The following is a 44,184-nucleotide window of genomic DNA, read 5'->3' on the forward strand; positions in this document are numbered from 1 at the left end:
GCCATGGTTGCGTTCGGGCAACGCATTGCGCAGGTGACGGCCGGAGCCGGGCTTATCTTTCTGGAGGGCGATTTGGGGGCGGGCAAGACCACGCTGTCCCGAGGGATTATCCGAGGATTGGGTCATACGGGTGCAGTAAAAAGCCCTACGTTCACCCTGGTAGAACCCTACGAGATCGGTGCAGTGCGCGCCTTTCACTTCGACCTTTATCGTCTGGTGGACCCCGAAGAGCTGGAATACATGGGTATCCGGGATTACTTCGATGCAGATGCGTTGTGCCTGATCGAGTGGCCAGATAAAGGCACAGGCTTTTTGCCAAAGCCTGACATGACCATTACCATTACGCCGCATGAGCACGGACGTCAGTTGAAGTTGTTGCCCCGGAGCGTGCGCGGCCAGTCCTGGTGCGCCGCTTTGGCATTGGAATTCAAATAATTGGTGGGGTTAGGTATGCGCTTTCGCGCGTTGGTTGCTGTCGTGGGGGTGTTGCTTGCGGCAATGACTTTCAATGCTCTGGCTGCTTCACAGGTGAAAAGTGTTCGCCTGTGGCGAGCGCCGGATAACACGCGACTGGTGTTCGACCTGTCTGGCCCGGTCCAGCACAGCGTCTTTACCCTGACGGCGCCTGATCGCCTGGTGATCGACATCAATGGCGCGACCTTGGCCGCACCGTTGAAAGTGTCCACTGCCAATACCCCGATTACCGCCATGCGTTCGGCCCAACGCACGCCGACCGACCTGCGCGTGGTGATCGACCTGAAAAAGGTCGTGACCCCGAAAAGCTTCTCGCTGGCGCCCAACGCCCAGTACGGCAACCGGTTGGTGGTCGACCTGTTCGACAATGCCGCCGATGCCAACCCGCCGCCTGCACCGCCTCCAAGCGTCGCGACGGTCCCGGCGGTGCCGGTCAACCCGTCGCAACCGCAGGTCAAGCTGCCTCCGCCACCACCGGCTCCGGCTGGCAAGCGTGACATTATCGTGGTGATCGACGCCGGTCACGGCGGCGAAGACCCCGGTGCTTCCGGCTCACGCGGCCAGCATGAAAAAGACGTAGTGCTGGCGATTGCCCGTGAACTGCAGCGCCAGATCAACGCGATGAAAGGTTATCGCGCCGAGCTGACCCGTACCGGCGACTACTTCATTCCGTTGCGTGGCCGTACCGAAATCGCCCGTAAGAAGGGCGCCGACCTGTTCGTGTCGATCCACGCCGACGCCGCGCCTTCGGCTGCAGCCTTTGGCGCCTCGGTGTTCGCCCTGTCGGATCGCGGTGCAACGTCTGAAACCGCGCGTTGGTTGGCCGACAGTGAAAACCGTTCTGACTTGATCGGCGGGGCCGGCAACGTGTCCCTCGATGACAAGGACAAAATGCTCGCCGGTGTACTGCTCGACCTATCGATGACCGCTTCGCTGACCTCCAGCCTGAACGTCGGCCAGAAGGTCTTGAGCAATATCGGTCGCGTCACGCCGCTGCACAAACAGCGCGTGGAACAAGCGGGCTTCATGGTGCTGAAATCGCCGGATATTCCGTCGATCCTGGTAGAAACCGGCTTTATCTCCAACTCCAACGAAGCCTCGAAACTGGCGACCGGCAGCCACCAGCAGGCGCTGGCACGTTCCATCAGCGCCGGTGTGCGCCAGTTCTTCCAGCAGAATCCGCCGCCGGGCACCTACATCGCCTGGCTGCGTGACTCCGGGAAGATCGCCCAGGGCCCGCGCGACCATCGCGTACAGCCCGGCGACACCCTGGCCATGCTGGCTGTGCGTTTCCAGGTGTCGGCTGCTACCTTGCGCAGCGCCAACAACCTGAAGACCGATGAATTGAAAGTCGGCCAGGTGTTGACAATCCCCGGCACCGAATTGGCGGCGCAGTAATGAGCGAATCGATCCTGGATAACGGCTCACGCATCGAACTGCTGAGCCCGCGCCTTGCCAACCAGATTGCGGCAGGTGAGGTGGTGGAGCGCCCAGCCTCGGTGATCAAGGAGCTGCTGGAAAACAGCATCGACTCCGGCGCCAAGCGCATTGATGTCGACGTGGAACAGGGTGGCGTCAAGCTGCTGCGCGTGCGAGACGATGGCAGCGGCATCTCGTCCGACGACCTGCCGCTGGCCCTGGCGCGTCACGCCACCAGCAAGATTCGCGACCTGGAAGACCTTGAGCGGGTGATGAGCCTGGGCTTTCGCGGTGAGGCGCTCGCGTCCATCAGCTCTGTGGCGCGCCTGACCCTGACGTCCCGCACCCGCAGCGCCGAGCAGGCCTGGCAAGTGGAAACCGAAGGTCGCGACATGGCGCCTCGGGTCCAGCCGGCAGCCCATCCTGTCGGTACGTCGGTGGAAGTGCGCGACCTGTTCTTCAACACCCCGGCGCGGCGTAAATTCCTCAAGGCCGAGAAAACCGAATTCGATCACCTGCAGGAAGTCATCAAGCGCCTGGCCCTGGCCCGCTTCGATGTGGCGTTCCACCTGCGGCATAACGGCAAGACCATCCTCAGCCTGCACGAAGCCCACGATGACGCCGCGCGTGCTCGCCGGGTGTCGGCGATTTGCGGGCCGGGTTTCCTGGAGCAGGCGCTGCCGATTGAAATTGAGCGCAATGGCCTGCGCCTATGGGGCTGGGTCGGTTTGCCGACCTTCTCCCGCAGCCAGGCGGACTTGCAGTACTTCTTTGTGAACGGCCGTGCAGTGCGCGACAAGCTGGTGGCCCACGCGGTGCGCCAGGCGTATCGCGACGTGCTGTTCAACGGGCGCCACCCCACGTTTGTGTTGTTCTTTGAGGTCGATCCGTCGGTGGTGGACGTCAACGTGCACCCGACCAAGCACGAAGTGCGCTTCCGTGATGGGCGCATGGTGCATGACTTCCTCTACGGCACCTTGCACCGAACCCTGGGCGATGTGCGTCCGGATGATCAGTTGTCTGCGCCGATTGTGACGGCCGTGGTCCGTCCGAGTGGTCCGGAAGCCGGCGAGTTCGGCCCTCAAGGCGAAATGAGCCTGGCGGCCAACCTGCTGCAATCGCCGCAGTCGCAACCTGCCTATACCGCGCCGAACTCCGGCGCCGGCTCGGGTTATCAGTACCAGTACACCCCGCGCCCACAGTCGGCAGTCCCGGTGGCTGAAGCCCAGGCGGCTTACCGCGAGTTTTTCGCGCCGCTGCCAGGTGCCGAGCCGGGCGCGCCTGTGGCCTTGCCGGAAGGCGGTGGAGATATCCCGCCGCTGGGCTACGCGTTGGCGCAGCTCAAGGGCATCTACATTCTGGCGGAAAACGCCCATGGCCTGGTGCTGGTGGACATGCACGCCGCCCACGAGCGGATCATGTACGAACGCCTCAAGATCGCCATGGCCAGCGAAGGTCTCAGCGGCCAGCCGCTGCTGGTGCCGGAGTCCCTGGCGGTGAGCCAGCGCGAAGCCGATTGCGCCGAAGAACACGCCGGCGTATTCCAGAGCCTTGGCTTCGAGCTGCAACGCCTGGGCCCGGAAACCCTGGCTATCCGCCAGATTCCTGCGTTGCTCAAGCAGGCCGAGGCCAACCGCCTGGTCGCCGACGTACTGGCCGACCTCATGGAATACGGCACCAGTGACCGCGTCCAGGCCCATATCAACGAACTGCTCGGCACCATGGCATGCCACGGTGCGATCCGCGCCAACCGCCGCCTGGCCCTGCCGGAAATGAACGGCCTGCTGCGCGACATGGAAAACACCGAGCGCAGTGGGCAATGCAACCATGGCCGACCGACCTGGACCCAAATGGGCCTGGACGATCTGGACAAACTGTTCTTGCGCGGCCGTTGATGAGTGCCTTGCCCCCCGCGATTTTTCTGATGGGTCCCACGGCCGCCGGCAAGACCGACCTGGCCATCGAGCTGACCAAAGTGCTGCCGTGCGAGCTGATCAGTGTCGACTCTGCCCTGGTTTACCGGGACATGGACATCGGCACCGCCAAGCCTTCCAAAGAGCTGTTGGCCCAATACCCGCATAAGCTGATCGACATCATCGATCCGTCGCAGAGCTATTCGGCCGCAGATTTCCGCACCGACGCCCTGGCGGCCATGGCCGACATCACCGCACGGGGCAATATTCCGCTGCTGGTGGGCGGTACGATGCTCTATTACAAGGCTTTGCAGGAAGGTCTGGCAGATATGCCGCCGGCCGATGCCCAAGTGCGCGCCGAGCTTGAAGAAGAGGCTGCACGCCTTGGCTGGCAAGCCCTGCACGACCAGTTGGCCGCCGTGGACCCGGTGTCTGCCGCGCGCATTCACCCCAATGACCCCCAGCGCCTCACTCGCGCGCTGGAAGTCTGGCGCGTGAGCGGGCAGACCATGACTGAACATCGCCTGAAACAAAGTGCGCAAAGTGCTGACGCAGGCGCATCTGGCGCGTCACAATTGCCCTATACTGTGGCGAATCTGGCCATCGCTCCGGCAAATCGCCAGGTGCTGCATGATCGAATTGCACAAAGATTCACAATTATGTTGGAACAGGGGTTTGTGGACGAGGTCGTAGCTCTGCGTTCCAGAGGTGACCTGCATCCAGGGTTACCTTCGATACGTGCTGTAGGCTACCGCCAAGTCTGGGATCATCTGGATGGCAAGCTGACGTCAGCCGAAATGCAGGAGCGCGGCATCATTGCCACGCGCCAATTGGCGAAACGCCAGTTCACTTGGTTGCGCAGTTGGAGCGATTTGCACTGGCTGGACAGCCTGGACAGCGACAATCTGTCACGCGCCTTGAAATACTTGGGAACGGTCTCCATATTGAGCTGAGTCCTTGCAATTGCCGTCTATCCTTGGGGGTGTGACGGCCATAAGCTATCTATTTTCCGATTTTTTATTATTGATCCTTAAAGGAGTGCGGCACATGTCAAAAGGGCATTCGCTACAAGACCCTTACTTGAATACTTTACGTAAAGAGAAAGTGGGGGTTTCCATCTACCTGGTCAACGGTATCAAGCTGCAAGGCACGATCGAGTCGTTCGACCAGTTCGTGATCCTGCTGAAAAACACCGTCAGCCAGATGGTCTACAAGCACGCTATCTCGACAGTCGTCCCTGTTCGTCCAATCCGTCTGCCTAGCGCCGCCGGTGATGACGTAGCTGACGCTGAGCCAGGTAACGCCTGATAGGAGTCTCCTTTGTTCTTTGAGCGCCACGGTGGTGGTGAGCGGGTCATTCTCGTTCACTTGGATGGACAGGACCCTGAGGCGCGCGAAGATCCGCAGGAGTTTCAGGAGTTGGCAAATTCGGCCGGCGCCGAGACCGTTGCGTTTTTTAACGTGCCGCGTCATCGGCCAACCGCCAAATTCCTGATTGGCAGCGGCAAGGTCGAGGAACTGCGCGACCTGGTCCACGCCGAAGAAGCCGATCTGGTGATCTTCAATCACGTCCTCACGCCCAGTCAGGAACGTAACCTCGAACGTGTCTTCGAGTGTCGCGTGATCGACCGTACCGGTCTGATTCTCGATATCTTCGCCCAACGCGCCCGTACCCATGAGGGCAAGCTCCAGGTTGAACTGGCCCAGCTTGACCACATGAGCACCCGCTTGGTCCGCGGCTGGACTCACCTTGAACGTCAAGGTGGCGGCATCGGCATGCGCGGCCCGGGTGAAACCCAGCTCGAGACCGACCGACGCCTGCTGCGGGTTCGTCTGCGCCAGATCAAGGGCCGCCTGGAGAAAGTGCGTAGCCAGCGTGAGCAATCGCGCCGTGGCCGTTCTCGCGCGGACATCCCGACCGTGTCCCTGGTGGGCTATACCAACGCCGGCAAATCCACACTCTTCAACAACGTGACGAAATCGGACGTGTACGCGGCCGACCAACTGTTCGCCACCCTCGACCCGACCCTGCGTCGTCTGGATCTGGACGATCTGGGGCCGATTGTCCTGGCCGACACCGTGGGTTTCATTCGTCACTTGCCGCACAAGCTGGTCGAGGCATTTCGGTCTACGCTCGAAGAGTCGAGCAATTCCGACCTGCTGTTGCACGTGATCGATGCGGCTGAACCGGATCGCATGTTGCAGATTGAACAGGTGATGCTGGTACTGGGTGAGATTGGTGCCCAGGACTTGCCGATCCTCGAGGTCTATAACAAACTCGATTTGCTTGAGGGCGTTGAGCCACAAATCCAGCGCGATGAGAACGGCAAGCCCCAGCGGGTCTGGCTGTCGGCGCGTGATGGCAGTGGTCTTGAGTTGCTTGAACAGGCCATTGCCGAGTTGCTCGGCAGCGATTTGTTTGTCGGCACCTTGCGCTTGCCCCAGCGTTTTGCTCGACTGCGTGCACAGTTTTTCGAGTTGGGCGCGGTACAGAAAGAAGAACACGACGAAGAAGGTGTCAGCTTGCTGGCCGTTCGATTGCCGCGCTCGGAGCTCAATCGGCTGGTCAGCCGTGAAGGCGTGGTACCGGCAGAGTTCATCGAACAACACACTTTGCAATAAAAGCCTCCTAAAGCGGTTGTGCCGTGGTGGCAGGCATTCTGTAGCATTGGTCGGCGCGCCGTGGGTGCGTCTTTGCTTTATCAGATGGAGAGCGCTATGGCTTGGAATGAGCCGGGTGGCAACTCGAATAATCAGGATCCTTGGGGTGGTAAACGCCGCAATAATGGCGACCGCAAGGGGCCACCAGATCTCGACGAGGCCTTCCGAAAGCTGCAGGAAAGCCTGAATGGGTTGTTCGGTGGTGGAAAAAAACGTGGTGGTGACGACGGCGGTCGCACAAGCAAGGGCGGCGGCTATGGCCTGCTGGGCCTGGGTCTTGTCGTGCTGGCGGCCGTATGGCTATACAGCGCCGTGTACGTGGTGGACGAGCAGGAGCAGGCCGTGGTGCTGCGCTTCGGCAAGTACTACGAGACTGTCGGCCCCGGCCTGAACATCTATTTCCCGCCGATCGACAAGAAGTACATGGAAAACGTCACGCGTGAGCGTGCCTACACCAAGCAGGGCCAGATGCTGACCGAAGACGAGAACATCGTCGAAGTGCCGCTGACCGTGCAGTACAAGATCAGCAACCTGCAGGACTTCGTGCTGAACGTTGATCAGCCGGAAATCAGCCTGCAACACGCCACTGAAAGTGCCCTGCGCCACGTCGTCGGTTCGACCGCGATGGACCAGGTGCTGACCGAAGGTCGTGAATTGATGGCCAGCGAGATCAAGGAGCGCCTGCAACGGTTCCTCGATACCTATCGCACCGGTATCACCGTCACCCAGGTGAACGTACAGAGCGCCGCTGCACCGCGCGAAGTTCAGGAAGCCTTCGATGACGTGATCCGTGCCCGTGAAGACGAGCAGCGTTCGCGCAACCAGGCTGAAACCTACGCCAACGGCGTCGTGCCGGAAGCCCGTGGTCAGGCCCAGCGCATCCTAGAGGATGCCAACGGTTACCGCGACGAAGTGGTCTCCCGCGCCAAGGGTGAGGCGGATCGCTTTACCAAGCTGGTCGCCGAGTACCGCAAGGCACCGGAAGTCACGCGTGAGCGTCTGTACCTGGACACCATGCAGGAAGTCTTCAGCAATACCAGCAAGGTTCTCGTGACCGGCAGCAAAGGTGGGCAGAACAACCTGCTGTACCTGCCGCTGGACAAGATGATCGAAGGTGGTCGTAGCAGCACCAGCGCACCGTCCACCGGTTCCAATGCCGCTGCCAATGAAGCGAGCGCCCGTGCGGCCGCTGACTTGCTGCAACAGCAAACACGTACCAGGGAGAGTCGTTGATGAGCAATAAATCGCTGACCGCCCTGATTGTGGGCGTCGTCGTGGTCATCGCTGCCTGGAACTGCTTCTACATCGTGGCTCAGACCGAGCGTGCGGTGCTGCTGCAATTCGGTCGCGTGGTCCAGGCGGATGTCCAGCCGGGCCTGCATGTGAAAGTCCCCTACGTCAACCAGGTGCGCAAGTTCGACGCCCGCCTGATGACCCTGGATGCACCGACACAGCGCTTCCTGACCCTGGAAAAGAAAGCCGTGATGGTTGACGCCTACGCCAAGTGGCGCGTCAAGGATGCCGAGCGCTTCTACACCGCGACCTCCGGCCTCAAGCAGATTGCCGACGAGCGTTTGTCGCGCCGTCTGGAATCGGGCCTGCGTGACCAGTTTGGTAAGCGCACCCTGCATGAGGTGGTATCCGGTGAGCGCGACGCGCTGATGGCTGACATCACGCGTTCGTTGAACACGATGGCGGAAAAAGAGCTGGGCATCGAAGTGGTTGATGTCCGGGTCAAGGCGATCGACCTGCCGAAGGAAGTGAACCGCAGCGTGTTCGAGCGTATGAGCACCGAGCGTGAGCGTGAAGCCCGTGAGCACCGCGCCAAGGGTAACGAGCTGGCAGAAGGTATTCGTGCGGATGCCGACCGTCAGCGCCGTGTACTGTTGGCCGAAGCTTATCGCGAGTCTGAAGAGGCCCGTGGTGATGGCGATGCTCAAGCCGCGGCGATCTATGCCAAGGCCTACGGCCAGGACCAGGAGTTCTACGCGTTCTACCGTAGCCTGCGCGCCTACCGTGAAAGCTTCGCGAACAAAACCGACGTCATGGTGTTGGACCCAAGCAGCGACTTCTTCCGCTACCTGGAAAAGTCCAAGTAACCGGCCTGTGATTCTGTAGGTTTCACTCCCGTCGGGCGGCTAAAACGCCTGGCGGGGTGATCCTTTCAGAAAACGGGTGTATGATGCGGCAGCCGGGAAATTCCCGGCTTTTTTGCGTCTGCATGTTTGATTCGGCAGGCGTGACAGGTTTTTCGAGGAAAGTGCCCGACGAGGCCGATTACAGGCCGCTCGTCACGTCGCTCTTGCGCGTGGTTTATGCAGGGGGCGGGTGTTTTCTGCTTCACTCAAGGCTCGGCCGAGGGCTGGCCGCCCGGATCAAAGGGGAATGGCGTAATGGCAACGGTAGACCGCTGGCTGCTGCCAGATGGCATCGAAGAAGTACTGCCACCAGAAGCTGCGCGCATTGAAGTAGCGCGCCGCCAGGTGTTGGATCTGTTCCAGAGCTGGGGTTACGAGTTTGTCGTGACCCCCCATATCGAGTACCTGGAATCCCTGCTGACCGGCGCGGGCCAGGACCTGGATCTGCGCACCTTCAAGGTCATCGACCCGCAATCGGGCCGGCAAATGGGTTTCCGTGCCGACATCACGCCGCAAGTGGCGCGCATCGATGCGCACACCCTGCGTCGCGAAGGTCCGAGCCGCCTGTGCTACGCCGGCAGTGTGCTGCATGCACAGCCGCGTGCCTTGTCGTCGTCCCGTAGTCCGATTCAGTTGGGCGCCGAGTTGTACGGCGATGCCAGCCCGAGCAGCGACGTTGAAGTGATCAGCCTGATGCTGGCCATGCTGCAACTGGCCGACGTGCCGGATGTCCACATGGACCTGGGTCACGTCGGTATCTACCGTGGCCTGGCCCGTGCGGCCGGTTTGTCCGGTGAGGTGGAGCAACAGTTGTTCGATGCCCTGCAACGCAAGGCCATCGATGAGGTGATTGCCCTGACCGCTGGCGTGCCTGCCGATCTGGCTGACATGCTGCGTGCACTGGTCAACCTGTGCGGCGGCCGTGAAGTGCTGGTGGCTGCCCGTGAGCGCCTGGCCAAGGCGCCAGCGCCGGTTCTGGCTGCACTGGACGACGTACTGGCGATTGCCGAGCAGTTGTCGGCGCGCTTCCCGGAGCTGCCGCTGTACTTTGACCTGGGTGAGTTGCGCGGCTACCACTACCACACCGGTGTGGTGTTCGCTGTATTTGTACCGGGTGTTGGCCAAGCCATCGCCCAAGGTGGTCGTTATGACGATATCGGCGCCGACTTTGGTCGTGCGCGTCCGGCCACTGGTTTCTCCACCGATTTGAAAACCCTGGTGACCCTGGGGCGTGCTGAGGTCGAGCTACCGTCTGGTGGCATCTGGATGCCCGACAGTACGGACGCAGCACTCTGGCAGCAGGTTTGCCAGTTGCGCAGTGAGGGTCAGCGTGTCGTCCAGGCGTTGCCTGGGCAGCCATTGGCCGCCGCCCGTGATGCGGACTGCGACCGGCAATTGATTCTGCAGAACGGGCTTTGGCAAGTATCGCCACTGGCTTCTTGAGTTTTCCTGCCGGCCATCGCCGGCACCAAGTTTGCGCGAATGAGGACAAGTGTTATGGGTAAGAATGTCGTAGTCCTGGGCACCCAATGGGGTGATGAGGGCAAAGGCAAGATCGTTGATCTGCTGACCGAACATGCTGCCGCCGTAGTGCGCTACCAAGGTGGCCACAACGCTGGCCACACCCTGGTCATCGATGGCGAAAAAACCGTCTTGCACCTGATCCCGTCGGGCGTACTGCGCGAAGGCGTGCAGTGCCTGATCGGCAACGGCGTGGTGGTTGCACCTGACGCCCTGCTGCGTGAGATCACCAAGCTGGAAGAGAAAGGCGTACCGGTGCGCGAGCGCCTGCGTATCAGCCCGTCCTGCCCGCTGATCCTGTCGTTCCACGTTGCGCTGGACCAGGCCCGTGAAAAGGCCCGTGGCGAGCTGAAGATCGGTACCACCGGTCGCGGCATCGGCCCAGCCTACGAAGACAAGGTTGCACGTCGTGGCCTGCGTGTGGGCGACCTGCTCAACATGCCGCGCTTTGAAGACAAGCTGCGTGAACTGGTGGATTACCACAACTTCATGCTGGTCGGTTACTACAAAGAGCCAGCCATCGAGTTCGAGAAAACCCTGGCCGAGTGCAAGGAATACGCTGAGCTGCTCAAGCCGCTGATGCTGGACGTGACTGCCGAGCTGCACGACCTGCGTCGCGCCGGCAAAGACATCATGTTCGAAGGCGCCCAAGGCTCCCTGCTGGACATCGACCACGGCACCTACCCGTACGTGACCAGCTCCAACACCACCGCTGGCGGCGTTGCGACCGGTTCGGGCGTTGGCCCGATGTTCCTGGACTACATCCTCGGCATCACCAAGGCTTACACCACTCGCGTAGGTTCGGGTCCGTTCCCGACTGAGCTGTTCGACGACGTCGGCGCTCACCTGGCCAAGCAAGGTCACGAATTCGGCGCGACCACCGGCCGTGCTCGTCGTTGCGGCTGGTTCGACGCCGTTATCCTGCGTCGCGCTATCGATGTGAACAGCATCTCGGGCATCTGCCTGACCAAGCTGGACGTACTCGACGGTCTGGAAACCATCAATATCTGCGTTGGCTACAAAGACGCAAACGGTAATGATGTTGCTCCGACCGACGCCGACAGCTACGTAGGCCTGCAGCCAGTGTACGAAGAAGTGCCGGGCTGGACCGAATCGACCGTGGGCGCCAAGACCCTGGAAGAGCTGCCAGCTAACGCCCGTGCCTACATCAAGCGTGTCGAAGAGTTGATCGGTGCGCCGATTGACATTATTTCGACAGGTCCGGATCGCAACGAAACCATCGTTCTGCGTCACCCGTTCGCTTAATAAGCTGTTGATGTAAAAAGCAAAGGGCTCCTTCGGGAGCCCTTTGTCGTTTCTGTCGCCTGGGCGGCACGACCCTTGCTTTGGTTCTTTCTTTCGCGGTGCTATCAAATTAATGGCACCCGTGGTGGAGGGATTCCCGATGTCTGCCGTTCTCTCATTGTTACAAAGCCGTCTGTTGCGGCCGGTGTTCGTTACCCTAGGTATCGCCCTTTTGGTGCAAGTGTTGGTTGCCGTCGCCCTGACGCGAAGCACCGTCACAGCGTTGGAAGCTGATTTGGGTAATCGCCTGGGTATCGACAGCCAGAAACTGTCGGGTGAATTGGCCCAGGCCGGTAAAGAAGTCACCTCCAGCCTGGACAGCTTGTCGACCAGTACCCGTCAGCGTCTGACAGCGGGGCTTTCAACCCGCCTGCAGGAAGAGCAGAAGCAACTGCGTGCGACCCTGGAAAAAGACCTGAAAGACTCCGCCAATGACATGGCGCAACTGTTGGCTTCGGTGGCGCCCCGCGCTATGTGGGACAGCGACGTGCCGACGCTGTCGGAGTTCGCCCGGCGTGCCCAGCGCAACCCCAACGTGCTGTTCGTGGTCTATGACGACGCTGCGGGTGAGCATCTGACCCGCTACCTCAACCGTGAAAACCCGATTAACCAGGCGCTGTTGGAAAAAGGCAAAGGTGACCGCGCCCTGGATAAAGTGTTGGATGCGGCGAAAGATGACCCTTCGGTGTTCTATGTTGAAGCGTCCATCAGCCCCAACGGCGTGGAGATCGGTAAGGTGCGCATGGGGGTGTCCACGGCCGCAGTGGAGGCTGATCTGGCCGCTCTGGATAAGCGCTTCGCCGCACTGATCGCCAGCGGTGACCAGTTGGTGGGCGACAGCCTCAAGGGCGCAGCGGCCGATAGCGCTGCCGCCATGGGCGCGCGCCTGCAATCCGCTCAAGCCACCGCCACCCAAATGACCGCCAACACCACCAGCGCCGTCCAGGACGCTGCCGGCACCTTGCGCTGGCGCATTGGAATGGGCCTGGCGCTGGTCGGTTTCGGCGTGTTGCTGCTGATCGCCATCGTGTTGGGCCGCCGTGTGGTCAATCGCTTGAAGCTGCTGATCGCTGCCATGGACGACCTGGCGGCGGGCGAGGGTGATCTCACCAAACGTGTGCAAATCAGCAGCAAGGATGAAATCGGCGACATGGCTTCGGCGGTCAATCGCTTTGTGGATAAGTTGCAGCCCATCGTGCGCGAGGCGGGGGATGTGGCCCAGCGTACTGGCGTGGAAATCGGCGCCATGACCTTGCGCAATGCCGGTGCTGACGCTGCGGCCGGTTTACAGCGCGATGAAGTGGCCGAGAGCTTGCGCGCACTGTCGCAGATGGCCGACGAAGCGCAGGCCGAGAGCCATGCGATGCAGGCGGCGTTGCAGCAGGTGGTGGATATTCGCCAGGCCACGGATGAGAACTCGCGGACCTCGGCTGAGGTCGGCAGTTTGATCGAGGCGCTGGCGGGCCAAGTACAAGCGGGCTCCACGGTCATCGAGCGCCTGGCCCAGCAAAGCCAGCAGATCGAGGTGGTGTTGACCGTGATTCACGGCATCGCCGAGCAGACCAATCTGTTGGCGCTCAACGCGGCCATCGAGGCGGCGCGTGCTGGTGAGACCGGTCGCGGCTTTGCGGTGGTGGCGGATGAAGTGCGTGCGCTGGCCAGCAAGACGCAAAGCTCCACGGGCGATATTCAGGCGCATATCGTGGCGCTGCAGCAAGGCGCGCGGGAGGCGGTGGAAACCATCGGCAAGGCTGGGCGTCAGGCTAATGAAGGTTTGCTGGTGCTGCGTGACAGCGTGCGCTTGCAGCAGACGGTGCAGGCCTCGGTGGAGCAAGTGCATGCGGCGATTGGCTTGGCGACGCGCGCGGCTGAGCATCAGGCCCAGGGTGCCCATGCGGTGCGTGGGCGGGTCGAGGTAATCCATGCCCAGGCCGAACGTGCCGCCCAGGCGGTGGTTGAGACCACCGCCAGTGGCAAGGTGCTGGATGGGTTGGCGGCGCAGTTGAAGGCGAGCCTGGGGCAGTTCAGGGCTTAGCGTCGTCAGTGCCGGCCCCTTCGCGAGCAAGCCCGCTCCCACATTTGGAATGCATTTCAAAATGTGGGAGCGGGCTTGCTCGCGAAAGCGATCTCAACGGCTCAGATACATCCGAGTCGTGAGCAAATACACCGGCAACCCCGACACTAGAATCAACAACGCCGCATAAGGCGCCGCCGCCGCAAACTCTACATTCGAGGTATGCGCCCACACCGCCGTCGCCAATGTATTCAACCCTGTCGGGCTAAGCAGCAACGTCGCGGTCAATTCCTTCATCGCATCCAGGAACACCAGCGCAAACGCCGCACCCAAGGCCGGGAAAATAATCGGCAAGGTCACCCGGCAAAACGCACTGAACGATGAAGCCCCTAGCGTGCGTGCAGCCTCTTCAAGCTGCGGAGCAGCCTTGTTCAGCGCGGTACGGATCGGCGCCTGGGCCAGCGGCAGAAACAGCAGCGCATAAGCAATCAACAACAATGCCGAGGTTTGGTACAGCGCCGGCACATAGTGCAGGGCGAAGTACACCAGCGTCAGCGCAATCACCAATCCGGGCAGGGCGTGCAGCAGATACGGCAGGCGTTCGGCCCAGATCGCCAGTTGGCCTTTGTAGCGCACCACCAGCAGACCGACCGGCACCGCCAGCACCAGGCAAAGCGCGGCGCCGCCCAGGGACAGTGCCAATGAGGACAGCAGCGCTTCACCGATTTCTGCTACCGGGAAGGCGGCAGAAGATCCCACTGCCAACCAATAACCGAGCATCCCCAGCGGAATCCCGCTGCCGATGATCGCCAGCGCCAGGCAATAAACCTGACCCAATGGCGTCCATTGACCTAGTCGAACCTGCTCCGCATGCCGCGCCGCGCCCTGGCCGATACGCACATGCCGGCCCTTGCCGCGCGCACGCAACTCCAGCCACAGCAATGTCAGGCACATCACCAGCAGCACAGCCGAGAGCATTGCGGCATTCGCATTGCTGAACTCCAGTTCGAACTGTTGGTAGATCGCGGTGGTGAAGGTCTGCAAGCCGATGATCGACAGCGCGCCAAACTCCACCAGCATATGCAGCGCAATCAACAATGCCCCGGCCAGCAGCGACGGCCACAGTAGCGGCAAAGTGATGCGAAAGAATACGCCCCAGCGATTCAGTCCCAGGGTGCGGGCCGACTCTTCCAGGGACGGGTCAAGATTGCGCAAGGTCGCTGCCACTGGCAGAAACACCAACGGGTATTTCGACAGGCTCATCACCAGGATGGCCCCGCCAAGCCCTTCGAAACTGGCGCTCAGCGATACCCAGGTAAAGCTGCTGACAAACGCCGGCACCGCAAACGGCAGGCACAGGATCACGCCCCAGATACGTCGTCCCGGCAGATTGCTGCGCTCCAGCAGCCAGGCCAGGGACAGGCCGATCACGCCACACGTCACCGTGACCCCGATCATCAACGCCAAGGTATTGCGCAGCAACCCGAACACATACGGCCGCCACAGCAGGTGCACCGCCTCCGCCCACCCGGCTTGCCACGCCTTGAGCCCGACATAGGCCAGTGGCAGCAGGCTCAAGCCGACCAGCAACAGTACGGGCAGCAACAACCAGATCGACGGGCGCTTGCGCCTTGGGCTGAAACCCCCGCGCAGGGCGGGGGCGGGTAGCGATGGGTTCATCAGTTCAAGCCAACGTCACGTTCCAGGTCCAGGGCTTCTTCGGCGTTGCCCAGGTCTGCGGGGGTGACTTTGGGCGGTTGCAGCTCGCTGAACGGCTTGAGGCCACGGCTGGATTCCATGCCTTTACGCAGCGGGTATTCGGCCGAGGTGTTGGTGATGACGCGCTGGCCTTCTTCGCTGGCCATGAAGGCCAGCAGTTGCTGGGCTTCTTTCGGATGCTTGCTGGATTTCAGTGCCGCCGCCGAAGATACGGTGATCAAGCCGCCGACATCGCCATCGGTGAAGTAATGCAGTTGGGAGTCCAGGTTGGTTTTTTCTTTCTTCAGGGCGAACCAGTAGTAGTTGTTCACCAGCACGGTAGCCACTTCGCCATTTTCAACGGCTTTGAGGGCGACCATGTTGTTGCTGTACACCTTGCCGAAGGCGCGCAGGCCGGTCAGCCATTCTTCGGCGGCTTCACGCCCGTGCAGCTTGATGATCGCCACGGCCTGTTCCTGGAATGCGCCGCTGGTGGGTACGAAGCCGACCTTGCCTTGCCACTCGGGGTCGGCAAAATCCAGCACCGATTTCGGCAGGTCTTTTTCCGCGATCAATTTCGGATTGAACGCCACGACGCGGGTGCGGGCGGTCACGCCCATCCAGTCGCCATTGGCGCCGACATAATCCTTGGGCAATACGTCGAGGGTGCTGGCGTCGATCTTGGCCAGCAGGCCTTGTTCACCGAGTTTGTTCAACGGTGGCGATTCTTCGGTGTAGATCACGTCGGCAGGCGAGCGATCGCCTTCTTCCACGACTTGGCTGGCGAGCTGGTTGCTGCTGCCTTTGCGCACGTTGACGTGAATGCCGGTCTTGGCTTCGAAGGCTTTGGCGAGTTCATCGCCGACTTCTTTGTGCTGGCCGTTGTATAGGGTCAGGGAAACCTTGTCGGCGGAATAGGCGGTGGGCGAGAGCAGGGTCAGGCCGAGCAGAGTGATGGTCAGGCCACGCAGAAGGGATGTCTTGAGATGGGTATCGCGGATCATCATCCGGGTTGTTCCTCACTTGTATGCAACAAATACTTACAAGGATAAACGATAAAGTTTCTCAGGTGCGGGCGAGGGGGCAAATCGCTGGGAAAGATTCAGGTCAGGTTTTTCAAGCCCGGAAACGAAAAAACCCGCTTTCGCGGGTTTGATCTGAATTTGGTGCCCAGGAGAAGACTCGAACTTCCACGACCTTGCGATCACCAGCACCTGAAGCTGGCGTGTCTACCAATTTCACCACCTGGGCATTATCAGCAGCGCTTGCGCTGTTGATGGGACGAACTATACGGAGGGCTTTTTGATCTGTAAACCCCTGATTCGAAAAAATAAATCAAGTTTTCCGTTAAAAATCAAAGGGCTGAAACGAAAAAACCCGCTTTCGCGGGTTTGATCTGAATTTGGTGCCCAGGAGAAGACTCGAACTTCCACGACCTTGCGATCACCAGCACCTGAAGCTGGCGTGTCTACCAATTTCACCACCTGGGCATTATCAGCAGCGCTTGCGCTGTTGATGGGACGAACTATACGGAGGGCTTTTTGATCTGTAAACCCCTGATTCGAAAAAATAAATCAAGTTTTCCGTTAAAAATCAAAGGGCTGAAACGAAAAAACCCGCTTTCGCGGGTTTGATCTGAATTTGGTGCCCAGGAGAAGACTCGAACTTCCACGACCTTGCGATCACCAGCACCTGAAGCTGGCGTGTCTACCAATTTCACCACCTGGGCATTATCAGACAACGTTGCCGTCGTCGATGGCGCGCACTATACGGAGGGGATTTTAAGCTGTAAAGCCCTGCCACGAAAAAAGCCTGGAAAATTTCGCCAGTGGTCGTGCAAGGTGCCCGCCGGGGCCTGCAAAGGGCTTTAAAAGGCTTGTTGGCGTCTGAAATTTCCCGTTTCAATACGCGTATGCCAAACTAACCCGCATATAGACAAGGTGAAAACTCTCTAATGGCCGATTGGCAGTCCCTCGATCCCGAGGCCGCTCGTGAAGCGGAAAAATATGAAAACCCTATTCCTAGCCGCGAACTGATCCTGGCGCATCTCGCCGATCGGGGTTCGCCTGCTAGCCGCGAGCAGTTGGTTGAAGAATTCGGTCTGACCACCGAAGACCAGCTCGAAGCCCTGCGCCGCCGTTTGCGTGCCATGGAGCGTGATGCTCAACTGATCTACACCCGCCGTGGCACTTACGCGCCTGTGGATAAGCTCGACCTGATCCTGGGCCGCATTGCCGGCCATCGTGACGGCTTCGGCTTCCTGATCCCGGACGACGGCAGCGATGACCTGTTCATGAGCCCGGCGCAAATGCGCCTGGTGTTCGATGGCGACCGTGCCCTGGCGCGCGTTTCCGGCCTGGACCGTCGCGGTCGCCGTGAAGGCGTGATCGTCGAGGTAGTGTCCCGTGCCCACGAATCCATCGTCGGCCGTTACTTCGAAGAAGGCGGCATCGGTTTTGTCGTGCCAGACAACCCGAAGGTCCAGCAGGAAGTGCTGATCACCCCGGGCCGCAATGGCGCCGCCAAGGTCGGCCAGTTCGTCGAGGTGAAGATCACCCACTGGCCCACCGCGCGGTTCCAGCCCCAGGGCGATATCGTTGAAGTGGTCGGCAACTACATGGCGCCGGGCATGGAAATCGACGTGGCGCTGCGCACCTACGATATTCCTCACGTCTGGCCTGAGGCTGTGCTCAAAGAAGCCGGCAAGCTCAAGCCTGAAGTGGAAGAGAAAGACAAAGAAAAACGCATCGACCTGCGCCATCTGCCGTTCGTTACCATCGACGGCGAAGACGCCCGCGACTTTGACGATGCGGTCTACTGCGAAGCCAAGCCCGGCAAGCTGCGCTTGTTCTCCGGTGGCTGGAAGTTGTTCGTCGCGATTGCCGACGTGTCCAGCTACGTGAAGATCGGTTCGGCCCTGGATAACGAAGCCCAGGTGCGCGGCAACTCCGTGTACTTCCCTGAGCGCGTGATCCCGATGCTGCCCGAGCAGTTGTCCAACGGCCTGTGCTCCCTGAACCCGAAAGTCGACCGTTTGGCCATGGTGTGCGAGATGACCATCTCGAAAACCGGCGAAATGACCGACTACCAGTTCTACGAAGCGGTGATCCACTCCCAGGCGCGCCTGACCTACAACAAGGTCAGCACCATCCTGGAAACGCCGAAGACCAGCGAAGCCAAGGCCCTGCGCAGCGAATACGCCGGTGTGGTGCCGCACCTCAAGCAGCTCTATGCGCTGTACAAGGTGTTGCTGGGCGCTCGTCACGTACGAGGCGCGATCGATTTTGAAACCCAGGAAACCCGGATTGTCTTCGGTTCCGAGCGCAAGATCGCCGCAATCACCCCGACCACGCGTAACGATGCGCACAAGCTGATCGAGGAATGCATGCTGGCGGCCAACGTGGCCACCGCTGAATTCCTGAAGAAGCACGAAATTCCTGCTCTGTACCGCGTGCACGACGGCCCGCCGCCGGAGCGCCTGGAAAAACTGCGCGCCTTCCTCGGCGAGCTCGGTCTGTCCCTGCACAAAGGCAAGGACGGCCCGACGCCGAAGGACTATCAGGCGCTGCTAGCCAGCATCAAGGACCGTCCGGATTACCACGTGATCCAGACCGTCATGCTGCGCTCCCTGAGCCAGGCGGTGTACAGCGCCGATAACCAAGGCCACTTCGGCCTGAATTACGAGGCGTACACCCACTTCACCTCGCCGATTCGCCGCTACCCGGACCTGCTCACGCACCGCGCGATCCGCAGTGTGATCCACTCCAAGCAGAACACCCCGCACGTCAAGCGTGCCGGTGCCATGACCATTCCCAAGGCACGGATCTATCCGTACGACGAAGCGGCCCTGGAACAGCTGGGCGAGCAGTGCTCCATGAGTGAGCGCCGCGCCGACGAAGCCACCCGCGACGTGGTGAACTGGCTCAAGTGCGAGTTCATGAAGGATCGTGTAGGCGAGACGTTCCCTGGCGTGATCACGGCCGTGACCGGCTTTGGTCTGTTTGTTGAACTGACCGACATCTACGTCGAAGGCCTGGTGCACGTCACCGCCTTGCCGGGTGACTACTACCACTTCGACCCTGTGCACCACCGCCTGGCGGGCGAGCGCACCGGTCGCAGCTTCCGTCTGGGCGACACCGTGGAAGTGCAGGTCATGCGCGTCGATCTTGATGAGCGCAAGATCGACTTCGGCATGTCCGACAAGCCAGCCGAGTCGCCGGGCAGCCGTAAAAAACGTGGCAGCGAACCGACCAGCAAAGGCAAGGCCGCGCCTGCTAAAGCAGCGACCGCCGAGCCTGCGCCAGCCAAAACTGGCCGTCGCTCGACAACCAAGGAAAAGGCCCCTGAAGCCTACCGCCCAAGCGACGCTGCGGCGAAGAACGCCGAGCTGCGCAAGAGTCGCGAGTTGAAGCAGCAGTTGCTCAACGAAGCCAAAAGCGGTGGTAAAGCGGCGTCTGGGGGAAAGTCCCACGGGGCGGAAAAGCCGTCGAGCAAGCCAAGTAAACACCGTAAAGGCCCGCCAAAAGCGGGTTCGGGCCCTGCCAAGAGCGGCGGGTCGCGCAAACCTAAGGCCAAGTCATGAGTCTGGAAAAAATCTACGGCGTGCACGCCGTAGAAGCACTGCTGCGTCACCACCCGAAACGCGTCAAGCAAGTGTGGCTGGCTGAAGGCCGTAGCGAGCCGCGCGTACAAGCGCTGGTTGAACTGGCGACCCAGAACAAGGTTGCCATCGGTCAGGCCGAGCGTCGCGAAATGGACGTGTGGGTCGAAGGCGTTCACCAGGGCGTGGTCGCGGACGTCAGCCCGAGCCAGGTCTGGGGCGAAGCAATGCTCGACGAGCTGCTCGACCGTACCGAAGGTGCGCCGTTGCTGCTGGTGCTGGACGGCGTGACCGATCCGCACAACCTCGGCGCTTGCCTGCGTTCGGCGGACGCTGCCGGCGCGCTGGCGGTGATCGTGCCCAAGGACAAGTCGGCCACCCTGACGCCGGTTGTGCGCAAGGTTGCCTGCGGCGCGGCGGAAGTGATTCCGTTGGTGGCCGTGACCAACCTGGCGCGCACTCTGGAGAAACTCCAGCAGCGTGGCCTGTGGGTCGTGGGCACGGCAGGCGAGGCCGAGGTCAGCATTTATGACCAGGACCTCACCGGGCCGACCATCCTGATCATGGGCGCCGAAGGCAAAGGTATGCGTCGCCTGACTCGTGAGCACTGCGATTACCTGGTGCATTTGCCGATGGCCGGTAGCGTCAGCAGTCTCAACGTGTCGGTCGCCACCGGCGTGTGCCTGTTTGAAGCCCAGCGCCAACGCGGTGCGAAGGCCAAGGCCAAACCGAAGAAGTAAACCTCTCGACTGTAGGAGCCGGCTTGCCGGCGATAGCGATCTTCCGGACGCCATCGCTGGCAAGCCGGCTCCTACAATTGGCCTGTGGTGTTTGGAAGATTGTTCAAATAATCACCAATCACCTTGCACGCTTCCTCCCCCTTCTCTACAATTGCGCCCCTTGCCTTCCTGGCAGGCACCGATGTGCCTCCCTGCGGCAAGATCCATAAGTGTCATTCACTCCTTGTCTGACCGTTTTTGAGCGGCAGGCTACAACCCGTAAGGAGCATTCATGCGTCATTACGAAATCATCTTTTTGGTCCACCCGGATCAAAGCGAGCAAGTCGGCGGCATGGTTGAGCGTTACACCAAGCTGATCGAAGAAGACGGCGGCAAAATCCACCGTCTGGAAGATTGGGGCCGTCGTCAACTGGCCTACGCAATCAACAATGTTCACAAGGCTCACTACGTGATGCTGAACGTTGAGTGCACTGGCAAGGCCCTGGCCGAGCTGGAAGACAACTTCCGCTACAACGATGCTGTGATCCGTAACCTGGTCATCCGTCGCGAAGAAGCCGTTACCGGCCAATCCGAGATGCTCAAGGCTGAAGAAAACCGCAGTGAGCGCCGTGAGCGTCGCGACCGTCCTGAGCACGAAGGCGCTGATAGCGCTGATAGTGATGACAGCGACAACAGCGATAACGCTGACGAGTAATCCACGGACCTTTTAAGGAGCCTATCAAATGGCACGTTTCTTCCGTCGTCGTAAATTCTGCCGCTTCACCGCTGAAGACGTGAAAGAGATCGATTACAAAGATCTCAACACTCTGAAAGCCTACGTATCCGAGACCGGCAAAATCGTTCCAAGCCGTATCACCGGTACCAAAGCACGTTATCAGCGTCAGCTGGCCACCGCTATCAAGCGCGCCCGCTTCCTGGCCCTGCTGGCCTACACCGACAGCCACGGCCGCTGAGACCGGGCAGTCGACAAGTAGTAAGGGATTGAATGCATGCGCGCCTTAGCTGAGTTCATCATGCGCGGTCGTGTGCAGGCCACTCTGGTAGTGGCTGGATGTGCAGCATTGCCGTTGTTGTATTGGTTGGCTGCTGCCGCTGGGTGCCTTGTGCTCCTGCGGCGCGGTTTGCAGGATGCCGTTGGCATCCTGGCCCTGGGAGTCGTAGCCGCCTTGATCTGGTGGTTGCAACTGGGCGAACCCAAAGTGCTTCTGGTGCTGTTGGGGTCGTCGAGCCTTGCGTTGGTTTTGCGCGCAAGTGAGTCCTGGGTCCGCACGCTGCTGGTCAGCGTGGCGTTGGGGTTGGTGTTTTCGGTGTTGATTGACGCGGCTTTCCGCCCGCAGATCGAGGCGCTGTCGCAAGAGATCGTCAAGATCCTGCCGATGGCCCTCGGGGAACTCTACCAACAGCTGTCGGTAGAAGAGCGAGCGCGACTGGCAACGCTGATTGCACCGGCCCTGATCGGCCTGATGGCGGTAATGATGCAGATCGTCAGTTTGCTGAGCCTGATGCTTGGGCGTTATTGGCAGGCGTTGTTGTACAACCCGGGTGGTTTTGGTCGCGAGTTTCGCAGTATCAGAATTCCCGTGGGCCCGGCGATGTTGCTGCTGGCACTCATGGTGGTCGGACCGTACTTCGGTTCACAAGCCACCTTGCTGGTGCTGTTTTGCAGCGTACCGCTGGTGTTTTCCGGACTGGCCCTGATTCACGGGCTGGTCGCGCAGAAGCGTCTGGCCAAGTTCTGGCTGGTGGGGATGTACGTAACGATGCTGATGTTCATGCAACTGATCTATCCGTTACTCGTGGTTTTGGCCATTGTCGACGGCCTGATTGATTTTCGCGGTCGTCTGGCGCCGAAAGACGCCGATAACGCGAACGGTGAAGGTTAAAAGTTAGAGGATTTTCACATGCAACTGATCCTTCTGGAAAAAGTCGCCAACCTGGGCAACCTGGGCGACAAAGTGAACGTTAAGGCCGGTTACGGTCGTAACTACCTGCTGCCATACGGCAAAGCCACCGCTGCAACCGCTGCCAACCTGGCTGCGTTTGAAGAGCGTCGTGCTGAGCTGGAACAAGCAGCAGCAGACAAAAAAGCTTCGGCCGAAACTCGCGCTGCCCAACTGGCTGAGCTGGAAGTGACTATCACTGCCACCGCCGGTGACGAAGGCAAGCTGTTCGGTTCGATCGGCACCCACGACATCGCTGATGCACTGACCGCCTCCGGCGTTGAAGTGCAGAAGAGCGAAGTTCGTCTGCCGAACGGCACCATCCGTAACGTAGGTGAATTCGACGTGGCCGTGCACCTGCACGCCGAAGTTGAAGCCACCGTACGCGTTATCGTGGTAGCAGCTTAAGCAGCACCTAACTGACTGGCACCTCGCGTGTCAGCCAGTTAACATCGGGCACGATCCTGTTTACAGGTCGTGCCTTTTGTTTTTCTACACACCCCAAATTCCAAGTGGCCATGAACGATATTTCAGCTCCTGAGCAATACGATCTGCAAACCGCTGCCCTGAAGGTGCCGCCGCATTCCATCGAGGCCGAACAGGCCGTGCTCGGTGGTTTGATGCTGGACAACAACGCCTGGGAACGCGTGCTGGATCAAGTCTCGGACGGTGACTTCTATCGCCATGACCACCGCCTGATCTTCCGTGCCATCGCCAAGCTGGCCGACCAGAACTCACCGATCGACGTGGTGACCCTGGCCGAGCAGCTAGACAAGGAAGGCCAGACCTCCCAGGTCGGCGGCCTCGGCTACCTCGGTGAGCTCGCGAAAAACACGCCGTCCGTCGCCAACATCAAGGCCTATGCCCAGATCGTCCGTCAGCGGGCCACGCTGCGGCAACTGATCGGCATCAGCACCGAGATCGCCGACAGCGCCTTCAACCCGGAAGGGCGCACCGCCGAAGAGATCCTCGACGAAGCCGAACGCCAGATCTTCCAGATCGCCGAGGCCCGCCCGAAAACCGGCGGCCCGGTAGGCGTCAACGAGCTGTTGACCAAGGCCATCGACCGTATCGACACGTTGTTCAACACCGACGCGGCCATCACCGGTATTTCCACCGGCTACGCCGACCTCGACGAGAAGACCAGCGGCTTGCAGCCGTCCGACTTGATCATCGTTGCCGGCCGTCCGTCCATGGGTAAGACCACCTTCGCGATGAACCTGGTGGAAAACGCCGTGTTGCGCAGCGACAAGACTGTCTTGGTGTACTCCCTCGAGATGCCCGGTGAATCGCTGATCATGCGGATGCTCTCGTCCCTGGGGCGTATCGACCAGACCAAGGTGCGTTCCGGCCAGCTGGAAGACGACGACTGGCCGCGGCTGACCTCGGCGGTCAACCTGCTCAATGACCGCAAGCTGTTCATCGACGACACTGCGGGCATCAGCCCCTCGGAGATGCGTGCACGCACCCGTCGCCTGGTGCGTGAACACGGCGATATCGCCTTGATCATGATCGACTACCTGCAGTTGATGCAGATCCCGGGTTCCAGCGGTGACAGCCGGACCAACGAGATTTCCGAGATTTCCCGGTCCTTGAAAGCCCTGGCCAAGGAATTCAACTGCCCGGTGGTGGCGCTGTCCCAGCTCAACCGTTCCCTGGAACAACGTCCCAACAAGCGCCCGGTGAACTCCGACTTGCGGGAATCGGGTGCGATCGAGCAGGACGCCGACGTCATCATGTTCGTGTACCGCGACGAGGTGTACCACCCCGAGACCGAGCACAAGGGCATCGCCGAGATCATCATCGGCAAGCAGCGGAACGGCCCCATCGGTTTTATCCGCCTGGCCTTCATCGGTAAGTACACCCGCTTCGAGAACCTCGCGCCAGGCAGCTACAACTTCGACGACGACGAATAACTCGTCTGCTCAATTCCGACCATTACCGTCGGAATTGGTCAAAATTTGTGCTATATTCCGCGCCCGCGATTTTCCATCTCAACACCGGTCACCGTCATGCAAACAGCCAAGCCGTTATTTGACTATCCCAAGTACTGGGCCGAATGTTTCGGTCCAGCGCCATTCCTGCCGATGAGCAGGGAGGAGATGGATCAGCTTGGCTGGGATTCCTGCGACATCATCATCGTCACCGGTGATGCGTACGTTGACCATCCGTCGTTCGGCATGGCGATCATCGGCCGGCTGCTGGAGTCCCAAGGCTTCCGCGTCGGGATCATTGCCCAGCCGAACTGGCAGTCCAAAGACGACTTCATGAAGCTCGGCGAGCCGAACCTGTTCTTCGGCGTCGCGGCCGGCAACATGGACTCGATGATCAACCGCTACACCGCCGACAAGAAAATCCGTTCCGACGACGCCTACACCCCTGGCGGCATGGCCGGCAAACGCCCGGACCGCGCGAGCCTGGTGTACAGCCAGCGGTGCAAGGAAGCCTATAAGAACGTGCCGATCGTGCTTGGCGGCATCGAAGCCTCCCTGCGCCGCATCGCCCACTACGACTACTGGCAGGACCGCGTGCGTAACTCGATCCTGATCGACGCCACCGCCGATATCCTGCTGTACGGCAACGCCGAGCGTGCGATTGTCGAAGTCGCCCAGCGCCTGTCGTGGGGCCACAAGATCGAAGACATCACTGACGTGCGCGGCACCGCGTTCATTCGCCGTGACACGCCGGTGGGCTGGTACGAAGTGGATTCCACCCGCATCGATCGCCCGGGCAAGATCGACAAGATCATCAACCCGTACGTGAATACCCAGGACACCCAGGCTTGCGCTATCGAGCAAGAGAAGGGGCCGGTGGATGACCGGGAAGAAGCCAAGGTCGTCCAGATCCTGGCCAGCCCGCGCATGACCCGCGACAAGACTGTGATCCGTCTGCCTTCGGTAGAGAAGGTCCGTGGCGACGCCGTGCTCTACGCCCACGCCAACCGCGTGTTGCACCTGGAAACCAACCCAGGCAACGCCCGTGCCCTGGTGCAGAAGCACGGTGAAGTGGACGTGTGGTTCAACCCGCCGCCCATTCCGATGACCACCGAAGAAATGGACTACGTGTTCGGCATGCCTTACGCACGTGTCCCGCACCCGGCGTATGGCAAGGAAAAGATCCCGGCCTACGACATGATCCGCTTCTCGGTGAACATCATGCGTGGCTGCTTTGGTGGCTGCACCTTCTGCTCGATCACCGAGCACGAAGGCCGCATCATCCAGAACCGTTCCGAAGAGTCGATCATCCGCGAGATCGAAGAGATCCGCGACAAAGTGCCGGGCTTTACCGGCGTGATCTCCGACCTCGGCGGCCCGACCGCGAACATGTACCGCATCGCCTGCAAGAGCCCGGAAATCGAATCCGCGTGCCGCAAGCCGTCGTGCGTGTTCCCTGGCATCTGCCCGAACCTGAACACCGATCACTCGTCGTTGATCCAGCTCTACCGCAGCGCCCGTGCGTTGCCGGGTGTGAAGAAGATCCTGATCGCCTCCGGCCTGCGTTATGACCTGGCCGTCGAATCGCCGGAATACGTCAAGGAACTGGTGACCCACCACGTCGGTGGCTACCTCAAGATCGCCCCGGAACACACCGAGGAAGGTCCGCTCAACCAGATGATGAAACCGGGCATTGGCAGCTATGACAAGTTCAAGCGCATGTTCGAGAAGTACACCAAGGAAGCGGGCAAGGAGCAGTACCTGATTCCTTACTTCATCGCCGCCCACCCCGGCACCACCGATGAAGACATGATGAACCTGGCCCTGTGGCTCAAGGGCAATGGCTTCCGTGCCGACCAGGTGCAGGCGTTCTACCCGTCGCCGATGGCCACCGCCACCGCGATGTACCACTCGGGCAAGAACCCGCTGCGCAAGGTCACCTACAAGAGCGACGCGGTGACCATCGTCAAGAGCGAAGACCAGCGCCGTCTGCACAAGGCGTTCCTGCGCTACCACGACCCGAAAGGCTGGCCAATGCTGCGTGAAGCACTGACCCGCATGGGCCGTGCCGACTTGATCGGGCCGGGCAAGGACCAACTGATCCCGCTGCACCAGCCGAGCACCGACAGCTACCAGAGTGCCCGTCGCAAGAACTCGACGCCGGCCGGCAGCCACAAGGTCGCCAAGGAAACCACCACCAAGATCCTCACCCAGCACACCGGTTTGCCGCCACGTGGCAGCGACGGCAGCAACCCATGGGACAAGCGTGAGCAAGCCAAGGCCGCGGCCCAGGCGCGTAACAAGCAGGCCGCCAAGGAGCGCGCGGATGCGGCCAAGGGCAAGGGTGGCAAGCCTGCGCGCAAGCCGGTGGTGCCGCGTTGATCGCAGCCTGAACATGTAAAACGCCAGCCTTGTGCTGGCGTTTTGCTTTCTATTCGGTGGCGAGCCTGTTTGTTAAGGTGGCGACCATTAAATCGCCTTCGCGAGCAAGCCCGCTCCCACACTTGAATGTATTCGCAAATCAAAATGTGGGAGCGGGCTTGCTCGCGAAGGCGTCAGTTCAGTCACCACCCATTTCAAGGAAGAACACCCCATGGGCAACCCCCTGGCCGGCATAGGCATGGACTCCAACCGCTCGCAGTTCATGGCGCGCCAGCGCATTGAAAGCCAGATCAACCTGCCGCGCCTGTTCGCGGCTATCGACGCCGACCCCGGGATTGTCGGCGCAGGCGTGGTGTATATCGACGCTGACTTCAACGTCATTACCCTGCGCGAATTCAAGCCCATCTGCAGCATCAAGCCTAAGCGCATCATTTTGCGTGAAGCGCAGAAGTACATTGCGCCGACGCAGTTTGCTCAACATGTCGTGAGCAATCCTCGAGAGTCGCGACTGATTGGCGAGGCCGTAAATACCGGAATCTCCTGCTTTGGGGCTGTCATCAGTTGGGCTGCGATTGCCAGTGGAACCATTCTGGTGCCTTTCAGCGCTGGCGCCAGTTCCGTCATCGTTGTAGTGGGGTATGCGGCTGCCGGCGCGAGTATGCTTCAGTGCTTTAACGGCATTGCCCGAACAGCGCTGGAAGTCGCCAAACCTGAGGTCAAGGATTCGCTCGACAGTGAAGGCTGGTACCAGAATGCGTCCATCGTGCTGGACGCCGTATCACTGGCAGGCGTGGGCGCTTCGGCCCTGACGACGGTCAAGCTGGTCAGGGCCGCCAAAGCATCGACGGGCAAGAGCCTGCGTGATGTGCTTCGCGGTTTGAATCGCCAGGAAAGAGCCAAGCTGACGAAAGAACTGCTGAGCATCAACCATCCCAGCTTGACCGCGAAGATGATCAAATTGAGGCAGGCGTCGGGCGAACTCACCAAGCGTTTCACCCCTACGCAGCTCAAGCACAGCACCACTACCCAGATCAAAGACGTCCTCGGCGCAACCATAGGATTTGGCGGGAGTGCGTACTCCGGAAACGTCAATACCATCGCGATTGGACTCTACGAGGAGGTAAGCGAATGAGCGAATTGATGACGCTACGCGACTTTTTCAGGCAATACTTTCTGACGTTTATGGGCGGCGTATTTGCTGCGTGTTTTTCTTTGGCGTTGGCTGTGGCGCTGGCGTTTATCACCTATTTTCGTGATGCGCCCATTGCTCAAGTGGGGCTCAAGATCATGTCTGCCGGGGCGCTGCTCATTCTGTTGACGGTCCATAGCAACTTTATGATTTTGCGGGGCCGCCCCTCCTGGGTGTGGGTGATGGTCGGAATCTACGTCGCCTGTCTACTGTTTGTCGTCCCAATGCTTCAGTACCAGCCTCATAAAGTTCTCTATGGGTTGGCGCTGTTATTCCCGTTCCTTGGATTGTTGCTGCTCAACAGCAAGCGCCATCGCGAAATGCGCCAGAAGCTGCTTGAGATCCGCCACCTGCGCCAAGCCGCGATCGCCAAGCGCAAAACCGGCTGATTGGGTAGATTCCCCACCCACCCTCACATCCGCGCCACAAATATGTGCGTCACTTGCACCACGGCGCCCCCGTTGGCGCCGTTTTGGTGCTGTACTGCACCGGGTCTTACGATAAAGCGCAATGACCGCCGCTCTGGCATAAGTCTTGCGCGCTTTGTTCCCATGCCCTGGCTCGCAGGAGGCCGCCGTGTCGATTCATGTCGCGTTGCACCACGTTACGCATTACCGCTACGACCGCGCGGTCGAACTCGGCCCACAGATCGTGCGGTTGCGCCCGGCGGCCCATAGCCGCACGCGGATTCTGTCCTACGCGCTGAAAGTGCTGCCTGAGCAGCATTTCATCAACTGGCAGCAGGACCCCCAGGGCAATTACCTGGCGCGGTTGGTGTTCCCGGAAAAGACTGACGAGCTGCGCATCGAAGTCGACTTGGTCGCCGAGATGGCGGTGTTCAACCCCTTCGACTTCTTCCTGGAACCCTATGCCGAGAAAATCCCCTTCAGCTACGCCGCCGACGAGCAGCGCGAGTTGGCGCCGTACCTTGAAACCCTGCCGCTGACGCCGAAGTTCGCCGCGTACCTGGCGGGTATCGACCGCACACCCTTGCCGGCTGTGGACTTCCTGGTAGGCCTCAATCAGCGCCTCGCCGCCGATATCGGCTACCTGATCCGCATGGAACCGGGTGTACAAACCCCGGAATACACCCTGGAAAACGCCTCCGGTTCATGCCGTGATTCGGCTTGGTTGCTGGTGCAGCTCCTGCGAAATCTGGGGCTGGCGGCGCGGTTTGTGTCCGGCTACCTGATTCAGCTCACCGCCGATGTCAAAGCCCTCGACGGCCCTTCCGGCACCGAAGTGGACTTCACCGACCTGCACGCCTGGTGCGAAGTGTATTTGCCCGGCGCCGGCTGGATCGGCCTGGACGCCACCTCCGGGTTGTTCGCCGGTGAAGGCCATATCCCGTTGGCGTGTAGTCCAGATCCCTCGTCTGCCGCACCGATCAGTGGGCTGGTAGAGCCGTGCGAGTGTGAATTCACCCACGAAATGTCAGTTGAGCGGATCTGGGAGGCGCCGCGCGTCACCAAGCCTTACACCGAAGAGCAATGGCTGGCGATCCAGGCCTTGGGCCGTCAGATCGATGGCGACCTGCTCAAGGACGATGTGCGCCTGACCATGGGCGGCGAGCCGACCTTCGTCTCGATCGACGATCCCGACGGCGCCGAGTGGAACACCGCCGCCCTGGGGCCGGACAAGCGTCGGCTGTCTGCCGAGCTGTTCCAGCGCATGCGCAAGCACTACGCACCTAAAGGCCTGGTGCACTTTGGCCAGGGCAAGTGGTACCCCGGTGAGCAATTGCCGCGTTGGTCGCTTAATTGCTACTGGCGCCGCGACGGCGTGCCGATCTGGCACAACAGCGCGTTGATTGCCGATGAGCAAGAAGACTACGGCGCGGACGGCGCGCTGGCCGGACGTTTCCTGGCCAGCGTCGCAGAGCGCCTCAAATTACCGGCGCGCTTTGTGTTCCCGGCCTTCGAAGACAACTTCTACTACCTGTGGCGCGAAGGCGCGCTTCCGCAAAACGTCACCGCCCAAGATCCGCGGCTGAGCGACGATCTGGAGCGCGAACGCCTGCGCAAGGTGTTCAGCCAGGGCCTGGATAAAGTCATTGGCCAAGTGCTGCCGCTGGCGCGCACGGCGGCCAATGATCGTTGGCAGAGCGGGCGCTGGTACCTGCGTGACAACCACTGCCGCCTGGTGCCGGGGGATTCGCCGTTGGGCTATCGCCTGCCATTGGCCTCGCAGCCATGGGTGACGGCGGCGGAGTACCCGTTTGTACATCCGACGGATCCGAACCAGGATCAGCCGGAGCTGCCGGCCACGGCGCAACTGCAACACCATGCAGAGCCTGCGCCGAGTGATGAGCGCGTGCCCAAGGTGGACGAATCCGCCGACTGGCTGACCCGCACCGCCCTGTGCGCCGAAGCGCGGGACGGGCGCCTCTATCTGTTCATGCCGCCCCTGGAGCGCGTTGAAGACTATCTGGAGTTGGTGGCAGCCATTGAAGCCACCGCCGAAGAGCTGCACTGCCCGGTATTACTGGAAGGTTACGAGCCGCCAGCTGACACGCGCTTGAGCAACTTCCGTGTCACGCCTGACCCGGGTGTGATTGAGGTCAACGTGCAGCCGTCCGCCACGTGGGACGAATTGGTGGAACGCACCGAATTTCTCTACGAAGAGGCGCGGCAAACGCGATTGACCACCGAAAAATTCATGATCGACGGGCGTCACACCGGTACCGGCGGCGGTAATCACTTTGTACTCGGTGGTGCAACGCCCAAGGACTCACCGTTCCTGCGCCGACCCGATCTGCTACGCAGTCTGATCAGCTACTGGCACAACCACCCGTCATTGTCCTACCTGTTTTCCGGCCTGTTCATCGGCCCGACTTCCCAGGCTCCACGGGTGGACGAGGCGCGCAATGACGCGTTGTACGAACTGGAAATCGCCTTCGCACAAATGCCAGAACCCGGCGAAGAGTGCCCGCCGTGGTTGGTGGACCGCCTGCTGCGCAACCTGCTGATCGACGTGACGGGTAATACCCACCGCGCCGAATTTTGCATCGACAAACTCTATTCGCCGGACGGCGCCACCGGCCGCCTGGGCCTGCTTGAACTGCGGGCCTTTGAAATGCCGCCCCATGCGCGCATGAGCCTGACCCAGCAGTTGTTGCTACGGGCGCTGGTCGCGCGTTTCTGGCGCGAACCCTACGCGCCGCCGAAGCTGGCGCGCTGGGGTACGGAGCTGCACGATCGTTTCCTGCTGCCGCATTTTATCGAGCAAGACTTTGCCGACGTGATCGTCGAGCTCAACGCCGCCGGTTATCCGCTGCGCGCCGAGTGGTTCGCTGCGCACCTGGAATTCCGTTTCCCCAAAGTGGGTGACTACGCCGTCAGCGGGATCGAGCTGGAGCTGCGTCAGGCTCTGGAGCCCTGGCACGTCCTGGGCGAGGAGGGCGCGGTTGGCGGCACAGTGCGTTATGTGGATTCATCCCTTGAGCGCCTGCAAGTCAAATTGACCGGGCTGCCCCCGCAGCGCTACCTGCTGACCTGCAATGGCGTCCCGGTGCCGCTGCAACCGACTGGGCGAGTCGGTGAGTTCGTCGCTGGCGTGCGTTATCGCGCCTGGCAACCGGCCAACTGCCTGCAACCGACCATCCCGGTGCATGCGCCGCTGGTGTTCGACCTGCTGGACACCTGGATGCAGCGTTCGCTGGGCGGCTGCCAGTACCACGTCGCCCATCCGGGCGGGCGCAATTACGACAGCCTGCCGGTGAATGCCAACGAGGCAGAGAGCCGGCGTATGGCGCGGTTTTTCCGGTTGGGGCATAGCCCAGGGAAGCTTCCGGTGCCGGCAGTCGTCATCAACGATGAGTTGCCAATGACCTTGGACTTGCGGCGTTTCCCCAATAAAAATGACTAAACGCCGGTCCTAATGTGGGAGCGGGCTTGCTCGCGAATGCGGTAGATCAGCCGATACATGTATTGACTGACCCACCGCATTCGCGAGCAAGCCCGCTCCCACAAGGGGATTTGCGATGTTTGTTGAGTTAATCTGAGCCCCCTTGCCTCTGCCGAGCGTTCCATGTCCGACTTGCTCGACCGTTACCCGCTGACCGCGGGCACTTATCACGAACTGCTGGATGACAGCGGCGCGGTGCGTGCCCATTGGCGGCGCTTGCTGGATCACCTGCAACGCAGCACGCCCGCGCAACTGGCCCAGCGCCAGGCGCTGTTGACCCGGCAGATCCAGGAAAACGGCGTGACCTACAACGTCTACGCCGACCCCAAGGGCGCCGACCGCCCGTGGGAGCTGGACCTACTGCCCCATGTGTTGGCCGCTGATGAATGGCAGCACCTGTCGGCGGGTATCGCGCAACGTGCACGCCTGCTCAATGCCGTACTGGCCGATCTCTATGGCCCGCAACGCCTGATCAAGGAAGGCTTGCTGCCGGCTGAGCTGGTATTCGGACATAACAATTTCCTGTGGCCGTGCCAGGGCATCCAGCCGCCGGACGGTGCGTTCCTGCACCTCTATGCCGTGGACCTGGCGCGCACGCCAGATGGCCGCTGGTGGGTCACCGCCGACCGTACCCAGGCGCCATCCGGTGCCGGCTATGCGCTGGAAAACCGCACCATCGTATCCCGCGCCTTCCCGGATCTTTACCGTGACTTGCAGGTGCAGCATCTCACCGGATTCTTCCGCACCTTGCAGGAAACCCTGGCCCGCCAGGCGCCCGGTGATGACCAGCCGCCGCTGATCGTGCTGCTCACGCCTGGCCGGTTCAACGAAAGTTACTTCGAACACCTCTACCTTGCCCGCCAGTTGGGCTACCCGTTGGTGGAAGGCGGCGACCTCACCGTGCGCGACAGCACTGTGTTCCTGAAAACCCTCAGCGGCCTACGCCGGGTGCACGCGATCATGCGTCGCCTCGACGATGATTTCTGCGACCCGCTGGAGCTGCGCACGGACTCGGCCCTCGGCGTACCGGGTTTGCTGGATGCCGTGCGCCAAGGCAACGTGCTGGTGGCCAATGCCTTGGGCAGCGGCGTGCTGGAATCCCCCGGTTTGCTGGGCTTTTTGCCGAAGATCAACGAGTTCTTATTTGGTGAAGAGCTGATTCTGCCGTCCATCGCCACCTGGTGGTGCGGTGAGGCGCCGGTGCTGGCCGAAGCGCTGGAGAAACTGCCGGAGTTGCTGATCAAACCGGCGTTTCCGTCGCAGAGTTTTGCGCCGGTATTCGGCCGCGACCTCAACGACGAACAACGCCAGGCCCTGGCTGAGCGCATGCGTGCGCGGCCTTACGCCTACGTCGCCCAGGAGCTGGCTCAATTATCCCAGGCGCCGGTATGGCACACCGTGGACGATCATTTGCAACACCGCGCCATCGGCATGCGCGTGTACGCCGTGGCCAGTGACGACGGTTACCGCGTACTGCCCGGCGGCCTGACGCGAGTGGCCGCCGAGGCCGACGCCGAAGTGGTGTCGATGCAACGCGGTGGTGCGAGCAAGGACACCTGGGTACTCGGCGAGCGCGCCGCCGGTGGCGAACACTGGCGTGCCCAACGCGCGATTGGCGCCCACGACCTGGTGCGCCGCGATCCTTATCTACCGTCCCGCGTAGTGGAAAACCTGTTCTGGTTTGGCCGTTACTGCGAACGCTGCGACGACAGCGCGCGTTGGCTGCGTATCGTGCTTGCGCGTTATGTGGATGGCGACGATCCGCTGGCCCTGCAGGCGGCTGTCGAGCTGGGTGAAAACCTGCGTCTGCTGCCCGAGGAGGGCGAGTTGCCTGAGCGCCTGTTGGCGGCGCTGCTGGGTGATGATTGGCCGTCCAGCCTGCGCGCCAACCTGCAGCGCTTGCAGTGGGCGGCGTCGCAAGTGCGCGGCAAGCTGTCCCGGGAGAACTGGCAGGCCCTGGTGGAGCTGCAACGCGAAGCCATGGAGCTGGAAAGTGAGTCGCCGGATTTTGGCGAGTTGCTGGATTTCCTCAACCGTCTGGTGATGTCGTTGGCGGCTCTGTCCGGGTTTGCCTTGGACGACATGACCCGTGACGAAGGCTGGCGCTTTTTGATGATGGGCCGGCGTATCGAGCGTCTGCAATTCCTGAGCAGCAGCCTGGCGGCGTTCCTGCGCGGAGTGGCGGTGTTCGATCAGGCCGGGTTGGAGTGGTTGCTGGAATTGGGCAACAGCAGCATCACCTACCGTTCGCGTTATCTCGCGGTGCCGCAACTGATCCCGGTACTCGACTTGCTGTTGCTGGACGAACAGAACCCCCACGCGGTGCTGTTCCAGCTCAAATTGGTGAGCCGCACGCTGCGACGCCTCAACGATGATTTTGGTGTGCCACGGGAAACTGGCCTTGGCCCATTGGTGGAGCGCCTGGCGCGTTTCGACCTGGGTTGCCTGGAGAACCCGTTGTTCGGCGAATCCAGCGTACGTGCCGCGCTGGACGGCCTGGCCGACCTGCTGCAAGCAGTGGCCGATGAGAGTGGGCAAGTGTCGGACCGCCTGGCCTTGCGTCACTTTGCCCATGTGGATGATGTCAGCCAGCAAACGGTGTCGGTGTGATGAGTGCGCGCTACCAGATTTTCCACGATACCCACTACCACTACGACAGCCCGGTGTCCCTGGCCCAGCAGCTGGCGCATTTGTGGCCACGGCCTTGCGCCTGGCAGCGTTGCAGCTTGCAGCAGTTGGATATCAGCCCGGAACCGACCTCGCGCCGCGATGAGCTGGACGTGTTTGGCAACCCGATCACGCGCCTGGCATTCGAGCGGCCGCATGATGAATTGCTGGTGAACGCCGGGCTGACTGTGGAAGTGCTGGCGCGGCCGGCGCTGGATTTCCAGCAGTCGCCCGCCTGGGACCAGACCCGCGACAGCCTGACCTACAGCAGCCAGCCGATGTCTGGTGGGTTGATCGAGGCCTGTCGCTACCGCTTCGAATCGCCCTACGTGCACTTGAAGAAAACCTTCGTCGAATTTTCCGAAAGCTGCTTTCCTCCCGGCAAACCGCTACTGCTGGGCGTACAGGCGCTGATGGAAAAGATCTTCAGCGAATTCACCTTCGATGCCGAGGCCACCCAAGTCGCCACGCCGCTGGTGGAGGTGCTCGAGCGCCGCCGCGGCGTGTGCCAGGACTTCGCCCACCTGATGCTCGCCTGCCTGCGCTCGCGGGGCCTCGCGGCACGCTATATCAGCGGCTACCTGCTTACCCAGCCACCGCCCGGCCAGCCACGGCTGATCGGCGCCGATGCGTCCCACGCGTGGGTGTCGGTGTATTGCCCGGTTTCGGGCTGGGTGGATTTCGATCCGACGAACAATGTGCAGCCGGCACTGGAGCACATCACCCTGGCCTGGGGCCGGGACTTTTCCGATGTGTCGCCGTTGCGAGGGGTGATTCTGGGGGGAGGGAGCCATGACCCGGAGGTGAGGGTAACGGTGATGCCGCTGGAATAACGGTGGATTGTGCCGAGCCGGACGGGCCGGCTCAGCACAAAGGAATTTATTCAGCCGGATCTTTTGGTGTTTCGGTCTCGTCGCTCGTTTCTTCACCATCAACATCGGCGTTCAGCCCATTGGCCTCTTCTTCTGCAGCGGCTTTCTTGCGTTGCAGTTTTTCCTCTTTCTTCTGCTCCTTGGCCAAGTCTCTCTGACGTTTGGCGAAGGAGTAATTAGGTTTGGCCATGGGCGATCCTCTAGGGTCGAAGGTGAGGGTGGCGGCGCGCAGCTGCCTTGGGACGACATGGTAGCAGCTTCAGGGTGCGCTTGGCCTTCACTTACCGCAGGCGTAGGCGGCCAGCAGGCCGTTGAACAGTTGGTTGAGGTGCATGGCTCGGACTCCGATGGGTGATGAGCCGATCATAGCCAGGGGGTTGTACTTTGGCTGGTAGATTGTGTTGATCAGTCTGATAGCCTAAAGTTGTATACAATCTGTTGATTCAGATCATAAGAATTTCTGCCTGATTCAGGCACCCTTGTCGCAATACGCGTTTTCTAAACCCTGCCTTGGAGATTCACATGTTTGCCAAACTCGTTGCTGTTTCCCTGCTGACTCTGGCGAGCGGCCAGTTGCTTGCTGCAGAGTGCAAGGTCACTGTCGACTCCACCGACCAAATGTCCTTCAACACCAAAGCCATTGAAATCGACAAAAGCTGCAAGACGTTCACCGTCGAGCTGACCCACTCCGGCAACCTGCCGAAAAACGTCATGGGTCACAACTGGGTGCTGAGCTCCGCTGCCGACATGCCTGGCGTCGCCAGCGACGGCATGGCCGCCGGTATCGACAAGGACTACCTGAAAGAAGGTGACGCACGCATCATCGCCCACACCAAGATCATCGGTGCTGGCGAGAAAGATTCGGTGACCTTCGATGTGTCGAAGCTGAAGGCGGGCACTGACTACGCATTCTTCTGCTCGTTCCCAGGCCACATCTCGATGATGAAAGGCACTGTGACCCTCAAGTAATCACGCGTTCGCTCTTCCTGTAGGAGCGAGCTTGCTCGCGAAAAACTCAATGACGCCGCGTCCATTCAGAATGCCCGCGTTATCGTTGACAGTCTTCGCGAGCAAGCTCGCTCCTACAGGTTTTAAGGTGAAAACGGCATGATCCGCTTGTGTTCAGTCTTGCGGTAGGTCTCACAGATAATCCTGAACGCTTCCTCACGCACCGGCTCACCGTGCAGGAACGCATCGATCTCGGCATAGGTCACGCCATGTGACGCCTCGTCCGGCTTACCCGGCGACAGGTCTTCGAGATCGGCAGTCGGAATCTTCTCCACCAACGACTCCGGCGCGCCAAAGTGCCGCGCAATCGCACGCACCTGGTTCTTCACCAGCCCGCTCAACGGCGCCAGGTCGCACGCGCCGTCACCGAACTTGGTGAAAAAACCCATCACCGCTTCCGCCGCATGGTCGGTGCCGATCACCAGGCCACCGGCCGCGCCCGCGATGGTGTACTGCGCCACCATGCGCATGCGCGCCTTGGTATTGCCCAGCACAAAATCCCGGGACACTGCCGCTTTACCTTCAAACGCCGCTACTTCATTGGCCAAGGCCTTGACCGCCGGGCCGATGTTTACGGTGTGGCGTTCGTCCGGCTCGATAAAGTCTACCGAGGCGGTGGCATCGATTTCGTCGAACTGGGTTTCGTAAGGCAGGCGCACCGCAATAAAGCGGTAAGCCTCATCACCGCTGTTCTCACGCAGTTCTTTCACCGCGCGTTGGGCCAAAAGGCCTGCGGTCAGGGAGTCGACGCCACCGCTGATGCCCAGCACCAGCGTCTTGAGCCCGGAATTGCGCAGGCAGTCCTGGATAAAGGTCACGCGGCGGGCAACCTCGGCCTCGAGGGCGGCCTGGTCTTTGAACGGCGCTTGGACCTTGAGCTGTTCAGCAATCTCACGCTGTACGGCTTGCATGATTCACTCCTTGCTAGAGATGGCAGGTACTTTGAAAACATGACGCAAATAGGCGACGAAATTCGGGTCGGTGCAGTGGGTCTTGCCCGCTTCATCGGAGATCTTCGCGACGGGCTGGCCATTGCAGGCGGTCATTTTAAGCACGATGCTCATCGGCTCAACACCTGGAATGTCGCAGGTCAGGTTGGTGCCGATGCCGAAGCTCACATTAATGCGACCACGCAGGGCGCGGAATATCTCCAGGGCCTTGGGCAGTGACAGGCTGTCGGAGAACACCAACGTCTTGCTCATCGGCTCGATGCCGAGCTTGTGGTAGTGGGCGATGGCTTTTTCTGCCCATTGCACGGGATCGCCGGAGTCATGGCGCAGGCCGTCAAACAGCTTGGCGAAGTACAGGTCGAAGTCGCCCAGGAACGCGTCGGTGGTGATGCAGTCGGTCAGGGCGATGCCCAGCAGGCCACGGTATTCGCGGACCCAGCAATCCAGCGCGGCGATCTGGCTGTCGATCAGGCGCGGGCCCAGTTGCTGGTGGGCCATGATCCATTCGTGGGCCATGGTGCCCAGCGGCTTCATGTCTAACTCGCGGGCCAGGTGCACGTTGCTGGTGCCGACGAAGCGCCCGGGGAAGTCATGCTTGAGCACGCTGACCACTTCTTCCTGCACGCGATACGAGAAGCGCCGACGCGTGCCGAAGTCGGCCACTTGCAGCTCCGACAGTTCATCGCTGCTGGCATTGGCGGTCAGCCAGTCGAACTTGCGGTACAGCTGCTCCCGCGCCTGTTCGAGGATCACGGTCTGGTAGCGATAGCGGTTACGCACTTCGCTGACGATGGCCAGCATCGGCACTTCAAACAGGATCACATGCAGCCACGGACCGCGCAGGCGGATGAACAACTCACCGTTCTCGATGCCGGTCTGCACGTAGCGCAGGTTGAAGCGGAACAGTCCCAGGAAGCGCAGGAAGTCCGGCTTCATGAAGCTGATGCGTTCCAGGAAACCCAACTGATCGGGGCTCAGGCTCAGCTCGGCGAGGCGTTCGATCTGGTAGCGGATCTCCGCCAGGTAAGGGCGCAGGTCTTCGCTGTTACGGCAGCGGAACTCCCATTCAACTTCCACGTTGGGGTAGTTGTGCAGCACCGCCTGCATCATGGTCAGCTTGTAGAAGTCGGTGTCGAGCAAGTTCTGCACGATGCGATCGGCAAACACACTCTCGCTCATAACGGGAATCTCCAGACGGGTCGGCGATGGGCGCCGACCTTTACGCACAATTAAGGAAGGGGGCTAGTGGCGCATAGACGCGGGTCGGTTTGCCAGTGTTTTTTCAGTCGGCATCCAGCTGCTCCATCATCCACTTCACAAAATCGCGCACCTTGGGCACCTCCGCCGAATGCTCCGGGTACGCCAGGTAATACGCATCCTGACTGGGCATCGCATGTTGCCAGGGGATCACCAGCTTGCCGTCGGCCAGTTCCTCTTCCACCAGGAATCGCGGTAGCAGCGCCACACCACAACCGACTTGTGCTGCACGAATGCACATATAAAAGGTATCGAAACGCGGCCCATGATAGCTGTGCTCGGTCTGGTAGCCCTGGCTGGCGAACCAATCATGCCAGCCCTGGGGGCGCGAGGCGTTTTGCAGCAGCACCAGGTTGCTCAATTGCGTGGGGTCGGAGAATGGCTGCGCCGGCAGGCTCTCTGGCGCGCACACCGGTACAAGCTCTTCGCTGAACAGTTTCAGGCTCTCGGTGCCGGGGCGTGAACCCTGGCCGAAGTAGAACGCCATGTCGGCCTTGCCTTGCAGCAACTCATCCGGCTCCTGTTCATTGCACAGGTCCAAGTGGATCTGCGGGTGACGCAGTCGCCAGCCCTTCAGGCGCGGCACCAGCCAGCGCGCGCCGAAGGTGTAGGGCGTGGAGACCCGCAGCACTTCGGTTTCGCCACCGTAGGAACGCAGGTAGTGGGTGGACATCTCCACTTGCGTGAGGATCTTGCGCACTTCCACCAGGTACAGATCGCCCGCTGGGGTCATCTGCAAGCGCCGGCGCACGCGGCGGAACAACAGGTGCTGCAGCAACTCTTCCAACTGCGCCACCTGCTTGCTCACTGCGCTCTGCGTGAGGTTCAGCTCCTCGGCGGCGCGGGTGAAGCTCAGGTGGCGGGTGGCGGCTTCGAAGCACTGCAAGGCGGTGATCGAGGGCAAATGTCTTTTGTTCAGCACGGCGTGCCTCTTTTTATGCTTTGCATGAATAAACGGAATGATATCTCGCCTAATCGTCGTTTGTTGGCAAGTCTTGGGCCAGCTACAAATAAGGCCTGGATCGCCGTGTCGGTAGCGGCGCAATTTTTCTGTTTGTAGATTGAAGGAGTGACCCATGGTTGCCGCATTGCTTGATCGTCTCGGGGTAAACCCGGCGCTGTACCAGTCGGGCAAGCAGCCCGTGCATTCGCCGATCGACGGCAGCCGTATCGGCAGTGTGCACTGGGAAGGTGCCGCCGAGGTGGAGCAACAGGTCAGTCGCGCCGAGCATGCATTCGAAGCCTGGCGCAAAGTGCCGGCACCGCGCCGTGGTGAGTTGGTGCGTCAGTTCGGCGACGTGTTGCGCGAATACAAGGCCGACCTGGGCGAGCTGGTGTCCTGGGAAGCCGGCAAGATCACTCAGGAAGGCCTGGGTGAAGTGCAGGAAATGATCGACATCTGCGACTTCGCCGTGGGCCTGTCGCGCCAGTTGTACGGCTTGACCATCGCCTCCGAGCGCCCAGGCCACCATATGCGTGAAACCTGGCATCCGCTGGGCGTGGTTGGCGTGATCAGCGCGTTCAACTTCCCGGTCGCCGTGTGGGCGTGGAACACCACCCTGGCGCTGGTGTGCGGCAATGCCGTGATCTGGAAACCCTCGGAAAAGACTCCGCTCACTGCGCTGGCCTGCCAGGCATTGTTCGAGCGCGTGCTGAAGAAATTCGACGGCGCCCCTGAGTACCTGAGCCAGGTGATCATCGGCGGCCGCGATGCGGGTGCTGCACTGGTGGACGACCCGCGTGTCGCCCTGATCAGCGCCACCGGCAGCACCCGTATGGGCCGCGAAGTGGCGCCGAAAGTCGCCGCCCGTTTTGCCCGCAGCATCCTGGAGCTGGGCGGCAACAATGCGATGATCCTCGGCCCGAGCGCCGACCTGGACATGGCCGTGCGCGCCATCCTGTTCAGCGCCGTCGGTACCGCTGGTCAGCGCTGCACCACCCTGCGCCGGCTGATCGCCCACGAGTCGGTGAAAGAAGAAATCGTCACCCGCCTCAAGGCCGCCTATTCCAAAGTGCGCATCGGCCACCCGCTGGAAGGCAACCTGATCGGCCCGCTGATCGACAAGCACGGCTTCGACAACATGCAGGACGCCCTGGAGCAAGCCTTGAGCGAAGGCGGCAAGGTGTTCGGCGGCAAGCGCCAACTGGAAGACACGTTTCCGAATGCCTACTACGTCTCGCCGGCGATTGTGGAAATGCCCGAGCAAAGCGACGTGGTGTGCACCGAGACCTTCGCGCCGATCCTCTATGTGATCGGCTACACCGACTTCAACGAAGCCCTGCGCCTGAACAACGCCGTGCCTCAAGGCCTGTCGTCGTGCATTTTCACCACCGACGTGCGTGAAGCCGAGCAGTTCATGTCGGCGGTGGGCAGCGACTGCGGCATTGCCAACGTCAACATCGGCCCGAGCGGCGCGGAAATCGGCGGCGCGTTTGGTGGCGAGAAAGAGACCGGCGGCGGGCGTGAGTCGGGTTCGGATGCGTGGCGCGGGTATATGCGTCGCCAGACCAATACGGTGAACTACTCGCTGGAGTTGCCGCTGGCACAGGGCATTACTTTCGACTGACTCACTGACGAAACGCGGTTAAAAATGTGGGAGCGGGCTTGCTCGCGAAAGTGGTAGATCAGTTGTACATCTGTTGACTGACACCCTGCATTCGCGAGCAAGCCCGCTCCCACATTTGATTGGGTTTGCAATTCAAAATAACAGTTGTTTGTTAGGTTTCATCCCGGAGTCTGGCAATGGCACTACGCGAAACATGTTTATGGGAACACCTCACCCCCAGCCGGCCGGACCGTGCCGCGCTCAAGGGCGAGGTCAAGGTCGATGTGTGCGTGATCGGCGCCGGGATCACTGGCCTGTCGGCGGCCATTCATTTGCTGGAACAAGGTAAAAGCGTCGCCGTGCTGGAGGCTCACCGCACCGGCCATGGTGGTTCCGGGCGTAACGTGGGGCTGGTCAACGCCGGCATGTGGATCCCGCCGGACGAGATCGAAGCCGGTTTCGGCGAAGCGGTGGGCAGCCAGCTCAACCGCATGTTGGGTGCGGCGCCGTCCCTGGTGTTCAGCCTGATCGACAAATACAACGTCGATTGCCAATTGCGCCGTGAAGGCACCTTGCACATGGCGCACAACGCCCGTGGCGAGGCGGATTTGCGCAGTCGCGAAGAACAATGGAAACGCCGGGGTGCGCCGGTGGAGCTGCTCACCGGCCAGGCTTGCGAACAGGCCACCGGCACCAAAAAGATCGCGGCTGCCTTGCTGGACCGGCGTGCCGGCACCTTGAACCCGATGGCCTACACCAGCGGTCTGGCCAATGCGGCGGCGGGCCTTGGCGGGCAGTTGTTCGATCATTCGCCGGTCACTCAGCTTGAGCGCCAGGGTTCGCACTGGTCGGTGCAGACCGCTCAGGGTTCAGTGCAGGCTGCACAAGTGGTGATCGCCTCCAACGCCTACACCGAGGGCGAGTGGACCGAGTTGCGGCGTAATTTCTTCCCCGGCTATTACTACCAGGTCGCGTCGGCCCCGCTCACGGACGCCGCCGCCCAACAGATCCTGCCCGGCGGCCAGGGCTCATGGGATACGCGCCAGGTGCTGAGCAGCATTCGCCGCGATGCCGATGGCCGCCTGTTGCTCGGCAGCCTGGGCAATGGCAACCAGAAACCGGCGTGGTTCCTCAAGGCGTGGGCCGATCGGGTGCAGCAGCACTACTTCCCGTACCTCAAATCGGTGCAATGGGAGTTCACCTGGACCGGCTGTATCGCCTTCACCCCGGACCACTTGATGCGCCTGTTCGAACCGGCGCCAGGCCTTGTGGCAGTCACGGGCTATAACGGCCGTGGCGTGACCACCGGCAGCGTGGTCGGCAAGGCATTTGCCGACTACCTGTGTCACCAGAATCCCCAGGCGCTGCCGATTCCCTTCGCGCCGATGCAGCCGCTGGCCGGGGTGGGCTTGCGCAGTTGCCTGTATGAAGCCGGATTCTCGCTGTATCACGCCGGTCAATGCCTGAGGATCGTGATCTGATCAGCGAAATACCGCTCAGAAGCCTGCATTTTCTTAGCAGGCTACTAATCTGTATTGGTGCAAGTCGTAGCAATCACGCACTGTAAATGTGCAGTTCCGTTACGCCGTTTGTTACAGCGCCAGGAACTGTCGTTTATAGGCTTGGTTGCAGGTGCGACCTGTCGCGGTTGTACTTTTTGGATCCATTGGTTGCACCTTTAGACGCTAGAGGGTTGCACGTGCTGGCCAATGGAGCCGAAACACCTGCAATAACAATGACACCGTGTCTTTTTGAAGAATAAAAACGTAATGGCACGCGCCTTGCTCTGGGCTTTCAGTGAAAGGTTTGAATGCAAGTTGTCGTGCCAAAAATCAAAAATATCGGAGCACCACTCATGTCCCAGACGTTTTACAAGAAAGGTTTTCTGGCCCTCGCCGTTGCAGCGGCGCTGGGTGTTTCTACGTTTGTTCAAGCTGATGTGAAGATCGGCGTCGCGGGGCCCATGACGGGCGCCAACGCCGCTTTCGGTGAGCAGTACATGAAGGGTGCCCAGGCGGCAGCCGATGTGATCAACAAGGCCGGCGGCATCAATGGCGAAAAAATCGTGCTGGTGGCCGGTGACGATGCGTGCGAACCCAAACAAGCCGTGGCCGTGGCCAACCGCCTGGCTGACCAGGACAAAGTGATCGGCGTGGTCGGGCACTTCTGCTCCTCCAACACCATCCCGGCCTCCGAGGTGTATGACGAAGCCGGCATCATCGCCATCACCCCAGGCTCCACCAACCCACAAGTGACCGAACGCGGCCTGGGCGCCATGTTCCGCATGTGCGGGCGTGACGACCAGCAAGGCATCGTTGCCGGCGACTACATCGTCGACGTGCTCAAGGGCAAGAAAGTCGCCGTCATCAACGACAAGGACACCTACGGCAAAGGCCTGGCTGATGCCACCGCTGCCCAGTTGACCAAGCGCGGCGTCAAGCCGGTGCTGGAAGAAGGCCTGACCCGTGGCGAGAAAGACTTCAGCGCCTTGGTCACCAAGATCCGCTCAACCGGTGCTGACGTCGTTTACTTCGGCGGCCTGCACCCGGAAGCCGGTCCACTGGTTCGCCAGATCCGTGAAGCCGGTTTGAAAGACGTGAAGTTCATGTCCGATGACGGCGTAGTAACCGACGAACTGGTTGCCACCGCTGGCGGTGCGCAGTACGTGGATGGCGTGTACATGACCTTCGGCGCCGACCCGCGCCTGCTGCCGGACAGCAAGGCCGTGGTGGAAGAGTTCCGCAAAAACGGCACCGAGCCGGAAGGCTATACCCTGTACGCCTACGCGTCGGTCCAGGCCCTGGCCGCCGGCTTCAACGGTGCCAAGTCCAACAAAGGCGAAGACGCCGCCAAGTGGCTCAAGGCTCATCCGGTAAAAACCGTCATGGGCGAAAAAGCCTGGGATTCGAAGGGTGACCTGAAGATCTCCGACTACGTGGTTTACCAGTGGGATAAAGACGGCAAATATCACCAGTTGGAAAAACAGAAGTAATCCGAACTGACTGCGTCACCCTGTAGGAGCGAGCTTGCTCGCGAAGAACGTCAACGAT

34 protein-coding genes and 3 tRNA genes (1 of these 37 running past the window's edge) are annotated in these 44,184 nt (G+C 60.8%); 28 read left to right on the plus strand and 9 right to left on the minus strand.

The window, feature by feature from the left end; translation table 11 throughout:
- The 11 genes from tsaE to CI807_RS09335 form a co-directional block, all read left to right on the plus strand.
- Positions 1-435 carry the 3' portion of a tRNA (adenosine(37)-N6)-threonylcarbamoyltransferase complex ATPase subunit type 1 TsaE gene (gene tsaE, locus CI807_RS09285; protein ID WP_095014469.1) on the plus strand. The gene continues 36 nt to the left of window position 1, outside the view, so the window shows 435 of its 471 coding nt (coding positions 37-471); the start codon falls outside the window, past its left edge; its stop codon occupies positions 433-435.
- A 15-nt stretch (positions 436-450) separates the two neighbouring features.
- Entirely contained in the window at positions 451-1,872 is a 1,422-nt protein-coding gene (locus tag CI807_RS09290; RefSeq protein WP_095014470.1) for an N-acetylmuramoyl-L-alanine amidase, read from the plus strand.
- Positions 1,872-3,788, plus strand: a complete 1,917-nt coding sequence (mutL, locus tag CI807_RS09295; protein ID WP_095014471.1) for a DNA mismatch repair endonuclease MutL — start codon at positions 1,872-1,874, stop codon at positions 3,786-3,788. Before CI807_RS09290 ends, mutL begins: the two co-directional genes overlap by 1 nt.
- Positions 3,788-4,759, plus strand: a complete 972-nt coding sequence (gene miaA / locus CI807_RS09300) for a tRNA (adenosine(37)-N6)-dimethylallyltransferase MiaA (RefSeq protein WP_095014472.1) — start codon at positions 3,788-3,790, stop codon at positions 4,757-4,759. Before mutL ends, miaA begins: the two co-directional genes overlap by 1 nt.
- 94 nt (positions 4,760-4,853) lie before the next feature.
- Positions 4,854-5,114, plus strand: a complete 261-nt coding sequence (gene hfq, locus CI807_RS09305) for an RNA chaperone Hfq (RefSeq protein ID WP_034105706.1) — start codon at positions 4,854-4,856, stop codon at positions 5,112-5,114.
- Between the two features lie 12 nt (positions 5,115-5,126).
- Positions 5,127-6,428, plus strand: coding sequence for a ribosome rescue GTPase HflX (gene hflX, locus CI807_RS09310; protein ID WP_010213610.1), 1,302 nt, complete (start codon positions 5,127-5,129; stop codon positions 6,426-6,428).
- A gap of 96 nt (positions 6,429-6,524) precedes the next feature.
- Positions 6,525-7,700: an FtsH protease activity modulator HflK gene (hflK, locus tag CI807_RS09315; protein ID WP_028615515.1), complete on the plus strand. Its 1,176-nt coding sequence runs from the start codon at positions 6,525-6,527 to the stop codon at positions 7,698-7,700.
- Entirely contained in the window at positions 7,700-8,566 is an 867-nt protein-coding gene (gene hflC / locus CI807_RS09320; protein WP_010213607.1) for a protease modulator HflC, read from the plus strand. The genes hflK and hflC overlap by 1 nt, the downstream gene beginning before the upstream one ends.
- 294 nt (positions 8,567-8,860) lie before the next feature.
- A complete protein-coding gene (locus CI807_RS09325) occupies positions 8,861-10,048 on the plus strand; it encodes an ATP phosphoribosyltransferase regulatory subunit (protein WP_038850728.1) in 1,188 nt (395 codons plus the stop codon).
- Between the two features lie 54 nt (positions 10,049-10,102).
- On the plus strand, positions 10,103-11,392 hold the full coding sequence (locus CI807_RS09330; RefSeq protein WP_095014473.1) for an adenylosuccinate synthase: 1,290 nt from the start codon (positions 10,103-10,105) through the stop codon (positions 11,390-11,392).
- Positions 11,393-11,531: 139 nt separating this feature from the next.
- A complete protein-coding gene (locus CI807_RS09335) occupies positions 11,532-13,466 on the plus strand; it encodes a methyl-accepting chemotaxis protein (protein ID WP_095014474.1) in 1,935 nt (644 codons plus the stop codon).
- Positions 13,467-13,559: 93 nt separating this feature from the next.
- Here CI807_RS09335 and CI807_RS09340 read toward each other — a convergent pair whose 3' ends face one another.
- The 5 genes from CI807_RS09340 to CI807_RS09360 form a co-directional block, all read right to left on the minus strand.
- On the minus strand, positions 13,560-15,125 hold the full coding sequence (locus tag CI807_RS09340; RefSeq protein WP_095014475.1) for an iron ABC transporter permease: 1,566 nt from the start codon (positions 15,123-15,125) through the stop codon (positions 13,560-13,562).
- Positions 15,125-16,150, minus strand: a complete 1,026-nt coding sequence (locus tag CI807_RS09345) for an iron ABC transporter substrate-binding protein (RefSeq protein WP_095014476.1) — start codon at positions 16,148-16,150, stop codon at positions 15,125-15,127. Before CI807_RS09345 ends, CI807_RS09340 begins: the two co-directional genes overlap by 1 nt.
- A 157-nt stretch (positions 16,151-16,307) precedes the next feature.
- A tRNA-Leu gene (locus CI807_RS09350) sits at positions 16,308-16,394 on the minus strand.
- A 152-nt stretch (positions 16,395-16,546) separates the two neighbouring features.
- Positions 16,547-16,633: transfer RNA gene (locus CI807_RS09355), tRNA-Leu, on the minus strand.
- 152 nt (positions 16,634-16,785) lie between these two features.
- Positions 16,786-16,872: transfer RNA gene (locus CI807_RS09360), tRNA-Leu, on the minus strand.
- A gap of 225 nt (positions 16,873-17,097) precedes the next feature.
- Here CI807_RS09360 and rnr point away from each other — a divergent pair.
- The 13 genes from rnr (at position 17,098) to CI807_RS09425 (ending at position 35,334) form a co-directional block, all read left to right on the plus strand.
- Positions 17,098-19,725 carry a ribonuclease R gene (gene rnr / locus CI807_RS09365; RefSeq protein ID WP_095014477.1) on the plus strand — a complete coding sequence of 876 codons (2,628 nt, stop codon included), beginning with the start codon at positions 17,098-17,100 and terminating at the stop codon, positions 19,723-19,725.
- On the plus strand, positions 19,722-20,483 hold the full coding sequence (gene rlmB, locus CI807_RS09370) for a 23S rRNA (guanosine(2251)-2'-O)-methyltransferase RlmB (protein WP_003188074.1): 762 nt from the start codon (positions 19,722-19,724) through the stop codon (positions 20,481-20,483). Before rnr ends, rlmB begins: the two co-directional genes overlap by 4 nt.
- Before the next feature lie 271 nt (positions 20,484-20,754).
- Complete coding sequence (gene rpsF, locus CI807_RS09375) at positions 20,755-21,177, plus strand: 30S ribosomal protein S6 (protein ID WP_003236224.1); 423 nt, start codon at positions 20,755-20,757, stop codon at positions 21,175-21,177.
- 28 nt (positions 21,178-21,205) lie between these two features.
- Positions 21,206-21,436: a 30S ribosomal protein S18 gene (gene rpsR, locus CI807_RS09380; protein WP_002551829.1), complete on the plus strand. Its 231-nt coding sequence runs from the start codon at positions 21,206-21,208 to the stop codon at positions 21,434-21,436.
- Between the two features lie 36 nt (positions 21,437-21,472).
- Complete coding sequence (locus CI807_RS09385) at positions 21,473-22,366, plus strand: hypothetical protein (RefSeq protein ID WP_016976914.1); 894 nt, start codon at positions 21,473-21,475, stop codon at positions 22,364-22,366.
- An 18-nt stretch (positions 22,367-22,384) separates the two neighbouring features.
- Positions 22,385-22,831, plus strand: coding sequence for a 50S ribosomal protein L9 (gene rplI / locus CI807_RS09390; RefSeq protein WP_016976915.1), 447 nt, complete (start codon positions 22,385-22,387; stop codon positions 22,829-22,831).
- A gap of 110 nt (positions 22,832-22,941) precedes the next feature.
- Entirely contained in the window at positions 22,942-24,339 is a 1,398-nt protein-coding gene (gene dnaB / locus CI807_RS09395) for a replicative DNA helicase (protein ID WP_016976916.1), read from the plus strand.
- Between the two features lie 96 nt (positions 24,340-24,435).
- The gene (locus tag CI807_RS09400; protein ID WP_095014478.1) at positions 24,436-26,739 is read left to right on the plus strand and encodes a YgiQ family radical SAM protein; all 2,304 of its coding nucleotides are present in this window, start codon (positions 24,436-24,438) and stop codon (positions 26,737-26,739) included.
- 211 nt (positions 26,740-26,950) lie between these two features.
- Complete coding sequence (locus CI807_RS09405) at positions 26,951-27,871, plus strand: NAD synthetase (protein ID WP_095014479.1); 921 nt, start codon at positions 26,951-26,953, stop codon at positions 27,869-27,871.
- Positions 27,868-28,317 (plus strand): hypothetical protein, encoded by a 450-nt coding sequence (locus CI807_RS09410; protein WP_095014480.1) that lies wholly within the window; start codon positions 27,868-27,870, stop codon positions 28,315-28,317. Before CI807_RS09405 ends, CI807_RS09410 begins: the two co-directional genes overlap by 4 nt.
- 187 nt (positions 28,318-28,504) lie before the next feature.
- Entirely contained in the window at positions 28,505-31,795 is a 3,291-nt protein-coding gene (locus CI807_RS09415; RefSeq protein WP_095014481.1) for a DUF2126 domain-containing protein, read from the plus strand.
- Between the two features lie 162 nt (positions 31,796-31,957).
- Positions 31,958-34,444 carry a circularly permuted type 2 ATP-grasp protein gene (locus CI807_RS09420; RefSeq protein ID WP_016976922.1) on the plus strand — a complete coding sequence of 829 codons (2,487 nt, stop codon included), beginning with the start codon at positions 31,958-31,960 and terminating at the stop codon, positions 34,442-34,444.
- On the plus strand, positions 34,444-35,334 hold the full coding sequence (locus CI807_RS09425) for a transglutaminase family protein (RefSeq protein ID WP_095014482.1): 891 nt from the start codon (positions 34,444-34,446) through the stop codon (positions 35,332-35,334). The genes CI807_RS09420 and CI807_RS09425 overlap by 1 nt, the downstream gene beginning before the upstream one ends.
- A 46-nt stretch (positions 35,335-35,380) precedes the next feature.
- Here CI807_RS09425 and CI807_RS09430 read toward each other — a convergent pair whose 3' ends face one another.
- Positions 35,381-35,563 carry a hypothetical protein gene (locus CI807_RS09430; RefSeq protein ID WP_016976924.1) on the minus strand — a complete coding sequence of 61 codons (183 nt, stop codon included), beginning with the start codon at positions 35,561-35,563 and terminating at the stop codon, positions 35,381-35,383.
- A gap of 332 nt (positions 35,564-35,895) precedes the next feature.
- Between CI807_RS09430 and azu the strand changes: the two genes are divergently transcribed.
- Entirely contained in the window at positions 35,896-36,342 is a 447-nt protein-coding gene (gene azu, locus CI807_RS09435; protein ID WP_016976925.1) for an azurin, read from the plus strand.
- A 122-nt stretch (positions 36,343-36,464) separates the two neighbouring features.
- Here azu and nadE read toward each other — a convergent pair whose 3' ends face one another.
- The 3 genes from nadE to CI807_RS09450 all read right to left on the minus strand — a co-directional run bounded on the left by nadE (position 36,465) and on the right by CI807_RS09450 (position 39,510).
- Complete coding sequence (nadE, locus tag CI807_RS09440; protein ID WP_095014483.1) at positions 36,465-37,292, minus strand: ammonia-dependent NAD(+) synthetase; 828 nt, start codon at positions 37,290-37,292, stop codon at positions 36,465-36,467.
- A gap of 3 nt (positions 37,293-37,295) precedes the next feature.
- On the minus strand, positions 37,296-38,510 hold the full coding sequence (gene pncB / locus CI807_RS09445; RefSeq protein ID WP_016976927.1) for a nicotinate phosphoribosyltransferase: 1,215 nt from the start codon (positions 38,508-38,510) through the stop codon (positions 37,296-37,298).
- A 103-nt stretch (positions 38,511-38,613) separates the two neighbouring features.
- Positions 38,614-39,510 carry a LysR family transcriptional regulator gene (locus CI807_RS09450; protein ID WP_095014484.1) on the minus strand — a complete coding sequence of 299 codons (897 nt, stop codon included), beginning with the start codon at positions 39,508-39,510 and terminating at the stop codon, positions 38,614-38,616.
- A 154-nt stretch (positions 39,511-39,664) separates the two neighbouring features.
- Between CI807_RS09450 and CI807_RS09455 the strand changes: the two genes are divergently transcribed.
- The 3 genes from CI807_RS09455 to CI807_RS09465 all read left to right on the plus strand — a co-directional run bounded on the left by CI807_RS09455 (position 39,665) and on the right by CI807_RS09465 (position 44,126).
- Complete coding sequence (locus CI807_RS09455; protein ID WP_016976929.1) at positions 39,665-41,155, plus strand: aldehyde dehydrogenase family protein; 1,491 nt, start codon at positions 39,665-39,667, stop codon at positions 41,153-41,155.
- A gap of 176 nt (positions 41,156-41,331) precedes the next feature.
- Positions 41,332-42,615, plus strand: a complete 1,284-nt coding sequence (locus tag CI807_RS09460) for an FAD-binding oxidoreductase (RefSeq protein ID WP_095014485.1) — start codon at positions 41,332-41,334, stop codon at positions 42,613-42,615.
- 374 nt (positions 42,616-42,989) lie between these two features.
- Positions 42,990-44,126, plus strand: a complete 1,137-nt coding sequence (locus CI807_RS09465) for a branched-chain amino acid ABC transporter substrate-binding protein (RefSeq protein WP_010213577.1) — start codon at positions 42,990-42,992, stop codon at positions 44,124-44,126.
- Positions 44,127-44,184: the final 58 nt, after the last annotated feature.

This window comes from Pseudomonas sp. NS1(2017), assembly GCF_002269425.1.
Classification (GTDB): domain Bacteria; phylum Pseudomonadota; class Gammaproteobacteria; order Pseudomonadales; family Pseudomonadaceae; genus Aquipseudomonas; species Aquipseudomonas reactans.

What these genes read in the sequence shown, in the direction of transcription:
- mutL (WP_095014471.1), top strand. Translation starts at nt 1,872, where the DNA reads ATGAGCGAATCGATCCTGGATAACGGCTCACGCATCGAACTGCTGAGC.
- CI807_RS09460 (WP_095014485.1), top strand. Translation starts at nt 41,332, where the DNA reads ATGGCACTACGCGAAACATGTTTATGGGAACACCTCACCCCCAGCCGG.
- CI807_RS09465 (WP_010213577.1), top strand. Translation starts at nt 42,990, where the DNA reads ATGTCCCAGACGTTTTACAAGAAAGGTTTTCTGGCCCTCGCCGTTGCA.
- CI807_RS09345 (WP_095014476.1), bottom strand. Translation starts at nt 16,150, where the DNA reads ATGATGATCCGCGATACCCATCTCAAGACATCCCTTCTGCGTGGCCTG.
- pncB (WP_016976927.1), bottom strand. Translation starts at nt 38,510, where the DNA reads ATGAGCGAGAGTGTGTTTGCCGATCGCATCGTGCAGAACTTGCTCGAC.
- CI807_RS09405 (WP_095014479.1), top strand. Translation starts at nt 26,951, where the DNA reads ATGGGCAACCCCCTGGCCGGCATAGGCATGGACTCCAACCGCTCGCAG.
- CI807_RS09385 (WP_016976914.1), top strand. Translation starts at nt 21,473, where the DNA reads ATGCGCGCCTTAGCTGAGTTCATCATGCGCGGTCGTGTGCAGGCCACT.
- CI807_RS09410 (WP_095014480.1), top strand. Translation starts at nt 27,868, where the DNA reads ATGAGCGAATTGATGACGCTACGCGACTTTTTCAGGCAATACTTTCTG.
- azu (WP_016976925.1), top strand. Translation starts at nt 35,896, where the DNA reads ATGTTTGCCAAACTCGTTGCTGTTTCCCTGCTGACTCTGGCGAGCGGC.
- nadE (WP_095014483.1), bottom strand. Translation starts at nt 37,292, where the DNA reads ATGCAAGCCGTACAGCGTGAGATTGCTGAACAGCTCAAGGTCCAAGCG.
- CI807_RS09340 (WP_095014475.1), bottom strand. Translation starts at nt 15,125, where the DNA reads ATGAACCCATCGCTACCCGCCCCCGCCCTGCGCGGGGGTTTCAGCCCA.
- CI807_RS09430 (WP_016976924.1), bottom strand. Translation starts at nt 35,563, where the DNA reads ATGGCCAAACCTAATTACTCCTTCGCCAAACGTCAGAGAGACTTGGCC.
- hflC (WP_010213607.1), top strand. Translation starts at nt 7,700, where the DNA reads ATGAGCAATAAATCGCTGACCGCCCTGATTGTGGGCGTCGTCGTGGTC.
- miaA (WP_095014472.1), top strand. Translation starts at nt 3,788, where the DNA reads ATGAGTGCCTTGCCCCCCGCGATTTTTCTGATGGGTCCCACGGCCGCC.
- CI807_RS09335 (WP_095014474.1), top strand. Translation starts at nt 11,532, where the DNA reads ATGTCTGCCGTTCTCTCATTGTTACAAAGCCGTCTGTTGCGGCCGGTG.
- rlmB (WP_003188074.1), top strand. Translation starts at nt 19,722, where the DNA reads ATGAGTCTGGAAAAAATCTACGGCGTGCACGCCGTAGAAGCACTGCTG.
- CI807_RS09455 (WP_016976929.1), top strand. Translation starts at nt 39,665, where the DNA reads ATGGTTGCCGCATTGCTTGATCGTCTCGGGGTAAACCCGGCGCTGTAC.
- rpsR (WP_002551829.1), top strand. Translation starts at nt 21,206, where the DNA reads ATGGCACGTTTCTTCCGTCGTCGTAAATTCTGCCGCTTCACCGCTGAA.
- CI807_RS09400 (WP_095014478.1), top strand. Translation starts at nt 24,436, where the DNA reads ATGCAAACAGCCAAGCCGTTATTTGACTATCCCAAGTACTGGGCCGAA.
- dnaB (WP_016976916.1), top strand. Translation starts at nt 22,942, where the DNA reads ATGAACGATATTTCAGCTCCTGAGCAATACGATCTGCAAACCGCTGCC.
- hfq (WP_034105706.1), top strand. Translation starts at nt 4,854, where the DNA reads ATGTCAAAAGGGCATTCGCTACAAGACCCTTACTTGAATACTTTACGT.
- rplI (WP_016976915.1), top strand. Translation starts at nt 22,385, where the DNA reads ATGCAACTGATCCTTCTGGAAAAAGTCGCCAACCTGGGCAACCTGGGC.
- CI807_RS09325 (WP_038850728.1), top strand. Translation starts at nt 8,861, where the DNA reads ATGGCAACGGTAGACCGCTGGCTGCTGCCAGATGGCATCGAAGAAGTA.
- CI807_RS09420 (WP_016976922.1), top strand. Translation starts at nt 31,958, where the DNA reads ATGTCCGACTTGCTCGACCGTTACCCGCTGACCGCGGGCACTTATCAC.
- hflK (WP_028615515.1), top strand. Translation starts at nt 6,525, where the DNA reads ATGGCTTGGAATGAGCCGGGTGGCAACTCGAATAATCAGGATCCTTGG.
- rnr (WP_095014477.1), top strand. Translation starts at nt 17,098, where the DNA reads ATGGCCGATTGGCAGTCCCTCGATCCCGAGGCCGCTCGTGAAGCGGAA.
- CI807_RS09290 (WP_095014470.1), top strand. Translation starts at nt 451, where the DNA reads ATGCGCTTTCGCGCGTTGGTTGCTGTCGTGGGGGTGTTGCTTGCGGCA.
- rpsF (WP_003236224.1), top strand. Translation starts at nt 20,755, where the DNA reads ATGCGTCATTACGAAATCATCTTTTTGGTCCACCCGGATCAAAGCGAG.
- CI807_RS09425 (WP_095014482.1), top strand. Translation starts at nt 34,444, where the DNA reads ATGAGTGCGCGCTACCAGATTTTCCACGATACCCACTACCACTACGAC.
- CI807_RS09330 (WP_095014473.1), top strand. Translation starts at nt 10,103, where the DNA reads ATGGGTAAGAATGTCGTAGTCCTGGGCACCCAATGGGGTGATGAGGGC.